Consider the following 57,671-nt stretch of genomic DNA (forward strand, 5'->3'; position numbering starts at 1 on the left):
GATCAAGGGCAATACCAAAAGTACTTAAAAATGAAACCAAATCTTTCATAATAACTCCTTCATAAACGACACATATAATGCGGGGTCATAAATTCATCTGCAACCATTATTGCAGTTTTAACTCACTGAATATTCTTTACAATATTTTCATTGCATTGATATGAAAGATAATTCTTAAGCTAAAATAATAGCGACATATACCCACATAAATTTAGAGGGTGAAGACCAAACGGCTGACTATACTAAACGCACGAATGCACTCAGTGCGGGTGCCAAAAACGAGATGACCGTATGCCGCTAAGTGATTTTGTCCATTCTGAGCCATACACCCTTGGTATTGAGCTGGAATTGCAAATAATCAATCCGCCAACCAACGACCTCAGCCAGGATTCTTCGCTGCTGATTGACTCGCTAAAAGGCGTGGTGACCGAAGGCGAAGTCAAACATGACATCACCGAAAGCATGCTGGAAATTGCCACCGGAGTCTGCGCTGATATCGGCGAGGCATTTTCCCAGTTATCTGGTTTGCGCCAACACGTCCTGCACTCTGCCAGCCAACATCATCTGACTATTTGCGGCGGCGGCACACATCCGTTTCAAAAATGGCAGCGCCAAGAAGTATGTCAAAGCGAACGCTATAACCAGACGCTGGAGCTATTCGGTTATTTAATGAAACAGGCCACAGTTTTTGGCCAACACGTGCATGTCGGCTGCGAAAATGAAGAAGACGCTATCTATTTATTGCATGGTTTATCGCGCTTTGTTCCTCATGTTATCGCCCTTTCCGCCTCGTCACCCTATATTCAGGGCGGGGATACGACTTATGCTTCATCACGGCTGAATATTTTCTCGGCGTTTCCGGACAACGGCCCGGCCCCGTTTGTTAGCGACTGGCAAGAGTTTAAATGGATGTACCAACGACTCGAGTCCAGCGGCATCGTTCAGTCGATGAAAGACCTGCACTGGGATATTCGCCCCAGCCCAAATTTTGGCACCATAGAAGTACGCGTGATGGATACACCTTTGACTATCACTCGTGCGGTCAACATTGCCGGTTTTATTCAGGCGCTGGCGCATTGGCTGCTGAGCGAACGTCCTTTCGTTCCGCGTTCCGAAGATTATCTGCTGTACCGCTTCAACCGTTTTCAGGCCAGCCGCTTTGGCTTTGAAGGGAAACTGACTGATGTACGCTGCGGTGAGCAACGCACGCTGGCAGAAGATATTTTACCCCTGCTTGATACTCTCGCCCCCTATGCAGCACAACTTCAGGCGACCTCTGCTTTAGAAGCGATAGAAGGTTATGTACGCATAAATGACAGTGACACCCGTCGTATCCGCCAATTTATTAGCGAAGGTGGACTGTTAACTGAGTTGATACGCAAGCATTGTGAAATTTGGGCAACTGATTAATTTTTTTCTGATTTAATACTTTGCAGCATTATTATTATGCGCAAAGTTATTGAGATATAAATAAATTCAGCGCCCATTAATTATTACTTAATTAATGCTTACTATTTCCGGCAATTTACTTCATGAATAGACATGCTAAAGTCGTTCTCAATAACGCCCCTACCATTTAGAACGGAAAGTAATAACTTACCGTGATAGTGCCAAGTATTTGTTAAAAGGATTTACAGCATGAACAACTCAGCAAATTGCGTAATGAAAAACATTTATATTCTGAGTGATAATTGTTTTTTACTACCTGGTGTGAAGCATCTATTGTCAACCCTTGACCAACAAGACGTTACGTTCAGCGTTAATCACATTGCGAACAATAATCTCCACTGCTTTTTTGAAGCGTTAAAAGAGCAGGAGGATGATGCTAATACGGTTAACTATTTTATCGCTGAAAAGCAGGTATTTTATATTTTGAAGTCTAATAATAAATCTCCGGCGGGCATCATCATCCCACCGACAGTTAATTTGGATGAACTGTGTAAGATCCTGCTGAAATGTAATGAAAAAGAGACACTCCTGAATTCTGATTTTTACTATCGCAATACGCATTCACACCGTGAAGTTGAAGTGGTATCGATGTTGCTGGAAGGTATTCAGCCTAAAAATATCGCAAACAAGTTAGGGATCTCGATTAAAACGGTGAGCCATCACAAGCAAATCGCGATTAAGAAAAGTGGTTTCTCAAACTTTAATGAGTACTACCTGCGTAATCTGACTATTAATCCTTTCATTCCGCATCACTGATCGTTTCCTCTTCCCAACCCTCCTCCACCTTTGGGGGAGGAACGGCCTCACTCTCCATTCATGAATCCAGCTCATAGTGCCATTCTTATTTAGCAGGCTAATCTACAAATTCCCGCAGTGTTAGAGTTTCATTTTCGGATAACACGGCAAGCCTGAACGAGTTTCCTATACTTCAGAGTCATGTTGTCCATTTAACCTCGGCAGCACATGCCGAAGTGGAGGAGAAAATGGAAGAAAAATTGAAAATCACCCCAGCGGGATCTCAGCCATCACAATCTGGTCCGGAAAGTTACTTCACAGGAAGAGTCCGTATTGATGCCCCTTTCCAGACCACACCGCCCGCGCGTACCGGCGGAGCAACCGTCACTTTTGAACCCGGCGCTCGTACTGCCTGGCACACCCATCCATTGGGCCAAACCCTGATCATCACGCACGGTCATGGCTGGCTACAGGAATGGGGTGCTGGAATTCGTGAAATAAACCAGGGTGATGTTGTCTGGATCCCGGAAGGCATCAAACACTGGCACGGCGCAACGCCTGATAACGCCATGACCCACATCGCGATTGCTGAGTCGCTCAATGGCAGCCCCGTTGAGTGGATGGAACACGTTAGCGACGATCAGTACAAAAAGTAAAACGGCGAATTTCGTCAACTCCCTCACCGCCCGCCGCATGGCGGGTCGCGACATTTCACCCGGAGAAATACCATGACGATGAAAGTGCTCGGTTATGCGGCGCAGTCCGCAGAGGTTCCCCTTGCTCCATTCGAATTTATCCGACGCTCACCGCGTCCTGATGATGTAGTCATTGAAGTGATGTATTGCGGCGTGTGCCACTCAGACCTCCACCAGGCGCGCAACGACTGGGGTTTCAGCCAGTATCCGTTAGTGCCAGGCCATGAAGTCGTCGGTCGCGTGGCTTCGGTGGGCAGCAACGTGACGAAATTCAAGCCGGGCGATTACGCCGGAATCGGCTGCATGGTGGATTCTTGTCGCACCTGCCATCCCTGTCAGGAAGGGCTGGAGCAGTATTGCGAAGAAGGTAACATACAGACTTACAATGGTGTAGACCGCCATGACCACCAGCCCACGTATGGCGGCTATTCACAAGCCATTGTCGCCTCTGAAGATTTTGTGCTGAAAATGCCGCAAGGGATGGACCTGAAAGGCGCGGCACCGTTGCTGTGTGCCGGTATCACTACCTGGTCGCCGCTGCGCCACTGGAATGTGGGTAAAGGGAGTAAGGTCGCGGTGGTTGGGCTGGGCGGCCTGGGTCACATGGCGTTGAAACTGGCTAACGCGATGGGTGCGGAAGTCACCCTGTTCACCCGTTCGGCCAGCAAAGAGGCGGATGCTCGCCGCTTAGGGGCGCACCACATTGTACTTTCTACCGATGACGCGCAGATGGCGTCAGTCCACAACCAGTTCGATTTGATTATCGACACGGTGCCTTACGCCCACGACATCAACCCCTATATGCCAACGCTGACGCTGGACGGAACCCTGGTGTATGTCGGGTTGTTGGGCAGTATTGAGCCACCCGTGAGCACCTTGCCGCTGATTCTGGGGCGTCGTTCCGTTGCCGGTTCCTGCATTGGCGGCATCAAAGAAACCCAGGAGATGCTGGATTTCTGCGGCGAACACGGAATCGTGTCGGATATCGAAATGGTCAACATTGCGGATATTAACGAAGCCTATGAGCGAATGCTGAAAAGCGATGTGAAGTACCGTTTTGTGATTGATATGGCGTCGCTGAAAGCCTGATATTCGCGCCCTCTCTGGCTACTGAGAGGGCGTCTTAATCTTTATTTTCCCCATCATCTATATTTTTAACAATTCATCCATTCCATGTACAATCGCGCAACAATAATCAGCTTTGGTAGATTGCCCGCTTGCCGTCACTTTTCACTCTTTCACGCCATAAATGGCTATCAGCGCTCGCATTACTGGCGATGCTGATGCTTTTTATCGCCCCGGTGATTTCAAAATCACTGGAGCAACAGCGTGCAGTGCAAGGCGGCGAGCATAAAATGATGAGTCACACGGCTGGCATGATGATGGACATGGGGGCGATGAAAATGCCCGCCTCATCACATCTGATGCCGGGTGCGGGCGCTTCATTGATGGACGATATTGCCTGTGGATACTGCCAGTTGCTGCTGCATATCCCGCTCATCGTCTGGCTGTTTATTCCTTTTATCTGGCTGGCATGGCGAATTTCGCGTACGCCTCCCTCGCCGGTTATCGCCCCGCTTCTGGCTCAGCATGACGATGCCGAAGCCCTGCCCCGCGCCCCTCCTGTCGCACTGTTTCGTTAATACAAACATCATTTAACGTCACAATTCGACAAAGGATTATCATGCCTGCAAATCAATCGCAGCTCGCCTGTCGTGGCGCGCTGCTGACGCTGTTGCGTCGCCTGCATTTCTATATTGGCCTGTTCGTCGGCCCGTTTATTTTCGTCGCAGCCCTGACGGGCACACTCTATGTGCTGACACCACAAATTGAGAACGCGCTTTATCACCAGGCATTGCGCACTCAAGACACAGGTGAAAACCAGCCGCTTTCGCAGCAAATTGCCGCAGCACGCAAGTTTATCGGCGAAGATGCCACGATTTACGCAGTGCGCCCGGCTCCTGAAACTGGCGATTCTACGCGCGTGCAGTTTGTTGATTCTGCATTAGGGGAATCGGAGTCGAGAGCGATTTTTGTCTCACCGGCAACCCTGGCCATTCAAGGGGATTTGACGGTGTATGGCACCAGCGGCGTGCTCCCGCTACGCACCTGGATTGACCAGCTTCATCGCAGTTTATTACTCGGGGATATAGGGCGAATTTACAGCGAGCTGGCGGCTTCGTGGCTGTGGATTGCGGCATTAGGTGGCGTTGTTTTGTGGCTGACTTCACGGCCAAAAAGAAAGCTGAAAGTGCGGAAAACCCCGCAAAGAAGCGCACGCCACTGGCATATTACGCTGGGTGCCACGTTACTGCTCGGGCTACTCTTTTTCTCTGCTACGGGGCTAACCTGGTCACAGTGGGCAGGCGGGAATATCGACAAAATGCGCAGTTCGCTGGGGTGGATGACACCGCAAGTGAATACCGCGCTGACCCCGCAAACGGGTCACCCGCACATCGATTCGCATGCAGAACATCACGCCATGATGAAAGGGATGGTGATGCCTGAAACCGATGATAGCAACTGGGACGAGGTGCTTCGTGCCGCACGTGCGGCGGGAATTGAATCCAACAAGGTCGAGATCCGCGCGCCGCGTTCGGCAGATAAAGCCTGGACGGTGACTGAAATTGACCGTGCATGGCCGACTCATGTCGATAGCGCGGCGATCGACCCAAATGGCTTCAAGGTCATCGACCGGACGTATTTCGCTGATTTCCCAATGGTCGCCAAACTCACGCGCTGGGGGATTGATGCTCATATGGGAGTGCTTTTCGGGTTGCCGAACCAACTCTTGCTGGCGGCGTTTGGTTTTGGCCTGTGCGGCATGATCGTTCTGGGTTACCGCATGTGGTGGCTCAGACGCCCGGTAATATCTGCAAGTAATCCCGCACAAACACTGAGCGAGTCATGGCTGGCTTTGCCAATCATCTGGCGTAGCGCCGTGTTGTTGATTGCCCTGCTATTCAGCTTTGCCTTGCCGGTTATGGGGGTGAGTTTGCTGCTGTTTGTCGCCACTGATATTGCCCGCTGGTGGAGGCATTCGTTGAAATTGCAGGTTTCGTAAACCACCCTCACCCTGATGGCCGTCTCTTAGTCACAGGGCGCTTCCTGCCAAGCCGGAGAAGGTTCCGTTCACCAGGCGACAGCGTGTTTATGTCGCCACGGAACCGGTGAACGTCTTAGGGTGGCCACCGTCGCCACCCTAAGAACCCGGACTCCCGGCAAATAAATCGCCGCAAGCGGTAAACCTCCATTTTGCCTCCGTGTCAGGGTCATGTGGTCGGGAGCCACGTGTGAGAGCGATAATCCGCTTTGCTCCCTCCCCTACCCCACAATATTGGTCCTACCAATCCTGCCAAAAACGTGACTGATTTACCCATAATGACAAAATCAGTTACACACTCATTGCCATTAGTTAACAAAAGATTAACCTTTATCCATAACGCGCCCTACATCGCCAAATTGGTCCTACCAATAACGCGAAAAATAATAAGCACATCACGTTCTGGAGAGTCCTGCATGCAAGCATGGCAACAAGTCTACGACCCGGCAGGGAACATATGGCTATCAAGCCTCATCGCCGCTATTCCGATTATTTTCTTCTTCTTCGCACTCATTAAATTGCGCATGAAAGGCTACACCGCCGCCACCATCACTGTGGGCCTGGCGTTGCTCGTTGCGCTATTTTTCTACCGCATGCCCGTTGACCGCGCATTATCGTCAGTGATCTACGGCTTCTTCTACGGATTGTGGCCGATTGCGTGGATTATTATCGCCGCAGTATTCGTCTATAAAATCTCGGTGAAAACCGGGCAGTTTGACATTATCCGCTCGTCGATACTTTCCATCACGCCTGACCAACGCCTGCAAATGCTGATCGTTGGTTTCTCCTTTGGCGCATTTCTTGAAGGGGCTGCCGGATTCGGTGCACCAGTGGCGATTACCGCAGCACTACTGGTTGGCCTCGGCTTTAACCCGCTGTACGCCGCCGGTCTGTGCCTGATTGTGAACACCGCGCCGGTCGCGTTCGGTGCGATGGGCATTCCCATTATCGTTGCGGGTCAGGTCACCGGCCTCGACAGCTTTGAAATCGGCCAAATGGTTGGCCGCCAGTTACCGTTCCTGACGATTATCGTGCTGTTCTGGATCATGGCGATTATGGACGGCTGGCGCGGTATTAAAGAAACATGGCCTGCGGTGATGGTGGCTGGTGGCTCGTTTGCTATCGCGCAATATCTCAGCTCGAACTTCCTCGGCCCGGAACTGCCTGACATTATTTCTTCCCTGGTTTCTCTGGTGTGTTTGACCGCGTTCTTGCGCGTCTGGAAGCCCGTTCGCATTTTCCGCTTTGGCGATATTGGTGCCTCCGTTACCGACCAGACACTGGCGCGCCAAAACTACACATTAGGCCAGGTGGTACGCGCCTGGATGCCATTTATCTTCCTGACGGCTACCGTGACGCTTTGGAGTATCCCGCCGTTTAAAGCGTTATTCGCACCTGGCGGTGCTATGGCTGACTGGGTATTTAACATCTCCGTACCGTTCCTCGACAAAATGGTTGAGAAGATGCCGCCTGTCGTAGCACAGAGCATGGCCTATGCCGCGGTCTATAAGTTTGACTGGTTCTCGGCAACCGGCACCGCGATTCTGGTCGCCGCGCTTATCTCGATTGTTTACCTGCGCATGAAGCCGAAAGCCGCTATCGAAACCTTTGGTGAAACTCTCAAAGAACTGGCTTTGCCGATTTACTCCATCGGCATGGTGTTGGCATTCGCGTTTATCTCAAACTATTCCGGCCTTTCGGCAACGCTTGCTCTGGCACTGGCTCATACCGGCCACGCATTTACTTTCTTCTCTCCGTTCCTTGGCTGGCTGGGAGTATTCCTGACCGGTTCTGATACCTCGTCCAACGCCCTGTTTGCGGCATTGCAGGCGACGACCGCACAACAAATTGGCGTGTCCGATCTGTTGCTGGTAGCGGCTAACACTACCGGTGGCGTCACTGGAAAGATGATTTCTCCACAGTCCATCGCCATCGCCTGTGCCGCTGTAGGGCTGGTGGGTCGGGAATCTGACCTGTTCCGCTTTACTGTTAAACACAGCCTGATATTTACCTGCATGGTCGGCGTTATCACCACGCTTCAGGCCTATGTTCTGACCTGGATGATCCCTTGATGAGCACACAACCGCGCCTGGCTGACCATCTGGTTGAGCGCGTAAAAGCATTAATTAGCGAACGTAAACTGGAGACGGGCATGCGGTTGCCCGCCGAACGCCAGTTAGCGGCAGAAATGGGCGTATCGCGCTCATCGATTCGTGAAGCTATTCAAAAACTGATTAGCGAGGGCGTATTAATTAGCCGCCGCGGTGGCGGCACGTTTGTTCGTTACGAAGTTCAGGCCTGGTCCGAGCAACGTATTGTACAGCCACTCAAAACGTTAGTTGAGAACGACCCAAACTATCGCTACGACATTCTGGAAGCACGGCATGCCATCGAAGCCAGCACCGCCTGGTACGCCGCGATGCGCGCCACTCCGGCCGACAAAGAGAAGTTAATTGCCTGTTTTGACGCCACGCTAAAATTCAAAGAGAGCGATGACCCGGACCTGGCGGCCCAGGCCGATGTGCGCTTTCATCTGGCAATTGCCGAAGCCTCGCACAACATTGTGTTACTTCAGACGATGCGCGGTTTTTTCGACCTGCTGCAATCCTCCGTAATGCATAGCCGCCAGCGCATGTACACCGTACCCGCTATTTTTGCGGGACTCACCGAACAACATAACGAACTGTTGCAGGCTATTTTGGCAGGCGACCCGGAACGCGCGCGTTTAGCGGCAAAAACTCACCTCGGGTTTGTCCATACCACCATCAAAACCCTGCATGAAGACGAAGCCCGGCAGGCGCGAATCAGCCGCCTGCCCGATGAAGATACCGACGTAATAAGGGACGAAAATCCATGATTATTTCTGCTGCTACCGACTATCGCGCCGCTGCGAAGCGCATCCTGCCGCCATTCCTGTTCCATTACATTGACGGTGGGGCGTATGCCGAACATACGCTGCGTCGTAATGTTGACGACCTGGCGCAAGTGGCGTTAAAGCAGCGCGTACTGAAAAATATGTCCGCTCTGAGCCTGGAAACCAAACTGTTTAATGAAACGCTGTCGATGCCCGTCGCGCTGGCTCCGGTGGGATTGTGCGGAATGTACGCACGCCGTGGCGAAGTTCAGGCAGCAAAAGCCGCCGCCGCCAAAGGTATTCCGTTTACGCTTTCCACAGTTTCCGTCTGCCCAATTGAAGAAGTCGCACCGGCGATTGACCGCCCAATGTGGTTCCAGCTTTATGTGCTCAAAGACCGTGGCTTTATGCGTAATGCTCTGGAACGTGCCAAAGCTGCGGGTTGTTCAACGCTGGTGTTTACCGTTGATATGCCGACACCTGGCGCGCGTTACCGCGATGCACACTCCGGCATGAGTGGGCAACACGCAGCACTTCGCCGCTACTGGCAAGCGGTGACGCATCCGCAATGGGCATGGGATGTGGGTCTGAAGGGTCGCCCGCACGATCTCGGTAATATCTCCACCTATCTTGGTAAACCAACAGGTCTTGAAGATTACATTGGCTGGCTGGCGAATAACTTCGATCCATCCATTTCGTGGAGCGATCTGGAGTGGATCCGCGAGTTCTGGGATGGCCCGATGATCATCAAAGGGATTCTCGACCCGCAAGATGCCAAAGATGCCGTGCGTTTCGGGGCTGACGGGATTGTGGTTTCCAACCACGGCGGCCGCCAACTCGACGGTGTGTTGTCGTCTTGCCGCGCCCTGCCAGCCATTGCCGATGCGGTAAAAGGCGATATCGCCATTCTTGCCGATAGCGGTATTCGCAGCGGCCTGGATGTGGTGAGAATGATTGCGCTCGGCGCTGACTCCGTATTGCTAGGCCGCGCTTATTTGTACGCGTTAGCCACCCACGGCCAGGCAGGCGTTGCCAATCTGCTCAACCTGATTGAAAAAGAGATGCGGGTTGCAATGACGCTGACCGGAGCAAAATCTATCGCCGAAATCAGCCCTGATTTGCTGGTGCGCGAAGGCGTGAAAGACATCCTGTCGCCACAAGATATGGCGGTGGGGTTTTAGGTAAACTGATGCTCGCCAGGTGATAAATGGCGAGCATTTTCACTCAACTCGTCAGCTCCGCAAAACTGATACCCGCCGCATTGATAATCTTTTTAGTTGTGCTGATGGTTGGGTTCCCACGTTCTGAAAGGGTTCTGTAGAGCGTTTCGCGATTCAGTTTTGCCTGTGCTGCTATTTTGCTAAACCCGCCTCGAGCTTCAACAAGGCGACGTAATGCCAGCAGAAACAGCACTTCTCCATTTTCTTCATCCAGACCCGCAAATGCCTCTTTCATATATTCCACGGCAAATGCGTGATCTTCCTGAAGCATTTCGATGACTGTTTGGTCGAACTCATTAAATTGCATTTTTTAACTCCTGATGTTCTTGCCACCATGTCACAGCCTGCTCGATATCCGCTTGTTGTTTGCGTTTATCGCCACCGAGCAAGAGCAAATAGGTATCCTTACCTTCATACGCATAATAAATCCTGTAACCAGGCCCTTCATCTATGCGCATTTCCCAAACGCCATGTCGGCATGGCTTATGGTCGCCAGGGTTGTTAAGCGCTAACTGGTCAATACGCCGAACAATTTTCGTTTTAGCCCGTGGATCCCGTAATACTTTTAACCACTCATTAAAAGGCACCCTGCCGTTTTGCAGTTTGAAGTACTTAATCATATTCATCCTTGAAACTCCTTAATTGTAGCTTTTAAACCACATCAGTCAATGTATTTATTTTGAGCACAATTATTTCGTGCCACAGCAGGCTAGCCCAGGGGAAAGGAAGAGAGCGAGAGGTATTCGGGGTGAAAGTTTAGCTTTGCGGCATGCCTTCCAGCATGAAGATAAAAGGCGCAGCGCTGCCGCCGGGCTTCACCGGAAGCAGCGCTTGCTGGGCATTAATTGAGTTTGTAGTCGAGGGTGATTTCAGCTTTCATCAGTTGCGATACCGGGCAACCGGCTTTGGCTTTCTGGATAATTTTATCGAACGCCGCGCTATCCGCATTCGGCACTTTGACGTTACTGGTTAGCGCAATTTTGGTAATGGCAAAGCCACCGTCGGTTTTATCCAGCGAGACATCCGCTGTGGTGTCGATGCTTTCTGCCGTGTAGCCCTCTTCGCCAAGCATTAGCGAAAGCGCCATCGAAAAACAGGCTGCGTGTGCCGCACCGATTAACTCTTCCGGATTGGTCCCGGCAACCCCTTCAAAACGTGTATTAAAACCATAGGGCTGTTCTTTTAACGCGCCGCTCTCGGTGGAAACAGTCCCTTTGCCGCGTTTAATGTCACCTTCCCAGTGAGCCTGCCCTTTCTTATGAATGGTCATGTAATCGCTCCTATTTTATTAACACGAACATCAAGTATAGAAGTTGAATACGGGCTTGCCCGGCATCTCAGAACAATCCTTGCGGCGCAGAAAGATAAAACGAATAAATTCGTGATCCCAGGTGTTTACTCCATACCGAACACCACGAGGCTATTATCATGAAGCGTTTTTACCGCCAGTTTGTTCCCGCAGTTGTCACCAGTTTGATGTTGTTTTCCGGCTACGTTCAGGCCATGGGCGGCAGCAACGACGAACCCGTTCCGCCAACCTGCCCTAAGGGGCAAATTTATGACTCAAAAACCAAAACTTGTATGGTCGATAAAGGGGGGATGATTGGCGACGAATCCCGCACCGACTACGCTTACGCGCTGGCAAAAGCGGGTCGCTACCAGGAAGCGCTGGATATGCTCAATACGTTGAAAGACCAAAACACCGCCGAAGCGCTCAATTATCGAGGTTATGCCACTCGCAAACTGGGCCGTACCGATGAAGGGATCGGCTATTATTTAAAATCTGTCGCCCTCGATCCGAAATATCCAAAAGTTCGCGAGTATCTCGGGGAAGCGTACATGATCAAAAACCGTCCGGATCTTGCTCGTGAACAGCTCGCTGCCATCAAAACTCTGTGCGGTACCAGCTGCGAGGAGTATCGCGATTTGTCCGCAGCCATCGACGGCCATCCCGAATCCTAATCGGAGGTGAAAATTAGTAGCGAAGCGATACGCCGCGATCTCGCGCAATATCTTTCACGTCTGTGGCGCTACGGGCTGGTGCTTTCTCATCAGCGGGATATTGCCGATGATTTGGTGCAGGCAACCTGTGTGCGCGCCATTGAACGCGCCGCACAATTTGAGGCGGGCAGCAGGATGGATAGCTGGCTCTTTTCCATCCTGCACTCCATTTGGCTCAATGAGGTTCGGGCGCAGCAAATTCGTCGCGGACAGGGATTTGTGGATATCGATATGCTCACGGAAAGCGGGAACTGCGATGATCCCATCTGGACAAACGATGTGATGAAACGCGTGGCTCGTTTACCCGAAGCCCAGCGGGACACCGTTTTTCTGGTTTATGTCGAAGAGTTGTCGTATCGCGAGGCGGCGAAAATTCTCAATGTCCCGGTGGGAACGGTGATGAGCAGGCTTGCCACCGCGCGGCTGACGCTGGCTCAGGACCGCGCGCTTCAGCCTGATTCGCCATCATTAAAAGGAGAAAGTTCATGACACTTACTGCCAATACGGATGAGCTGCTGGTGGCGTATCTGGACAATGAACTCAGCGCCACGCAGCGCCAGCAACTGGAAGAACGCCTCAGTCATGATGCGTATCTGGCTGAACGGCTGTTGCTGTTAGAGCGTAGCAGTTTACCTTTTAAGTCTGCTTTCGAACCTTTGCTGGAAGCGGCACCACAATCTCGCTTACAGGCTTATCTCACTCCCACAACAGCTGCCGTATCCCGACGTCATCTCATCGCCGCTGCGGTAAGTTTTCTGGCATTGGGTGTGATTGGCGACCGCGCTTTGTTACTTTTATCTCAACCTGAAGAAAACTGGCGTGAATTAGTGGCGCAATATATGGCGCTTTATACGCCACAGACGCTGGCTGAAACACCAACACGCCAGGCGCTGGAAGCGCAATTGAAAACCACGGGGACACAACTCGGTTTAGCGCTGAATCCAGAAAGCCTTGCCCTGCAAGATGCCACGCTGAAAAACGCACGCGTACTGTCTTACGATGAACAGTCCATCGCGCAAATTACCTGGCTTGATACCGTCCACGGCCCCTTGGCGTTGTGTATTACCGGCTATTCAGGGAAACCGATAACGGCGAAAAACGAGCAACGGCTGGGCATGAATATTGTTTATTGGGCGAGTACAAACCACCAGTTTATGGTGATTGGACACGGCCCAATGGCACAAATGAACCAGATTGCACAACAGTTGCAAAGCAGTTTTACTGGAGCGAGCTAGCGCGTCCAGTCCTCAACGCGTAAACGCCCGACCATGGTAAAAGCACGATCGCTGGTGACCACCGTCGCGTTTCGGCTCAGGGCGTGAGCGGCAATTAACTGGTCAAGATGACCCAATACTTTGCCTTTCTTTTCCATCGCCGCTCGTAACTGACCGTAGCTTTTCGCCGCTTCGCTGTCCCACGCGTAGACCGATACTGTTTCCAGAAAACCCTGCACCGCCGCAGCCAGATTTTTACTCTGGCGCTTAGCCACGCCATATAACAGCTCAGCTTCCGTTACACTAGAAATGCACACTTCTACAGGGCGCGTTTGAGCCAGCTTTTCTATCACTTTAGGATGCTGACGGAAAAGATAGCTCACCGTGTTGGTATCCAGCATGTACATGGTCAGTCCATCCCTGCAAAGGGATCTCTGTCGGCAATACTCTGGTTACGCTCCTGCTCATCAAGGAAGTTATCAGGCACTTTTGCTTTCTTCACTAAAGCAAAAACGTTACCCCATCCTTCTGGTTTGGCTGGATTTTTTGAAAGAATCACGTTTCCCTCCTTGTCTTTGCGGATATACACCCTGTCGGTATCAAACTCAAATTCCACCGGTAACCTCACCGCCTGGTTTCTGCCGTTTTTAAAAAGCTTCGCGACGCGTTCCATGGTAACTCCTGGCACTTAATGACCTATGCCATAGCATATGCCACAGAAACGCATTCGCCAAGCTCACTTTTTATACGATTAACGTTTACGTGGGCAATCTACCCTGGATTTATGCAATCAGGTTGGCTTTATTGCGACGGGATTATTGTTTTGCGAGAAGCTTCCAGAATGGTGAAAATAACGAAGCGAAGTTGCAGTGCAGAATGATGAATCGTGCAAAATTGGGTGGATAAACTTACCGTTTACCCACCCTGAAATGCTATTGAACCAGTGCGGTTAGCTTACCAAAAATGCCCGCACCGTCTGCATCGCGCCTGATTTGTACCACATCTTCAAGTTTATCGATTTGGCTAATCATCTGCTCAAGACGCTGGTCATCCGCCACTTGTAGCCAGATACGGCTCTGGTCGCCCCGTGGTAGCGGCAGACAGAGAATACCTTCGACGTTAAAGGCGCGGCGGGCGAACAGGCCGCAAATGTGAGACATCACACCCGGATGGTTGCTCACCGTAAGTTCCAGAATAACGGTTAGTTGTTGCATGGCTTACTCTCCAATCATCTCAATGTTGGCAGCGCCTGGCGGCACCATCGGGAATACTTTTTCACTGGCATCAATGCGCACGTGAATCAGGCAAGGGCCAGGGCGTGAAATCGCCTCCTGCAATGCCGCTTGCGGGTCTGCTGCTGCATTCAAATCACAGGTTGCCAGGCCAAAACCTTCGGCAATTTTCAGGAAGTTAGTTTGTCCGGAATAGGTCGCCGCAAAGACATTTTGTTGATAGAACAACGTTTGTTGTTGGTGTACCAGTCCCAGCGCCTGGTTGTTCAACAGGATGATCTTCACGTCCAGATTATGATCGGCAGCGGTCGCCATTTCCTGAATATTCATCATGATGCTGCCATCGCCGGTAAAGCACAGCACTTTGCGGTTTGGCTCAGCTAATGCCGCACCTACCGCAGCGGGCAGGCCAAATCCCATCGTTCCTAAACCACCGGAAGTCAGCCACTGGCGTGGACGGTTCAGCGGATACGCCTGCGCTACCCACATTTGGTGCTGGCCGACATCGGTGGTAATCACTGCGTTGTCATCCACGCAAGCCGCAGCGGCGTTAATCAGGCCGTATGGCGTCAACGGGTTATCAGCACCAGGCATATTGAACGGGAATTCTTGCTGCAAACCTGCGACTTGTTGCAGCCACTGCTGGCGCGGCTTGGCGTCAATTTTTGGCAGTAATTGTTCCAGCACTTCACCGACATCCGCGCGAATCGCCACGTGTGCCTGCTTAATTTTACCCAGCTCGGCGCGGTCGATATCAACATGAATGATTTTTGCGTTCGGGCAGAACTCTTCCGTTTTACCAATCGCGCGGTCATCAAAGCGTGCGCCTAAAACAATCAGCAAATCTGCTTCCTGCAAAATGTAGTTGGTGCTGCGAGCGCCGTGCATCCCCAGCATGCCAAGCCATAACGGATGCTTCGCCGGAATAGTACCGAGCGCCATCAGCGTCATGGTGGTTGGCAGGTTAGCTTTTTCAGCCAATGCGCGAGCGTTGGCATGCGCATTGATAACGCCACCGCCGAGATACAGAACCGGGCGCTGCGCCTGGTTAATCATTGCCGCGGCATCGGCGATTTGCTGTGCTTCAAATTGTGGTGCAGGAGTATGGGCAGAAACGGGCGGCAGTTCGCTGATGTCAATTTCTGCGGTTTGCACGTCTTTTGGAATATCAATCCAGACCGGGCCTGGGCGGCCAGATTCAGCAATGCGGAACGCGTCGCAAATCACCTGTGGCAGTTCGCTAATATCGCGAACCAGATAGTTGTGTTTGGTGATGGGAATGGAGATGCCGTAAGTGTCGACTTCCTGGAAGGCGTCGGTGCCAATCATTGATTTTGGCACCTGGCCGGTAATACAAACCAACGGGATGGAGTCGAGTCGCGCATCGGCAATCGCGGTGACCAGGTTTGTCGCACCAGGGCCGCTACAGGCGATACACACCGCAGCTTTGCCCTGTGTACGGGCCATGCCTTGCGCCATAAAGCCCGCACCCTGTTCGTGGCGTGCCAGAATGTGGCGAATTTTTTTGCTTTGGCTGAGCGCGTTATAGAGCGGCAGGACGGTGCCACCGGGAATACCGCTGATGGTGGTAATGCCATGGTGCTCAAGCATTTGCACAATTAATTGTGCGCCCGTAATACGGTGTGCTTGCGGTGGGTTTTCCGAAATTGCCATGCTCCAGTCCTTCTTCTCGTGCCGTTGCGCTTCTGGCCGGGGGACTAAAACAAGAAACCCCGCCCGGTTTGCGCCGGCGGGGTTTTGGAATCGATGCGTTGATTCAGACCCTACGGCGCATTGCCGACGACCACCACCACACGCACGACGACCACCGCGGCTGGTAGCGCGGTTAGTAGTAGGCCAGTGTTGCGAGTGAATGTAGTCATTTGGGTCCTGAATAGTGTTTACGCGATTTAACGTCGAAATTTATACAACCACACTGCTTCGTTTCACACAACAGCTTTATTCGGCAGAGCTGAAAATCGTGTTTGAGATCACATCTCTGGTTTCATACCTAAATCGAAGTTGCAGCAAATTCCCGACGCATCTCCTCAATCGGTAAATAACGCCCGATGATGACTAAGCGTGAGACGCGCGATTCGCTCGGGTGCCATGTTGAGCCGTAGTCAAAGCCCACCACTTTATGTACCCCTTGCACGATAAGGCGTTGCGGATGGCCATCAATCGCCAGTACGCCTTTGTAACGCAGCATGTCGTTACCAAAACGCGCAATGCAACTTTCCATAAACGCGCCAATTTTCTTCACATCCAACAACCCGGCATCAAAAACGTGAGCCTGAATGGCATCATCCCAGGACTTTTTTGCCGCCGTTTTACGAAACGGTTTGAAGCTCAAGGGGTGGTCATCGTCAGCGCGAATCACGCGAAATCCCGAGGCTAATTCAATGGTATCCGTGAGTTCGAACGCGTTGAGATCGAGCCACATTTCCGCCGGGCATTCGCCGTTTACGATCTCAAAAATATCAGCTTTATTGTTGATCCGATGGATCCGCTCCAGCGCCTGTTGTTTGGTTTCGTCATCAACACGATCGGCTTTAGTCAGCAAAATTCGGTCGGCAAAACCGAGCTGGGCGGCAGCAACCGCATGCTCATCCAACTGGCGTGAAATATGTTCTGCATCCGCCAGCGCAATGACCGCATCAAGACGCAATGCGTCACGCAGATATTCATCCACAAAGAAGGTTTGCACGATGGGAGCTGGGTCAGCAAGACCCGTTGTTTCAACAATCAACCGCTCAAATTTCAACTGACCCGACGCGCGTTTTGCCAGCATTTCTCTGAGTGCGGCGGTGAATTCTCCGCGCACGCTGCAACACACGCAACCGTTACTGAGCTCCACGACGTTGACGTTTTCACCGCCTCTGAGCAAAGCTCCATCGATATTTACCGCACCAAATTCGTTTTCCAGAATGGCGACGGGTTCGTTGCCGTTATGGGCGAGAAAATAGTTGAGAAGTGTGGTTTTCCCGGAACCAAGAAAGCCCGTTAACAGAGTGACAGATACCGCTTGATTCATGTCCAATTCCTTAGATTAACAGCAGCGAGCGCCGCCTTTGCCGCCGTATCGCGCATCCTGACGCTCGCGGAAAAACTCTTCGTAAGTCATCGGCGTCTGTTCCGGATGAGTCAGACGGATGTGTTGCACATAGTTGTCGTAATCAGGTACGCCAACCATCAGTTTAGCGGCCTGGCCGAGGTATTTTCCGGCTTTAGCGAGAGTGTCAAACATAGTGGCTCCCAGGAAATGGTGGATGACGCTAACGCTTATCCACCCTACAACGGCATTCGTAGGTCGGATAAGCGCAGCGTCATCCGGCAGATTTATTTAAACATTAATGCGCACTCTTCGCCTGAGCCACAATCTGCTCAGCATCTTCTGGCATCTTCTCGTAAGGCGTTTCCCTTGCGGTAGGAAGGTCAGATTTCAGCGCCTGGCGCGCAGTTTTAATCGCGAACAGACCAATCACCACCACAACCACCATAAAGAAGATAGTCAGCCCGGCATCCAGACGGTTGTTAAACACCAACTGGGAAAGCTGTGACTCGGTGTATTGCGCAGGGATTTTGCCGCTGTCGAGAGTTGCCTGGAACTTGTTAGCGATAGCCAGGAAGCCCACTTTCGGGTTGTCGCTGAAGGCTTTTTGCCAGCCTGCCGTCAACGTACAAATCAACAGCCATGCGGTTGGGACCAAAGCCACCCAGGCATATTTCTGCTTCTTCATCTTAAACAGTACGACTGCACACAGCATCAACGCCATACCTGCCAGCATCTGGTTGGCAATACCAAACAGCGGCCACAAGGTGTTGATACCGCCGAGTGGATCGACCACGCCCTGGTGCAGGAAGTAACCCCACGCCAGCACGCAAAGTGCCGTCGCCAGTAAGTTTGCTGGCAGCGAGTCGGTACGCTTAAGACCCGGAGAGATTACGCCCAGTAAATCTTGCAGCATAAAGCGCGCCGCACGGGTACCGGCATCTACCGCGGTCAGAATAAACAGAGCTTCAAACAGAATAGCGAAGTGATACCAGAACGAGACATCCATCAGGCCGCCCAGCGCGCCATGCAGAATGTACGCCATTCCCACCGCAAGCGTTGGTGCGCCACCCGCGCGGGAAATAATGCTCTGCTCGCCCACTTCATTAGCAATGTTGGTCAGGGTGTCCGGAGTGATATGGAAGCCCCAACTGCTCACCACGCTGGCAGCAGAAGCGACTACATCTACAGTTCCTGCCGGAGCCAGTACCGCCATCGGGCTGTTCATCGCGAAGTACACGCCCGGGTCGATAACACAGGCGGCAACCAGCGCCATGATTGCCACAAACGATTCCATCAACATGCCACCGTAACCGATGAAGCAAGCCTGGTTTTCGTTAGCCAGCATTTTCGGCGTGGTGCCAGAAGCGATCAGGGCGTGGAAGCCAGAAACTGCGCCACAAGCAATGGTGATGAACAAGAACGGGAACAGGTCACCTGTCCAAACCGGGCCGGTGCCATCAATAAACTTGGTCAAAGAAGGCATTTGCAGCGTTGGGCGCATAATCAAAATGCCAATTGCCAGGCCAATAATGGTGCCGATTTTCAGGAAGGTTGAGAGGTAATCACGCGGTGCCAGCAGCAGCCAAACCGGTAGTACCGCGGCGACAAAGCCATAACCCACCAGCATCCACGTCAACTGCACGCCGGTAAAGTCAAAGTATGGCGCCCATGTTGGGCTTTCAGCCACCCAACCGCCGGAAATAATAGCGAAAATCAGCATCACCAGGCCAATCACCGAGACTTCACCAATACGGCCTGGACGCAGATAGCGAATATAGACGCCCATAAACAATGCCAGTGGAATGGTGAACGCTACGGTGTAGGTTCCCCACGGGCTGTGAGTCAGCGCTTTCACCACGATCATCGCCAGCACCGCAAGGATGATGACCATAATCATGAAACAGGCGACCAAAGCAATGACGCCTGCGGTGTTGCCCATCTCTTCTTTCACCAGTTCACCCAGCGAACGCCCGTCACGACGGGTTGAGACAAACAGCACCATAAAATCTTGTACCGCACCAGCCAACACCACACCGGCCAGCAGCCAGAGCATGCCCGGCAAGTAGCCCATTTGCGCGGCAAGCACCGGCCCGACAAGCGGCCCCGCACCGGCAATCGCGGCAAAATGGTGACCGAACAGGACTTTTTTGTCCGTCGGGACATAGTCCAGCCCATCGTTATGGCGCACGGCTGGCGTCATACGAGTGGCATCAACGGTTAAGACGCGTTTAGCGATAAACAGGCCGTAATAACGATAAGCGATGAGGTAAACGCAGATTGCAGCAACCACAATCCACAATGCGTTTATCTGTTCGCCGCGATTGAGTGCGATATAGCCGAGCGCGAAGGCACCGATTAGTGCAAGCACGCCCCAGATAAGGTGTTTCCCTGGATTATTCATCTTTGTTTTCCATGTGTAGGGCCAGAGGCGAAGGTATTACCGTTTTGTTCTAGATTAAGCACATGAATTTAACAATATGAAAACAACAGAATACAGATGTTTGACCAGGTCTTTACATCAGCTTGTTAAGGAGATCACTTTGCGGGGAATTTGTTGGAGCGCCCTCACCCCGGCCCTCTCCCCGAGGAGAGGGCGAAAACAGAGCTGTCTCCTCTCCATCAGGGTTAGGTTTGTGTTAACCCAGCGTCGCCGTCGTCAAACGGCTAGTACAACAACGCTTGCCGCGCCCATCAAAAATGGCAATTTCCCACACCTGAGAAGTCTTCCCTAAATGCAGCGGTTTGCACACGCCGCGCACCGTACCTGATGCCACCGCGCGATGATGGCTGGCGTTGATTTCCGTTCCCACCACGCACTGCCCTTCACTCGTTGTCAGAAATCCGGCCATTGAACCCAGGGTTTCTGCCAGCACTACAGACGCGCCGCCATGCAGCAAACCAAACGGCTGCTGGGTGCGGTTATCGACCGGCATTTGCGCTTCCAGGCTTTCCTCGTCCATGTACGTATAAACGATACCGAGATGCTCAACCATTGTGCCGACGCTGGTTTTGTTTAACGCCTCAAGAGTGAGCTCTCGTTTCCAGATACTCATTCAGGCTCCAAGCGTTGCGCCGCCATCAATCACAATATCCTGCAAAGTGATGTGGCTTGCGTGAGTGGAAGCGAGGAACAAAATCGTGCTGGCGATCTCCTGCGGGCGGGCGATTTTGCCCAGCGGAATGCCCAGTTTGAACTGTTCCGGGAAGCCCTGAATACGCTGCTGTTCGGCGTCTGGCGTTTTCCACAACGTGCGTTGCATATCGGTGTCCGTCGACCCCGGCGACACCACATTGCAGCGCACGCCAAACGGTGCCAGTTCCAGGCCAACGGTTAACGCCAGGCTTTTGAGCGCCGCTTTCGACGCGCCATAGGCCGACATTCCGGTGCGCGGCGTGTGCGCGGCATCGGATGCAACGGTGACAATCGCCCCGCTACGCTGCTCACGCATACGTGGCATCACGGCGCGGAACATATTGAACGCGCCGCCGACGTTGACCGCAAACGTGTCCTGCCAATCTTGCAACGCTAACGCATCCGTAGCACCCATGCGCAAAATTCCCGCCGCATTCACCAGCACATCCAGTTGCTGCTCGTCGCTCAATAAACGCTGCGTAACGGCACCGACCTGCTCGGCATCCGCCACGTTTAACACTTGGGTGGCAAACGGATAAATCTCCAATGGGAACGCCAGATCAAAGCCGATAACCGTCGCACCAGCTTCGCTAAACGCCCGCGCGGTGTGGTCACCGATACCCTTGCCTGCACCCGTTACCCAGACGGTTTTGCCGCTAAAATCGATGTTCATGCCGCCACTTCCCGAGACAGTAGTACCCACCAGGCGTCGATGCTCGGGTTTTTCGCCAGCATCACGAAATCGATGTCAGCGTGAATTTTGCGCCAGCGTGCCGCCAGCGCCATCATGCGCACCGAATCGAGGCCGTAATCAATCAGGTTTTCGTCATCTTCCGGGATGTCGGATTCATCCAGCAACGGCAGGACGATTTCACGTAGTTGCTGTTTGTTTTGCGGCGCACATTCGGGCAGCAAATCGCGGGTCATCACCACGCGCCCGGAACGGCCTGCGGTGTATTTCAGCGCCATGATGTGTTCTTCGCGGCTGAAATCAGCCAGCGCATCAGCGACCATAAACGGTTTGATGTCACGCATAAACGCATCAGTTGCCGTGGTCATGCAGCCAATGTGCGCGTAAACACCGCAAATAATCAGCTGGTTACGGCCGGTTTCTTTTAACGCCTGTTCCAGCGGCGAGCGGATAAACGCGCTGTAACGCCATTTGGTCAGCACAGTGTCGTGTTCGTCTGGCGCAAGTTCTGCCACCACTTTCTGGCGCTCAGGGTGTTTATTTAAGCCCGGCCCCCACATGTCGTTAAGCAGTGCACGGTCTTCATCACTTTGCGCATTCGGCTGCGCGGTGTAATAGACCGGAATATTGTGGCGTTTGCAGTAAGCGCGCAGCGCGGCAATATTGGCAATAACCTGCTGGATCATTGGGCAATCATCGCCCCAGAAATCGATGAAATATTCCTGCATATCGTGAATCAGCAGTGCCGCACGCTCGGGTTCAAACGCCCAGTTCACTTTGTTTTCCGGGATGTCGGCAGCCGTCGGTAAGCTGTACGCGTTCAATTTTGGAATAGCCATAAATTCTCCGTCAGTCAGGAAACCAGTTGCCTGTCAGCAATCAACTGGCGCAAACGTTTTTTGTCCACTTTACCCACCGCGGTCAGCGGCAGGTTTTCAACAATTTCAATGCGATCCGGCAGCTTGAAGTCGGCAATGCCCAACTCACGCAAATAACGGCGAATTTCTACCGCTCGGAACAGGCGACTGCCGACGATAAACGCGCAGCTTTTCTCGCCCAATAAACTGTCTTCCATCGAAACCAGTGCGGCATGGACGATCTCTTCATGGCGCAGCAGCAGGTTTTCGATCTCCTCGGCGGCGATCTTCTCGCCACCGCGATTGATCTGATCTTTCTCGCGCCCCTGCACGGTGATGTAGCCATCTTCAGCAATCGAAATCAGGTCGCCGGAGCAGTAAAAACCGTTGGCATCAAAGGCGCTGGCGTTGTGTTCCGGGCTGCGGTAATAGCCCCGGAAGGTGTACGGCCCGCGCGTCATCAGGCGACCCACTTCGCCATGCGGTAATGGGTTGCCATTTTCATCGGCCACCCACACTTCGTCGTCCGGGCACATCGGCTTACCCTGGGTTTTGAAGATATGTTCATCTGAATCATCAAGGCGCGTGTAGTTCACCAGCCCTTCGGCCATGCCGAAAACCTGCTGTAACTGGCAGCCAATTTCAGCGGGAATGCGGGCGGCAAGCGCTTCGCTTAAACGCGCACCGCCGACCTGCAACAGCTTTAGCGACTCAAGCGATTTATTGCTGCCCCATTCGCCAATGGCTTGTAACCACAGACTGACCGCAGGCGGCACCAGTGCGGTGACGTTGATTTGATGGCGTTCAATCAGCGGGAAACAGAGCGTGGCGCTCGGGTCGTTTGCCAGCACCACACGCCCGCCGCCGTAAAACACGCCCAGCGAACCTGGTGAACTCAGCGCGTAGTTATGCGCCGCCGGAATGGCGCACAGGAAGCGCGTACGGGTATCAAAACGGCAGATTTCGACGCTGCGGCGAATGCTGTAGTAGTAATCGTTATGGGTGCGCGGGATCAGTTTCGGCGTGCCGGTGCTGCCGCCGGAAAGCTGGAAAAATGCCACTTCGTCCGCCGCCGATGGCGAAGCGACAAAGTTGTCTTCCGCTTCGTTGATGAAGGCACTTAGCGAACGTTCGCGGTCGCTTTCATTGAGCAAAACGGCCATGCGTAGCGACGGGTTTTGCTGGCACAGCGCATCAAGGAAATCATCATGAGCGAACAAATTGTGTTTGCGGTCGGCAATCAGCACCACCGGCTCAATTTGCTGCGCGTAGGCTTCCATTTCAGTGCGTTGGTGGCTAAACAGCGCGTTAACCGGTGCTACACCAATTTTCAGCAGCGCGAATAGCGTGATGTACAGTTCCGACACATTACCGAGCTGCACCAGCGCAGTTTCGCCGTTGTTCAGGCCACGGCGTTTAAGGGCTGAAGCCAGGCGCGTCGCCGCTTGTTCTAATTCGCGATAGCTGAAATGGCGTTCGCCATCAACCAGCGCAATTGCGTCATTGTGCGCGTGGCGGTTGAGAATGTCGGTCAGCGGCAAATCCGCCCAGTAACCTTTTTCGCGGTAGCGGGCCGCCAAATCGTCCGGCCAGCGCGTGAATTGAATCGCCATTTAGTTGAGTCCAAATACGTGGAGCATGGTGGAAAGTTTGACGCCAGTTTCGCGCCACTCCGATTCCGGCGACGAAGCAGGCACGATGCCCGCCCCGGCGAACAGGCGCACCTGGTTTGCAGCGACACGGGCGCAGCGGATTGTCACCACCCATTCACCGTTGCCTTCGGCGTCACACCAGCCGACGATGCCGCCGAACAGTTCGCGGTCAAATGGCTCAAGTTCTGCAATCAATTTGCGCGCCACATCGTGTGGGAAGCCACTCAACGCAGGCGTCGGGTGCAGCAGGCAGGCGAGGGATAACGCATTGTCCTGCGGGTCTTTTACCTGGCCGTAAATCGGCGTGGCGAGGTGCCATAAGGTCGGCGTGGTAATCAGTTCTGGCGTGTCAGAGAGCGTCAAAGTCTGGCTGTGCGGCTGCAAAACATCGCGCATCGCTTGCGTCACCAGACCGTGTTCGTGGCGGTCTTTCTTCGAGTGCAGTAACTGCGTGCCAATTTCGCTATCACGCGGGATATTTTCCCGGTCGCGCCGTGCCGATCCCGCCAGCGGCAGCGAGCTGAAATTCTTGCCGGATTTACGTAACAGCAATTCCGGGCTGGCACCCACTAGCGAGCTGCCATCCGGCAACGGGACGTGGAAGTTGTAGCTGGTGGGGTTTTGGCTAATCAGGCGATTGAGCAGCCCATCGAGATCAATTGGCATTTGGGTTTCGATATCAATCAGGCGCGAGAGCACCACTTTGTCGATATCCGGCTGCGCCGTTGCGGCGGCGGCATGAGCCACCATTTCCATAAATTTGTCTTGTTCCGGAATCGCTTTACGCGCGGCAATGTTGAGCGGTTTCGCCACAGCCGTTTGGCGGGAGTCATCCTGGCGTTGGGCGCGTGAAAACGGCTGCCAGCTTTCAGGGATAAACAGCGCTGAAGGTTGCCGGGGATCAAACGGAATGGCACCGACGACAACCGGCTTCTCGATACCATGTTTTTTGGCATTTTCGAACGCTTCACGCAACGAAGTTTGCAGGTGACCATGGGAATTTGCGCCATCAATCGCCGGGCAATCCAGGCGAGCAAAGCAGCCGCTTGTTGAAAAACTGCGATATGGCGACATAAAGAAAAAACTATCTGCACAAGGTGTTAGCCGTTTTTCTTGTCGTTCCTCAGCCAGTAACGTTTCCATGAACTCTCCGTAAAAACATGACAAAAGATAGTAATAATGATTATCATTTGCTTTTCTGGGTCGTAACCTAAAGAGAAAAGACAGCACTGTCAATAGTTGCTCAGTCTTGTCGGATGGCGCTAATGCTTATCCGATCTACGCGAAACGGTTTTGTAGGGTGGATAAGCGCCAGCGCCATCCACCGCCATCAGGCAAATTTCAACAGGATGTCATTGAGTGAAAATCAGATTCTCCGCATTCATCTTTCTATGCTTAAGCAGCCTCGCCCACGCCGCCGACTGGCCGCGAACGATCACCGACAGCCATGGCACACATACGCTGACACAAGCACCGCTGCGCATTGTTTCCACCAGCGTCACGCTAACCGGCTCGCTGCTGGCAATTGATGCCCCCGTGGTGGCAAGCGGTGCCACCACACCTGGCAATCGAATGGGAGATGCGCAAGGTTTCCTGCGCCAGTGGGGTGATATCGCAAAAGCGCGCAACGTGCAGCGTTTATATATCGGTGAGGCCAGCGCCGAAGCCGTGGCTGCGCAAATGCCAGATTTGATTTTGATTAGTGCCACCGGAGGCGATTCCGCCCTCGCCCTTTATGACCAGCTTTCCACTATCGCCCCGACGTTAGTTATCAATTACGACGACAAAAGCTGGCAGCAATTGCTGACGCAACTCGGCGAGATTACCGGGCATGAAACCCAGGCGGCGGCACGCATTGCCAGTTTTGATAAGCAGCTCAACGAGGCAAAACAGCGTATGACGCTGCCGCCACAGCCGGTCACCGCGCTGGTTTACACCCCTGCATCACGTTCGGCAAACCTGTGGACGGCAGAATCCGCGCAGGGGAAATTGTTCCAGCAGTTAGGTTTTACTTTGTCGTCTTTGCCTGCGGCGGTGAATGCCAGCAAGAGCATGGGAAAACGTCACGACATCGTGCAATTGGGTGGCGAGAATCTTGCTGCGGGTTTGAATGGTGAGAGTTTGTTCCTGTTCGCCAGCGATGAGAAAGATGCCACGGCGCTGGAAACCAACCCGTTGCTTTCGCACCTGAGCGCCGTGCAGAAAAAACAGGTTTATGCGCTGGGCACCGAAACATTCCGTCTGGATTATTACAGTGCCACGCAGGTTCTGGAGCGGATGAGTCAGTTGTTTGGTAGCAAGTGATTTTTTGTAATGTGGTGGATGACGCTTGCGCTTATCCACCCTACGAAAACCTACGCCGGAACGCTCTGCTGATAACCACGCAGCTGCACCAACACCATCGCCAATACTATGCCGCACAGTGTTAATGCCAGGCCGCTCGCACTCGCCGCAGCGACCGGCGTCATCGCTACCGTCAGGCCGCCTAAAATGGCGGCACCAATCGCATCGCCAGTGACGTTTTGCGCCGTCCACAAACCGTTAATACGGCCTAGCATACCGTCCGGTGTTAGCGTCTGAATTAAGGTGTATTGCAGCAAAGAGCTGATCGCACTGAGATAACCAAATAGCGCCAGACACGCCAGCCCAAGCCCCCAAACCGGCATCAGGCTGAAAACGCCAATTGAGATAAACGAAACAATTCCCGTCGCCAGCATAATACGGCCTGGGCGTGCGTGATGAGCAATATGCCCGCTGGTCAACGCGCCAATGGCAGCACCCAACGGAACGGCAGCGTACATCAGGCCGATTTGCGCCGCGCTCATTTGCCAGTGTCCGGCGAGTGCGGGATAAAGAACGCGCACCGCGCTCGCCATCGTCAGCAACGCGCCAACTAACGCAATGCCGCCAATAATCGGGTTACCGACCAAAAAACGGAACCCATTGAGCAGCGAAAGCAGCGGGTTTTCACGCACCTGCGGCGGTGGCGGCAGCTTCGGTAAACTCAACAGCGGCAGTAAAGTGACGAAAGTGCCGACAGACGCCAGCGCGTAGTTCCACACCACGCCGCCGGAGGCCAACAACAGCCCGCCGAGCATCGGTGAAATCACTGAGCCGAGGCGCACCGTCAGCATGGTAATCGCACTCGCCTGCATTAAGTTTTCACGCCCGACTAACGCGGGTGTGGCGGCTAACAACGCGGTCACGCCAAGTGCGCCAAAGAAACCATCCCATACGCCAAGCAGATAAATCGCCGCCAGCGACGGTTCCGGCAAGGCGGCGTTAATCGTCAGGCCAATAAAGCCAACGCCACAGGTAGATCGCGCCAGCAAAATCAAACGGCGGCGTTCGTGCCGGTCGGCCAGCACACCGCCCATCATCAGGCCGATAAACATCGCGCTGCCGGTTAACGTCACTGCCAGCCCAACTTGCAAGGAAGAACCGGTCAGCGTCTGGATTTGTACCGGCACGGCAACGCCCAGTAACCCAAGCGAGACAATCGAGATAAAACGGGCAAGGAAGACGGCGCGAAAAGCAGGATGAGTTTTGAGCAAACTGAGGTTGAGCAACAAAGAATTGCGGTTCATTACATGGCCTTAAAACGAATTTTTCTTTCCAGATGCGAGGCGGCTCATGCTAGCATAAACAAATAAGAGTGATAATGATAATAACTATCATTTAATTTTACATTGTTTTTGTAAGGCTACGAAGTGAAGGATATACAACGTATGTCACGCTGGTTCATCCTGCTGAGTTTGTTGTTTTTACTGCTTTTAATGGCAGCGCTCAGTCTGCTGTTAGGTGCCAAATCACTCCCCGCAGAAGTTGTTATGGATGCGCTCAGCGGCCAGTGCCAAAGTGCGGATTGCACCATCGTGCTTGATGCACGCCTCCCGCGCACGCTAGCGGGTATTCTTGCCGGAGGCGCACTTGGCCTTGCCGGTGCGTTGATGCAAACCCTGACACGCAATCCGCTTGCTGACCCCGGACTGCTTGGTGTTAATGCCGGAGCGAGTTTTGCCATTGTGCTGGGTGCCGCCGTGTGGAGCCTTTCGTCGCCGATAGCGCTGCTCGGGCTGGCGTTTGCTGGTGCATTATCTGCCGCTTTAGTGGTGGCGTTTACCGGAAGCCAGGGCGGTGGGCAGCTCAGCCCGGTGCGTTTGACGCTGGCAGGCGTGGCGCTCGGCGCGGTGCTTGAAGGCTTGAGCAACGGTATCGCGCTGTTAAATCCAGTGGTCTATGACCAGTTACGTTTCTGGCAGGCCGGAACGCTGGATATTCGCACCCTCACCACTTTGAAAATTATCGTGCTGCCGGTACTGACGGGCTGTGCGATTGCGCTGCTGATCAGCCGTTCGCTTAACAGCCTGAGCATGGGCACCGACACCGCAACCGCACTCGGCAGTAAAGTGGCGCGCACCCAATTGCTGGGTTTAGTGGCAATAACGTTATTGTGTGGCAGCGCCACCGCCGCCGTGGGGCCGATTGCCTTTATCGGCCTGATGATGCCGCATCTGGCGCGTTGGCTGGTGGGGGCCGACCACCGCTGGTCGCTTCCCGTCACCTTGATTGCCACCCCTGCCCTGTTGCTGTTCGCCGATATTATTGGCCGCATGCTGGTGCCTGGCGAGCTGCGCGTTTCAGTGGTGAGCGCGTTTATTGGCGCGCCGATGCTCATTTACCTGGTGCGCCGTAGCCGCAAAGGAGCCAGGCAATGAACCGCGCCTCCCCACGCCTGTTTATCAGTTGCTGGTGCTTGCTGTTGCTCGGTATCTCGCTCGGATTATGGAGCCTGGGCAGCGGCGTGTTGCCGCTCTCGGTCAGCCAGGTGATTGACGCTCTGCTTGGTACCGCACCACGAAATATCTCACTGGTGGTCGTCGAATGGCGTTTGCCACGCGTTGTCATGGCGCTGCTGATTGGCGCGGCGCTGGGCGTGAGCGGGGCCATTTTCCAGTCGCTAATGCGCAACCCGCTCGGCAGCCCGGATGTGATGGGTTTTAACACCGGAGCCTGGAGCGGAGTATTAGTGGCGATGGTGCTGTTTGGTCAACATCAAACGGCGATTGCCGGTGCAGCCATGGCAGGCGGCATCATCACCACGCTGGTGGTGTGGTTGCTGGCCTGGCGTAACGGTATCGAAACTTTCCGCTTAATCATTATTGGAATCGGCGTGCGCGCCATGCTGGTGGCGTTTAACACCTGGCTGTTACTGCACGCCTCGCTGGAAACCGCTCTCTCCGCCGGGTTGTGGAATGCAGGCTCGCTCAACGGTTTGACGTGGGCGAAAATTTCCCCTGCCGCCCCGTTGATGTTGCTAGCGCTAATTGCGGGCGCATTACTGGTTCGCCGTATGCGGCTGCTGGAAATGGGCGATGACAGCGCCTGCGCATTGGGTGTTTCCGTTGAGCGCTCGCGCCTGATGTTGATGTTAACCGGCGTGATTCTGACTGCCGCCGCAACCGCACTTGCCGGGCCGATTTCGTTTATCGCCCTCGTCGCCCCGCACATTGCCCACCGCCTGAGCGGCAGCTCGCGCTGGGGTTTGCTGCAATCCGCCTTATGCGGTGCAACGTTGCTGCTGGCCGCCGACCTTTGCGCCCAGCAACTGTTCATGCCGTATCAGTTACCGGTCGGCGTGGTGACGGTCAGCCTTGGCGGTATCTATTTAATTGCGTTGTTGATTCAGGAGTCCCGTAAGAAATGAGTCAGATTTCCTCCCCCTCACGCCTGCATGGCGAAAAACTGACGCTGGGATATGGCAATCATGTGGTGGCAGATGGCCTGACCGTCGCCATTCCTGACGGGAAATTTACCGCGATTATCGGCCCCAACGGCTGCGGGAAATCCACGCTGCTGCGCACGCTAAGCCGCCTGATGAAACCGATGCACGGCGAGGTGTGGTTAGACGGTAATGAAATCCATCGCTTCGCCACTAAAGAAGTGGCGCGGCGCATCGGGTTGCTGGCGCAAAACTCCAGCGCACCAGGCGATATTAGCGTGGCTGAACTGGTAGCGCGTGGGCGTTATCCGCATCAGCCGATGTTTACCCGCTGGCGCGAAGAAGACCGCCAGGCGGTGGCGCGGGCAATGCAGGCGACCAACATTGAAGATTTAGCCGAGCAGCCAGTGGATACGCTATCGGGCGGCCAGCGCCAGCGCGCATGGATTGCGATGGTTCTGGCGCAGGAAACCTCCATTCTGCTGCTGGATGAACCGACCACCTGGCTGGATATCAGCCATCAAATTGATTTACTGGAACTGCTGCGCGATCTGAACCAAAAGCAGGGCTACACGCTGGCTGCCGTGCTGCACGATTTGAACCAGGCTTGCCGTTATGCAACTCATTTAATTGCACTGCGAGACGGGAAAATTGTTGCCGAAGGCGCACCGGCAGACATTGTCACACCGGAGCTTATCGAGGCCATTTATGGTCTACGCTGCATGATTATTGAAGATCCGGTGGCGCATACGCCGCTGGTGGTGCCGCTCGGACGTGGCTAAAAACTCGCTGATTAAAAAGTTTGCGTAACGTCTCGCAAAGATGCACACTCACACAGTGCAAGGATGCAAGGTGTGCTCTACTGCCCATCCGGTCACTCAGATGGAACCAGCATCATGGAGAAGATGCGCACGATAAACAGTTTTAGAGATCCATGGCTCGAAGATTTCTTTTTGTTCACTCTATACCATCAAAAAATTCCGCCAGGTATCGTGAACGTGCTGGCTAGAAAACTAGATATCATCAACGCTGCCGTAACTTATCAGGATTTGCGATCTCCTCCGGGAAATCGCTACGAAGAACTTAAACCACCACTGGAGAAGTACTCCTCTATAAGAGTGAACAACCAGTTCCGGCTAATCTTCATCTGGCGTAACGGCAAAGCGCACAATATTTACCTTGATGATCATGGCTATCGAAAACATAACTGATTCGCCCAGTAACCACGCAATGAGGATGAATTATGGTCCAGGCACAGCGTAAACCGACCACCGTTGGTGACGTGCTGCTTTATGAATACCTCGAACCGACTGGCTTGCGTATTAACGATCTGGCCGAAATGCTTCAGGTACATCGAAATACGGTGAGCAAATTGCTCAATAACAACAGTAAACTCACCACTGATATGGCCTTCAGACTGGCAAAAGCATTTGATACTTCTGTAGATTTTTGGCTGAATCTACAAACCAATCTCGATGTCTGGGAAATCCAAAACGACCCACGTACCCAGGTAGAAATTAGCCGTATCATCACGCTCAAAGAGATGCTTGAGCGTAAAACTCGGGCGGCATAAGCGACACGGCGGATAGCACAAACCATCCGCCGCTTTTATTTAGCTCTGCGCTAACACCCGCTGCAACAGCGGCCCTATTTCCTCAAAGGCTTTTGGCGAAATAATATCGACGTGCGCGCAGTCCAGGCGGAAGACTTCAAGCTCGCTAATCCACGGTGCCCAGGCTTTTTGCGGCTCCATTCCTTCGGGCAGCGTTCGCTCGGCCACAAACAACGTGGCTTTCCCACCAAACGGCACGCTTTGCGCGCTGGTTAACAACCGTACCGCATCACCATAGTTACCTTCTATGGCCTGGAACAACGCGTCGGAAGCTTGACCGGCTTGTGCGGCAACAAAGGCTTCGCGTTCACGGTTAATCTCTTCAAGTACCAGAGGATCGAGTTCGTTTGCCCCCTTCTCCGCCCAGTTTTGTGTTTCTGGCGGCCAGGTATCCAGCAGGCCTAAAAACGCCACTTCCTCGCCTGCCGCTTCAAGCCGTGCAGCAATACCTTGCGCGAGTGTGCCACCCAACGAATATCCCATCAGGTAATACGGGCCATGCGGCTGGAGTTCGCGCAGGGTTTGCAGATGCGATTCGCAAACCTGTGCCAGATTTTCCGCTTGCTGCATCGGGCCATCCGGGCGCGGCGACTGAATACCGGTAATCGACCAGCGCGGGTCGAGATAACGCTGCAACACACTAAATTGCCAGGCAAAACCCGACGCCGGATGGAAGCAGTACAGCGTCGGCCCGTGGCTTTTACGCAACGGCAGAACCGCAGAAAAACCTGCACGGCTGGCCTCTTCTTCGCCCTGCTCTTGCGCCAGAGTTTCCGCAAGTTGGCCGACGGTGGACGCCACCATCACCTGGCCGACGGTCACCGGCCTTGCGAGGGTTCGGCGTAATTCAGCCGCGAGGCGCATCGCCAGTAATGAATGGCCGCCGAGGGCAAAGAAGTCGTCATCCACGGACTGAATTTCACAACCCAGCAGGCTGGCAAAAGATCCAGCGATGGTGATTTCCAGAGCCGATTCGGGCGCACGACCGCTGCTGCGTAACGCCAGTTCAGGCAACGGCAGGGCTTTTCTGTCCAGTTTGCCGTTGGCACTCAGCGGGAATTCATCCAGCTGGATCAGTGCCACCGGCACCATATGCGCAGGCAGGACCGCGCTAAGCTGTTCACGCATTGGCTCAAGGGGCAAAGCCTGACCAGAAGCCGAAACCAGATAACCGACTAACTGGCGAGCATCACCGCCGCCAACGGCTTCTTTATTGAGCACGCAAGCGAGTGTCACGGCCTGTGCCACATCGGGCAAAGCCTGCAACGCACGGTCAATATCCCCTAGCTCAATGCGCTGGCCGCGGATTTTTAGCTGATCGTCGCTGCGCCCGAGATATTCCACCGCACCGTCATCCAGCCAGCGTGCGACGTCACCGGTGCGGTACATCCGCTCACCTGCGGCAAAAGGGTCGGCAACAAAACGGCTGGCGGTGAGATCCGGGCGGGATAAGTAACCTTGCGCAAGTTGAATGCCGGTGAGGTAAAGATCGCCTGCAATACCCGGCGGAACCGGGCGCATTGCCGAGTCCAGAATGCGCAAGCCCGTGTTCCAAACCGGCCAGCCAATCGGCACGCTGCTACCCGACACCTGCGCCAGTTCGTCACCAAATGCCGGATACCAGCTCACGTCCACAGCGGCTTCCGTTGGCCCATAAAGGTTATGTAGCGGCGCGTGAGTTAGCTGTTCCCACTGGCGGCACAGTTCGGTTGGCAGCGCTTCACCACTACAGAACACGCGGCGTAATGTGGTGCAGCTGGCAATCGCGGCTTCATCGCCAAGAGCTGCAACAAACGCACTCAACATAGAGGGAACAAAGTGCGTGGTAGTAACGCGATAACGGGCAAAGAGCTGCTGTAGCGCTTGTGGATCGCGGTGCGCCTCCGGCGGTGCCATCACCAGTTGTGCGCCAACCAGATACGGCCAGAAAAACTCCCAAACCGAAACATCAAAACTGCATGGGGTTTTCTGCAAAACCACATCTTCAGCGTTTAATGGATAGTGATTTTGCATCCATAACAGGCGGTTAACGATGGCCTGTTGCCCGACCATCACCCCTTTCGGGCGGCCTGTTGAACCAGAGGTGAAAATCACATACGCGGTGTGTTCGGGGCGCGAAAGTGCTTGCCGCTCCGGTAAGTTATCGGTTTCCAGCAGCGCCTGATAACTAAAGGTTTGCAAACCATTGATGACGCTAAATCGCGGGAGCTGCTCTTGCGCGGTCAGCAGCAAACGCGGCGCCGCATCTTCCAGCATCATATGCAGGCGTTCGTCGGGATAACCAGTATCCAGCGGCAACCACGCTGCGCCCACTTCAACAATCGCCTGCAACGCCAGTGCTAAAAAGACCGAACGCGGTAGCGCCACCGCCACCACATCGCCAGGTTTCACGCCACGGGCAATCAGTTCACTGGCCAAAGCACGCACCTGTTGGTGCATTTCACGATAAGTAAACTGATGGTTTTCATCAGCCAGCGCCGGAGCATTTGGCGTGCGCAGAACCTGTTCGCCAATCAACTGGCTTAAGGTTGTCGCGGGAACTACCGTTTGCGTGGCGTTGACACCATCCAACAGTTCTATTTCGGATTCATGTAGCAGTTGGGCATCCACACAGCGTAAGTCGGGATTAGCCGCAAACTGGCGCAAAAGTCGCGGTAAACGAGCGAGATGTTGCTGCAATGTGCCGGCATCATAACGCTCGGCGTTCGCCAGAATTTCCAGCGAGAAGTCGCCCTGTTCGCTGATATACAGCGCAATTTCCAGATCTCGCACTGGCCCTGATGCCAGTTGATGCGTAACCCCTTCAATGCCGTTGAAATCCAGGCGGTAATCAAACATTTTCAGGTTCAATACCGGGCCATATAACGGCTCACCGCTGGAAACCTGCCCTAAATCACGCTGGATTTGCTCGGCATCATAGCGCTGGTAACGACGCAGGCCTTTTAACTCTTTCGCCAGATTTGCGGCGAGTGCCGCAAGGGTAAAGTCCGGCTCGATACGCACACCAAACGGCAGCACGTTTAACACCGGGCCGGTTGCGCAAAGCGCTGCGGAACCCATGCGGCGCATGAAGATAAAGCCTGCCGAATAATCAGCGCGCCCGCTTAAGCGCCCGAGCCACAAGGCCACCAGCCCTAATGCCATATCGGCGGCGGTCAGGTTATGGGAGCGAGCGCAGTTCACCAGCTCCATGAATTCAGTGCTGTCAAAATGCAGCGACTGGCGAATCAATTGCGTAGTGGACCCCTGGCCTGTCAGCGGTTTAGCCGAAAGCGTGGCGGGAGGCGGCAGCTGTTTGGTTTTACTTGCCCAAAATGCCGCATCGCGTTGCCAGGCGTCGCTTTCTCGGTAATGTTCGTATTCAGCCACCACTTCGCTAAACGGGGTAAAGGGGCTGGGTTCAGGTTGCACATTCTGACAGTAGGCACTGTAAATATTGGCAATACGGCGGGTAATGGCGGTGAAGCTGAAGCCATCTACCACTAAATGATGGAAACGTTGATACCAGAACCAGCGCGTTTCGCTGACTCGTAAAATCTGATGATGGTAAAGCGGTTTGCCGCTACTGATGCGTAAATCCTGTTCGAGATCGTCACGCATCATGGTCAACGCCGCCGCTTCTGGGTCGGCGCTTTTACGGAGATCGCGGCACAGCGGCAGAGTGAACGACGCGTCAGGATCAACCCACTGGCGCGCTTCGCCATCCACTTCGCTAAAGCGCATGCCAAGGGTATCGGCCTCTTTCATTCCGGCGACGATAGCCTTGCACAGCAGCGCTTCATTGAGTTCGCCTTTTAATTCAACGTAATGGGCCACGCTCCACGCATTGGCCTGCGGCGAAAGCTGATCCGCCATCCAGATGCCGGGCTGCGCCGCCACTAACGGCAAGGTCATTATATTTTTACTCACCGATCACCCCAGTTTTTGCAAAAGATGAAGGTTGCAGTTGCGTCCAGTTGGCAAGCAGCCAACGGTTGCACTCATCGTTTGATGCCGGTTCACAAACCACCTGCCAGCCACCGGGCAATGCACAGTGTTCAGGCCATAAACTGAACTGTTGCTGGCGGTTTTCAAGGATGAAAAAACGGCTCTGCACTGAGTCGAAGGGATTACTAAATTCCATGCCTTACTCCTGTTTAAAAGACGCTTTCCACAGCCAGGTCAGACCGTCGAGCAACCCGCCTCGCCAGCAAAGCGCATCATGCCCACCGTCAACCTGACGGTAGAAAATCGGCTGCTGTGTCTGTTGTAGTAAGGGATAAATTCGTTGATTAACTTGATGAATGAGCGGTTCTCTGACCCCTGCTTCAAGATAGATGCGTAACGGTTTTGCGCAGCGCAAGCCGCTTTCCAGTTGCTGGATTAACTGCCCGCCGTGCGCCGCGGTTTCGCGCTTTGGCCACCAGTACGAACCGGACTGGCTAAGCACGCAGCCAAATTGTTCCGGCCAGTGGAGTGCGGCATAAAGCGATGAAAGCCCACCATAGCTTTGCCCCGCCACCACGGTGGTTTCAGGGTTTTCATTCCAGCGGATTTGCGCGCGAAGCTGCGGCAAAAGTTCTTCTTGTACCGCACACCAGAACTGCGCATTACACGGCAGCTCATCGCTACGCGTCGCATCGTCGATGACATCAATCAGCAGGTAAACGGCGGGCGGCAGCTCACCGCTGTCCGTTTGTGCCTGCAACGCGGACCATACCGGCATCCCTTCCGCCCAGAATTGCCCGTCGAGCAAAATCGCCAACGGGCGCTGCTCCGGTGATTCATCGCCGGTGGTGAATATCCACACCCTGCGCTGGTTGTGCAGACGCGGGCTATTCCAGGTGATGCACTGCGGCTCGCGGTAGGGTATTTCCAGTGCTTGCCAACCGGGCTGCGGTGGCGCATCAGGCAGATGAAGTGCTGACATGGGATGCCCGCGTCCGCCGTGCCAGCTTTCAGGATTCATAGGGTCGGCAATCGCACATGGCAATAATTTTCGCCACCCTTCGCGCAGCGCCATAGGTTCCGGCACGATGCCTTCGAAGGCTGCCGCCGGGAAATCCTCTTCGCAAGATGACGGAATAAAACAGTAACTGCCACGCCAGGTGCTGCTGAGCTGCGTTTCCCACAGCCAGACATCCGTCCCCGCCACGCGTTCAAGGGTTTGTGGACGAGCGCGTTGGTGATGGTCAGTAACGCCAGTGATGTAAATCCAGACTCGTTTGATCGCTGAGGTTTGCTCACTGCCTTGTGGGTCACGCCACAGGAATGTCACCGTACATTGGCCATCTTTCTCACCGCTAACGGTAGGTATCCCATGCGCCAGCCTTTGCTGCCACCAGCCTTCACTTCCTGTCAGAATATTTCTCACTAGAACATAACCATTTGAAATTATTGATAACGATCAATAATGCTGAAATATATTGATAATACTATTGATAATTATTTGCATTTGCAATAGCGTATTTCCGCGCTTTGAGCTACCAGCTTCCTGGTGCAAAAACAATAAATTGCCGGACTTGACCGCACAATTTCCTCATTTCATGGGGGTTGGCGGGGAGATCTTGGTATCACTATGTGAAATCCATGCTGCACCCGATCCCTCTGGGAATGGAATGACAACGGGTTCAGCGGAAAAGCAGGCCGCCATAATGACTATAAAAATTAACTATTCCCTCGCGATGCTGATTAATCTGGGAATCTACGGTGCCACACTCCCCGCTTACGCGGCAGAGCAAGCGGCATCAGCAACGGCTCAAACCGCTGCGACAAGCAACGACAACACGCCGATCCCCGCCGACGAAGACACCATGGTGGTTACCGCTGCCGAGCAGAACTTGCAGGCTCCAGGGGTTTCGACCATCACCGCTGAAGAACTCAAGAAGCGCCCACCCGCGCGTGATATCTCCGAGATCGTCCGTACCATGCCTGGCGTGAACCTCACCGGTAACTCCACCAGCGGCCAGCGCGGTAACGGCCGCCAGATTGATATTCGCGGTATGGGCCCGGAAAACACCCTGATTCTGATCGACGGCAAACCTGTCACCAGCCGTAACTCTGTTCGTTTGGGCTGGCGTGGCGAGCGTGATACCCGCGGTGATGCAAGCTGGGTGCCACCAGAAATGGTTGAACGCATTGAAGTGATTCGTGGCCCTGCGGCCGCGCGTTACGGTAACGGTGCAGCAGGCGGCGTGGTGAATATCATCACCAAAAAAGGCAGCGGCGAGTGGCACGGTTCGTGGAACACTTATCTCAATGCGCCTGAGCACAATGATGAAGGCTCAACCAAACGTACTAACTTCAGTCTGAACGGCCCGCTGGGCGGGGATTTCAGCTTCCGTCTGTACGGTAATCTGGATAAAACTCAGGCCGATGCCTGGGACATTAACCAGGGCCACCAGTCTGAACGTACCGGGATTTACGCGGATACGCTGCCCGCAGGCCGCGAAGGTGTCACCAACAAAGACGTCAACGGTGTAGTGCGTTGGGACTTTGCGCCCATGCAATCACTGGAACTGGAAGCGGGCTACAGCCGCCAGGGCAACCTGTATTCCGGCGATACGCAGAACACCAATACCAACCAAATCGTTAAAGATAACTATGGTAACGAGACTAACCGTCTGTATCGCCAGAGTTACTCACTGACCTGGAACGGCGGCTGGGATAGCGGCCTGACCACAAGTAACTGGGTGCAGTATGAGCACACGCGCAACTCGCGTATGCAGGAAGGCCTGGCCGGTGGTACCGAAGGGATTTTCTCCAGCGATAAATTCAGTGATATCGACCTGAGCGACGTGCTGTTGCACAGCGAAGTGAATATCCCGATTGATTTCGTGGTGAATCAGAACCTGACGTTGGGTACCGAATGGAACCAACAGAAGATGAAAGATTTATCGTCAAACAGCCAGACGTTTATGGGCGGGCCGATCCCTGGCTCAAGCAGCACCGACCGTAGCCCGTACTCGGAGGCAAAGATCTTCTCGTTGTTTGCTGAAGACAACATGGAAGTGACCGACAGCACCATGCTGACGCCAGGTCTGCGTTTTGATCACCACAGTATTGTGGGCAACAACTGGAGTCCGTCACTGAATCTGTCTCAAGGTTTAGGTGATGACTTCACGTTGAAAATGGGCATCGCCCGCGCCTATAAAGCGCCAAGCCTGTATCAAACCAACCCGAACTACATTCTGTACAGCAAAGGCCAGGGTTGCTACGCCAGCGGCACCGGCGTGGGTTGCTACATGATGGGCAATGACGATCTCAAAGCGGAAACCAGCATTAACAAAGAGATCGGTCTTGAGTTCAAACGTGATGGCTGGCTTGCCGGTGTGACCTGGTTCCGCAACGACTACCGCAACAAAATTGAAGCGGGTTATGCCCCTATCGGCCAGACGGCATCAGGCAAAACCAAAACAGATATTTACCAGTGGGATAATATTGCTGAGGCACTGGTAGAAGGCCTGGAAGGTGCATTAAACGTGCCGGTCTCCAATTCTGTGAACTGGACGAATAACATCACTTATATGCTGGAAAGCAAGAATAAAGAGACTGGCGAGCGCCTGTCTGTTATTCCGGAATATACCTTGAATTCCACGCTAAGCTGGCAGGTTCGCCAGGACATTTCACTGCAATCGACCTTTACCTGGTACGGCAAGCAACAGCCGAAGAAGTACAACTATAAAGGTCAGCCAGCAACAGGAACGGAAACCAACGAAGTGAGCCCTTATAGCATTTTGGGCCTGAGCGGAACCTGGGATGCGACGAAAAACGTTAGTCTGACGGCGGGCATCGATAACCTGTTTGACGAACGTCACTGGCGTGCGGGTAATGCCCAGACGACAGGCGGTACGACCGGTTATATGTATGGTGCGGGTGCCGCAACGTATAACGAATCCGGTCGTACTTATTATGTGAGTCTGAATACGCACTTCTAAGTTTTTGGCTATTCGGCGGATGACGCCTGCGCTTATCCGCCCTACGAGAAACCCGTTGTAAGGTGGATTAGCGTGAGCGACATCCACCGTTTTTAAGCGATCGCGATGCAATATCAACTATCCCATTTCGACTTCTTCCCTGGTCAGCGGGTTTTCCGCGTCGATTTTGACGCCACAACCTTTCAGCCCGACGATCTGTTATGGCTGCCGCATCATCAACGTTTATCCAGTGCGGTAAAAAAACGCCAGGCCGAACATCTCGCGGGAAGAATTGCCGCCGCTGAAGCGCTGCGTTTTCATGGCGTAGCCGATTATGTTCCCGGAATCGGTTTGCATCGCGAACCTTGCTGGCCACCAGGGTTTAGCGGCAGCATTTCGCACAGCGGTAATATCGCGCTGGCAACAGTCATGGCTGACGACCCACTTTTACGAGTGGGAGTAGGCATCGACTATGAAGAAATTATTGCGCCAAATGTCGCGCTGGATATATACAACGGCATTATTGAAAACGCAGAGAAAGAACCGATCGCTGCATCGCCATTTCCCTTTAATTACGCTTTAACTTTGGTGTTTTCAGCGAAAGAAAGTTTATTTAAAGCCTTGTTTCGTCACGTCGGGCGCTACTTTGATTTTTCGGCTGCATCCATAAGTAAAATTGATGATCAACAGCTAATTCTGGTTTTGAATCATTCACTTGGCCCATACAAAAAAGGTTGTGAATTCAAAGCAATATGGAAAGGTAACGCAACGCAATTAATAACGCTAATACGGCTTGGCTGAGAATAAAGAGAAATCGCTTGCGGTTCGGTAATAAGTGAATGTTATATTCGAAAGACACAACACAAATACAACATGACTTATAAAAAGGACTTCCAGAACTATGGAAAACACGCTTTCTCTCGAATCATTCCTCACCTCTGTTCAACAACGTGATCCGCACCAGCCTGAATTTGCGCAGGCAGTACGTGAAGTGATGACCACCCTGTGGCCATTCCTCGAACAAAACCCGCAATATCGCCGTTCCGCGTTACTGGAGCGTTTAGTCGAGCCTGAGCGCGTCATTCAATTCCGCGTGACCTGGGTGGATGACAAAAATCAGGTGCAGGTTAACCGCGCCTGGCGCGTGCAATTTAGCTCCGCAATCGGGCCATTCAAAGGCGGGATGCGTTTCCACCCCTCTGTGAATTTGTCGATTCTGAAATTCTTAGGTTTTGAGCAGACCTTCAAAAACGCGCTGACGACATTGCCAATGGGCGGGGGTAAAGGCGGCAGCGACTTTAACCCAAAAGGCAAAAGTGAAGGCGAGATTATGCGTTTTTGCCAGGCACTGATGATGGAGTTGTATCGCCATTTAGGGCCAGACACTGACGTTCCGGCAGGCGATATTGGCGTGGGTGGCCGTGAAGTGGGCTTTATGGCCGGGATGATGAAAAAGCTCTCCAACAATACGTCTTGCGTATTCACCGGCAAGGGTTTGTCGTTTGGCGGTAGTCTGATTCGCCCGGAAGCTACCGGTTACGGCCTGATTTACTTCACCGATGCCATGCTACAACGCCACGGCCAGGGTTTTGAAGGCAAGCGCGTCGCCGTTTCGGGTTCCGGTAACGTGGCGCAATACGCTATCGAAAAAGCGTTATCGCTGGGGGCTCGCGTGGTGACGGCTTCCGATTCCAACGGCACCGTGGTGGATGAAGCGGGCTTCACAACCGAGAAGCTGGCGCGTTTAACTGAGATCAAATCCAGCCGCGACGGGCGCGTAGCTGATTACGCGAAAGAGTTTGGTCTGGTTTATCTTGAAGGCCAGCAACCGTGGAGCGTACCAGTCGACATCGCGCTGCCTTGCGCTACGCAGAACGAACTGGATACCGAAGCGGCACGCACGCTGATCGCCAATGGTGTAATAGCCGTCGCCGAAGGCGCGAACATGCCGACCACCATTGAAGCCACCAATCTGTTCCTGGAAGCTGGAGTGTTGTTCGCACCGGGCAAAGCGGCAAACGCGGGCGGCGTGGCCACTTCAGGCCTGGAGATGGCGCAGAATGCGGCGCGTTTGAGCTGGAAGTCTGAAAAAGTGGATATTCGTTTGCATCACATCATGCTGGATATTCACGAAGCCTGCGTCAATTACGGCGGCGAAGATAAGCAAACGCATTATGTGCGCGGTGCCAATATTGCAGGTTTCGTCAAAGTGGCCGATGCAATGTTGGGCCAGGGAATTCTGTAAATATTTGATGTAAACGGTGGATGGCGCTAAGCGCTTATCCACCCTACAAAACCGTACGTCGGATTAGCGCTAGCGACATCCGACAACTTCATTCGCCAACTAAATCGCCGGAACCACCTTAATATCCCCCATCCCAATCCCCAGCTTGCGCGGTTCATGGCCAAGAATATTCCCTTCATTAGATAACTGCGGCTGTGGCGGAATAATTTCCAGCAAGTTACTGCGCTCAGGGTTATCAAAATGCATCGTAGTGGTAGTCAATTCTTCACCGAGCGTTAATGTCTGCTGCTGGCTACCGATTTTTACCGGCATCGGCTGACCAACATTTGGACCAAACGCTTTAGCGGTGATCACCAGATCAAATTTCTCCGGTAACGGTTCGGCATATTCAATTTTCACTTCTGGAGCCAGATTGGCATTTGACCAGCGCCCCCACTCTTCCGGACGTGAAATTCCGGAATACGCTTTCACCTCAAGCGGAGCACCTGGCACGTTGAAAATAAAACTATCGGCCGGGTAACGAATGGCATTTTCATCCAGTTTTAATAGCGCAACAGTGTTTTTATAACGCGCCTTGTCGATCTCTTGTTTTGCGAACTCCACCGCATGCTGTTCCTGCGGCTGTTCAATTAAACGCACCGACGGTTGTCCGCCCATTTGCCCCTGAGCAACACACAGGCCGGTGGAAAGTGCCAGTTTCGGCTCCCACAAACGCGCCATTTTGAAACAGCGATCGGCCCAAATGAACTTATCTTTTTCACTGAAATCAGCCAGTTGATAGCGCAACGGGGCAGAATATTCGCTTTCCGGTAATGGCTCGATTTTCTTATCCAGAATACGCAGCAGCAGTGGCATTTTGAAATGCGCCCCAGAATAACTAAAAGTATTTTTCTGCTGGTCTATCTCATATTGAGTAATAGTTTTCGGGAAATTCCACAGTTCGATGACGTCCGGTTTCCACTCCATCACCTTTTCTTTCACGTTAAGAAACACCGCGGCAATTGACTGCCCCGACAAACTACTGCGCCCCAGGCCAAGGTAATTATCGCCACCCAGAACATCCAGCACCGTCGCCCCGTTATCCAGAGTGCTGCGTTTTACCGGTACCACATCTGCCTGTGGTTGATCACCACGAATAATAAAGAACAGGTTATTTCTATCGTGCTGATTGAGATATTTGTAGGCGGTATTATTCATCGCCAGATGGTCAGAGGAAACGACGATCACGGTATTTTTAAAATACGGTGAGGCTTTTATTTTCTCTATAAGCGCAGCAATATGTTCCTGGCTACAAGCCACGGCACTGAAAGACTGGTTTTCTTTGCCTTCAAAGCTGTAGCTGCGGCGTTTGCAGGTTTTCGAAATAAAGCCGTCCGGGTGATGCGTATCGACCGTTAAAGTGAACAGTGAAAAACGTTTGTTCGCTTTCGAAAGCTCGAGATATTTTTCGAACACTTCGTCCAGCACGGTATCGTCGTAGAAGCCCCAGTTATTGCGGTAAGCCGGATCAGCAACCATCGACTTCAGTTCTTGCGCCCCGTACATATGGTCGAAGCCATGGGATTGTAAAAAAATATCTTTCCCTGCAAAACGTAAGTCTGCGCCCTGCATAAAGTAGTTTTCGTAACCCGATGCTTTCAGGATATCGCCCAAACAGATATTTTTCGGGAAGAAACTCGACATCGAGGCTGATGAATTCCCCTCAAATGGGGCGAATAACGGTATACCACATTGTGAAGCAACCATTCCGGCGATGGTATAATCGGTGCCAGGTAATTGAACGGTATGACTAAAATCCATTCCTCCATTCTTCAGCCCGGTTAATTCCGGTGCTAACTCAGGGAAATACTCTGGTTCTAAATAAGTGCGTTCCAGACTTTCGCCATAAATATAAACGAGATTAAGCTTTGGGTTATTAATTGTGCCTTGCGGGACTTTGTAATAAACATCGAAATCAGAATCACCTGAGCGGGTTTGTGATTTAACCAGTTCTGTCACCTGGCGAAACGCGGGTGATGCATCGACCGAGGCCATCGCCAAAACGATTGCTAACAGGCTATAACCCAAATGATGGGGATACCCTTTGCGGCGACGCAGAATCCAGGTCAAACCACCGAACACCGCGACCAGTGCAACAAATACCCCAACACCGGGAAGAATATATTTGCCAATCCCGGCTCCCGTCATGCTGCTCGTCAGGGTATACAGCACAGCATCATTAATACCTTCGCCGGTGAAGTAGTTACTGGCGACAAACGTCACGTTCAGGACAATATACAAACCCAAAATAAGCAGGATGACGCTAAACCACCAGAGATTACGTCCGGCTTTAAAGGCGTACACGGCAATGGCTGTGACAAACAATACAAGTGAAAGCAATTCCGACAACGCCTAACCCTCGAGATGAATGTGCGCACTGGCGCAAAAGGTACTCATAGCTGGTGCTGGCTAAATCTAGCCGTGTTATCACACTCCTGCAATTTCTCTGACATGAAAGTGTGCTGCTTTCGGAATTGTACGCATTATGGACAACCATGATGGGCATGATTCATAGATGGTGGCTATCAGAACCATCGTTAATATAACGATTGAGTGGATTGACCCATCTGGCGCAACAGTGATTTAATCCCGCCGCTGTTATGATTTTTTAAAGTGGAATTGTAACGCGCAACAAGCAACAAACTGAGACCACCCGGCAACGGGTGGTTTTTTTTGCCTGTGACTTAAGTTGTTAGGTAAAACTTATCAATTCGATACAGCCTACCCATTAGAGCCTGGCACGAATATTCGGTACCTTTCTCCCATCGCAAAACGGAGAAAATACAGATGTCTTTAATTAATACAAAAATCAAACCATTCAAAAACAGCGCTTTTAAAAACGGTGAATTTATTGAAGTTACCGAGCAAGACGTAGAAGGCCGCTGGAGCGTTTTCTTCTTCTATCCTGCTGACTTCACTTTTGTATGCCCAACTGAACTGGGCGATGTGGCTGACCATTACGACGAGTTCCAGAAACTGGGCGTAGATATTTATTCTGTTTCTACCGATACCCATTTCACCCACAAAGCGTGGCACAGCAGTTCTGAAACCATCGCAAAAATCAAATACGCGATGATTGGTGACCCAACTGGTGCACTGACCCGTAACTTCGAAAACATGCGCGAAGATCAGGGCCTTGCTGACCGCGGTACCTTTATTGTTGACCCACAGGGCATCATTCAGGCTATCGAAGTAACTGCTGAAGGCATTGGCCGTGACGCGTCTGACCTGCTGCGTAAAGTGAAAGCTGCTCAATATGTCGCTTCTCACCCAGGTGAAGTTTGCCCGGCTAAATGGAGAGAAGGCGAAGCTACGCTGGCTCCATCATTAGACCTGGTCGGCAAAATCTAATCACTTTTCTTTTCGCAGGGCGGGTGAGCCGTAGCGCGACACCCGCCACTTTGCCACTTTAGGCTTTGCCACCAGGGAGATTTACCCATGCTCGACAACAACATGAAAACCCAACTCAAAGCTTACCTTGAGAGATTAACCAAACCTGTTGAGTTGATTGCCACGCTGGACGACGGCGCAAAATCAACCGAGATAAAGGAACTGCTGGCAGAGATTGCTGAGTTATCTGACAAAGTTACTTTCACGATTAATAACGATTTACCGGTACGCAAACCGTCGTTTCTGATTACCAATCCAGGTTCCGATAAAGGCCCGCGCTTTGCAGGTTCTCCACTCGGCCACGAATTTACTTCTCTGGTTTTAGCTTTGCTACAAACCGGGGGACATCCGTCGAAAGAGTCACAAGATTTGCTTGAGCAAATCCGCGAAATTGACGGCGATTTCCATTTTGAAACTTTTTATTCGCTCTCCTGCCACAACTGCCCGGACGTGGTGCAGGCGCTGAACCTGATGAGCGTGTTAAACCCGCGCATCAGCCATATCGCCATTGACGGCGGCGTATTCCAGAATGAAATTCAGGAGCGCAACGTGATGGGTGTGCCTGCGGTGTTCCTGAACGGCAAAGAGTTCGGTCAAGGCCGGATGACGCTCGCGGAAATTGTCAGCAAAATTGATACTGGTGCCGAAAAGCGCGCAGCCGAAGCCCTGAACAAACGGGAAGCTTACGATGTATTAATTGTCGGCAGCGGCCCAGCAGGTGCTGCTGCTGCAGTTTACTCGGCACGTAAAGGCATTCGTACTGGCCTGATGGGCGAACGTTTTGGCGGCCAGGTATTAGATACCGTTGATATCGAAAACTACATTTCGGTACCGAAAACTGAAGGGCAGAAACTGGCTGGCGCACTGAAAGCCCACGTTGATGATTACGATGTGGATGTTATCGACACGCAAAGTGCCAGCAAATTAATACCGGCTAAAACCGCAGGCGGTTTGCACCAGATTCAAACGGCTTCCGGCGCAACACTTAGCGCTCGCAGCATTATCATTGCGACGGGAGCGAAGTGGCGCAATATGAACGTGCCAGGCGAAGAACAGTATCGCACCAAAGGCGTGACTTACTGCCCACACTGCGACGGCCCACTGTTTAAAGGCAAACGCGTGGCGGTGATCGGCGGTGGTAACTCTGGTGTTGAAGCAGCAATTGATCTGGCGGGTATCGTCGAACACGTTACGCTGCTTGAGTTCGCCCCAGAAATGAAAGCCGACCAAGTGTTGCAGAATAAAGTCCGCAGCCTGAAAAACGTCGACATTATTTTGAATGCGCAAACGCTGGAAGTGAAAGGCGATGGCAGCAAAGTCACTGGTTTACAGTACAAAGATCGCCTGACCGAAAATGTACATGAGATTGAACTGGCGGGGATTTTCGTGCAAATCGGTCTGTTGCCAAACACCAACTGGCTGGAAGGCAGCGTAGAGCGCAACCGCATGGGTGAAATCATCATTGATGCGAAATGTGAAACCACTGTGAAGGGTGTTTTTGCTGCTGGCGACTGCACTACCGTGCCCTATAAACAAATTATTATCGCCACTGGCGAAGGTGCGAAAGCTTCACTGAGCGCATTTGATTACCTGATTCGTACCCCAAATAACTCATAAGACAATAAGTCACCTGCAAAAACCAAAAAGCTCTGGCCTTACAGCCAGAGCTTTTTTTAATATTCTTTCGGCAAATGGTTCACTGCCACCAGCCTGCCGCGTTTAATCTCAATGTAATCTCCGCGCCGTAGCTCTCCGAGTATTGCCATAATCGTGCTGCGCGCGAGCTGCGTACGCTGCTGAATATAATCCGCTACATTCATATCACGGCGAAAGTCTTCGGGTTGTGCCTGTAATTCAAGCAATTTAGTGCGGATCATCACGTAAGCCGGGACGCCAACCAGGTGCTCTTCACGTGAGGTAAATATCTGCAAATACCACGCAAAAATATTAGCGACAGATTCCCAAAGTTGCTTTTGGGTAATTATTTCAAAGGCTTTTTCCGCTGGAACAACCCAACAGTCGCAGGGTTCTTCTATTCTTAAAGACCAGCCACCGCGAGGACGAATACACTCGGCGATACCGTAGATTAATTCGCCTCTTGCCGACCAAATCACTAAACCATCACTGGAACGCAAAAACGTATATTCCCCTCCCTCGAAGAGATAAAGATGTTTTCCTTCTTCCCCAATGGCATTAATGATGTCCTCAGCAAGGAAAGACTGCTTTATCCCAGAGCCAGAAAGCGCTTTTCTCAAAGCAACGATATCAGTGACCGGTCTGATCAAGTAAAGAGGTGGATTCAGTGATTCACCGTCTTTTTTATTTGTGTTACCCATGAATTGGCCTATTTTCATTCTTGTCACCAATATCATAGCTGATAAAAAAGCGGCCTAAGCCGCTTTATGTTTTATCTAACTGAATAAATGTTACTTTCGGCGCCAGGTCGTCCCTTGCGGGCCATCTTCCAGCACGATCCCCATCTCATTAAGACGGTCACGAGCCTGATCCGCCAGCGCCCAGTCTTTCGATTGACGGGCATCGTTACGTTGTTTGATCAACGCTTCGATTTCAGCCACTTCACCATCGTCAGCCTGCACACTGCTTTGCAGGAAAGCTTCAGGTTCTTGCTCAAGCAAACCCAGCACACCAGAAAGCTTGCGTAACGCCGCAGCCAGGCCATTTGCTGCCGCCAAATCTTCGGTTTTCAGGCGGTTCACTTCACGAGCCATATCAAACAGTACAGAGTACGCTTCCGGGGTATTGAAATCGTCATCCATCGCTTCACGGAAGCGCGCTTCAAATGCTTCGCCACCCGCAGGTTGAACGCTCGAATCCGTGCCACGCAGAGCGGTATATAAACGCTCAAGCGAAGTACGTGCCTGTTTCAGGTTTTCTTCGCTGTAGTTCAACTGGCTACGATAGTGGCCGGACATCAGGAAGTAACGAATGGTTTCGGCATCGTAATATTTCAGCACGTCACGCACAGTGAAGAAGTTACCCAGCGATTTGGACATTTTTTCACGGTCAACCATCACCATCCCGGAGTGCATCCAGGTGTTAACGTACTCGCCGCCGTGTGCACAAGTTGACTGCGCGATTTCGTTTTCGTGGTGCGGGAACATTAAGTCTGAACCGCCGCCATGAATATCAAAATGGTTGCCGAGCTGTTTGCAGTTCATCGCCGAACATTCGATGTGCCAGCCAGGACGGCCTTCGCCCCACGGAGATGACCAGCTCGGCTCGCCCGGCTTGGACATTTTCCACAGCACGAAATCCATCGGATTACGTTTAACGTTCGCTTCTACTTCAACACGAGCGCCAGCTTGCAGTTGATCCAGATCCTGACGCGAAAGCTTGCCGTAATCCGCGTCGGTTTCCACGGAGAACATCACATCGCCATTGCTGGCAACATAGGCGTGATTACGCGCAATAAGCTGTTCAACAATTTCGATGATATCTGGGATGTGTTTGGTGGCGCGCGGCTCGCTGTCCGGGCGCAAAATATTCAGCGCGTCGAAATCGGTGTGCATTTCAGCCACCATACGGTCAACCAGCGCGACAAAATCTTCGCCATTTTCATTGGCGCGTTTAATAATTTTATCGTCGATATCGGTAATGTTGCGCACATACTTAAGCTTATAGCCGAGAAAACGCAGGTAACGTGCAACCACGTCGAAAGCGACAAAAGTGCGGCCATGTCCGATATGACACAAATCGTAAACGGTGATACCACACACGTACATGCCAACTTCTGGGGCATGAATAGGTTTGAATTCCTCTTTTTGGCGACTCATTGTATTAAAGATTTTTAACATCAGGGGATTCCATATCAGCGTGTGTAATCGAAATTAGGTTATATGTTACCTCAAAATTCCACACGGAAGCAGCACGCTTTGCAAGGTGATGATCATCAGCAGTTATGCTATAACAACCACCTTGTGTCGCGGCACCGTCTGCCCGAACACTGTCTGACTAATATAGGATACACAGCATGGTTACTTTTCAAACTAATCACGGCGATATCGTCATCAAAACTTTTGATGATAAAGCGCCGGAAACTGTTAAAAACTTCCTCGATTACTGCCGCGAAGGTTTCTACAACAACACCATTTTCCACCGTGTGATCAATGGCTTTATGATCCAGGGCGGCGGTTTTGAACCGGGTATGAAGCAGAAAGAAACCAAAGACACCATCCAGAACGAAGCGAATAACGGCCTGAAAAACACCAAAGGTACGCTGGCAATGGCGCGTACTCAGGCACCACATTCTGCAAGCTCTCAGTTCTTCATTAACGTGGCTGACAACGATTTCCTGAACTTCAGCAGCGAAAGCATGCAAGGTTGGGGATACTGCGTATTTGCCGAAGTTGTAGAAGGCATGGACGTTGTTGAAAAAATCAAAGGCGTGTCCACTGGCCGCAGCGGTATGCACCAGGACGTTCCTAAAGAAGACGTGGTTATCACTAGCGTAACCGTAAGCGAATAACTCGCCCGATGGCGATGACGCTTTTTATCGCAGATTTACATCTGTGTTCAGAAGAACCGGCGATCACCGCCGGTTTTCTGCGTTTTCTGGCGGGTCAAGCACGGGAAGCAGACGCGCTTTATATCCTTGGCGATCTGTTTGAAGCCTGGATTGGTGACGACGACCCCGAACCGCTGCACCGCCAAATTGCAGTAGCGATCAAAGAGCTGGTTGATTCCGGCGTACCCTGCTTCTTTATTCATGGCAACCGCGATTTCTTAGTCGGTAAACGTTTTGCCCGTTTGAGCGGCATGACATTACTGCCAGAAGAACAAGTCCTCAACTTATACGACCGCAAAATGCTGGCGCTGCACGGCGACACGTTATGCACTGACGACCACGGTTATCAGGCGTTTCGCAAAAAAGTCCACCAGCCGTGGCTGCAATGGTTATTCCTCGCCCTACCGCTGTTTATTCGCAAGCGCGTCGCCGCCAAAATGCGTGCCGGCAGCAAAGCCTCAAATAGCAGCAAATCCATGGCGATTATGGATGTGAATCCACACGCGGTGATCGACGCCCTCAGCCGCCATCAGGTGCAGTGGATGATTCATGGTCATACCCATCGCCCGGAAATTCACGCTCTTTCTGCAAACGGAAAACCCGCGTTTCGCTGCGTGCTTGGCGCATGGCATACGCAAGGGTCAATGATTAAAGTGACCGCCCAGGACGTCGAGTTAATTCCCTTCGAGTTTTAATTCATAACCCAGAAAAATATAAACTGCGAATATATAGGCAGCATAATTAACATTGCATTTATATATCAGGGGTAGACAATCTTTTTTTCATCTAAAAGGATTACCCGTGAAAAACTTAGCGCGATGCTTCTGGATTGGATTTGTTATCAACTTATTCGCCGTAATGATATTTAGCGCCATTTTTAATTACCTGGCATATGAAATGTTGATGGTAATGACCGATCGCGACCTGATGATTATTTTATATCTCATGCAAAACCTATTTTGGGGTGCGCTGGCCGTTGTATTCATCTCTGCCTTTCTTTTCTCACGTTGGCGGCTGCTATCTGTATGGCTGATATCCATAGCCACCCTTGCTCTTCTGCCTATCGGGGCTTTTCTGCTCCACGGTATTTTACGCAGTAACAGCCTGGCTACTTTTAGTAAACTCGCTTCTTTATCGAAAAAAGAAAATATGGAATGGGAACAGGTTTATTTATTCAATTCCGATAAGGTTTTGATCACCGGTGCCATTCTTATGGGGCCGGGTTTAGGGCTAGTCTTTAGCTCTGGCTCACTACTCGGCATCATGCTTGCATCAATAGCAGCAGTCTTCCTGTATAACGGGTTCCGTTTGCATAAGCGCCCGGCAATAGCCTGGACGACAGAAACGGTAGTCATTACCCCTGGTTTATTTTCCGATCCCTTACTTATTCCACCGGCCCTCATCAAAGAAATAGGCATTAATGAAGTCGAAATCGTGATTGATATAGAATATGGCAATCGCACAGAGGAAATTCGCCTGAAAAAATCAAATATAAAAAATGTAGACCTCAACGTGCTGGAACAGCAATTTTCACAGTACTTACAAAGGGTCAATCAGGTCGAAAATGAATTTGCTCGAAGCGAATAATTTTCATTAATGACCTGGTATACAAAGCGATAACCGGATGACCTGAGCTTTATTTTGTGGCAGTCAGGCATCCCCCGTCATACTTCAATTCGCAGGTATAAAAAGTTGTCTCATCTGGCCTGCCGTGATTATGTGATAAAAAACAGGGAAAATACGTCAGACCGCGTCACCTCCTTTGAATACACTGTAGCAGAACCATAGTGATATGGTCAGACAGGCGCTATCAGTGAGTATCCCGTGGTTCACATTTGTGAATGTCAGTTTTGCGCTGATCATTTTGTTCCGCAATGTTCTCATCAGTAACTTTGACCGCTCGATCGGCGCACACATGGAAATATTGCCGTTTATAGACGAAATTACGGGCGGTATTATTGCTTTGTCGCTTCTGTTGGTACTTTTCATCTATCGTCTCCCTGCCAGCTTCACACCTCTTTGTATGGCAATGCTGATGACTATCAGCTTGATGTGGAAACACGGCTGATCGGCATCTTATTTTTCTTTTTCTCCTGCTGGAGGGGCAAACCAGTTCGACTTGGTCACGAGTACCGGCTGATCGGGCTGGCTGATGAAATTAGGTGACATGATCTGCACGCCGAATTCATTAAACACATCCTGTATATGGCCATGTAGAGTACTTCTGACACCAGCCAGTGACTCACCCGCCTTAAGCCGAACCTGAAGCTCATACGCCACATACCAGTCCTGCAGCGCCAACTGCCGCACCAACGGAGGAATGTCGCGGTTAATTCCAGGTGTACGGCTTGCGGCAAGTTCCAGCATAGCTTCAACCTGCCGCCACGGCGTGTCATAACCAATGGTGACACTGGTCGTCATGTTGACACCTTCGCCTTTGAGCGTTGCACTTAAGTTAACTATTCTGCCGCTAACGACCACTGCGTTGGGAACCGTCACCTCGTAGTTCTCTCGTGTCAGAATTTTAGTTGCCAGCATGCCCACCTCACTGACAACCCCCTCATGATCTGCAATTCTGATGACTTCACCTTTACGCAGTGCACGGGAATAGGTCAGAACCAGCCCGCTCATGGCATGGTTCATCAATCCGGCAGATCCCAGCGTCAGCATCAGGCCGAAGAAAACGCTTATCCCTTTGAAGGCGAGTGAATTAGCGCCCGGCAGAAATGGATATGCCGCTGACAAAGCGAATAACCAGATGACTACGCTGATAAGCTTGCGGGTCACGCCAACCGTATCCGGATGTAACCCCGGCAGATGTAATTGTCCGGTTTCGACTCGCCTTAACACCAGTCTCAACAAACGCGTTACCAGCGCTGTGATGATAAAAATTACGACAACAATGACCAGACCCGGTAGAGCGGAAAGTGCCGCCAGCCCCATCAGTTGCAATAGCCCTATCGCATAACTTCCCAGCTCCATGCCCCAAATCCGCGTCCAGGGAAACAGCCGCAATACCCAACTTACCCAGATGTAAAATGCTACGAGGATGGTGGTGGTAAGAAAAACAGCATACAGCCGCACCTCAATCGGACCGAGAAACGCGCGAAGCTCGCCAGGAATGATACTTTTCCGCTGAGCGCGCCGCACGGTATATACCCGTTTCAGCCAGGCATAGGATCGCAGGGAAAACCAAATCAATGCGACTATCACCAGTGCCCCAGCCAGACTTTTTACCGAGGAGGATAAGAGGTAACGCGAAGAGTACTGTTCAGACAATGAGAGACGAAGCGTATCGAGACGCAACCTGACGCGTTCCGCCGACTCCGCAAGCGTCAGGTCATCCCCTTCATCAAGGTCTCCCTGAGCCAGTAACATAAAGGGTTTGCCGTTGACAGAAAAAAGCACGGCAGGCTGTCGGTATCGCGTTACATTATGAGTTTCAACCGGTTGGGCCAGATCCTTATCATCGAGTAAGCGCAAGATCGTAACGATACGCTTAACCCGTCTCTTTAACCGCATCGTAAACCGGTAGAAACAGGTAGTTTGGATAAGCCGCGCTCCACGTCACATCTACAGCGCTGGCTGTCGGGCCATAAACACCGGCAACAATCAGCGCAGTAGTTAATAATTTTCGGCCTCCACGCCCGGTCTTCGATCCTTTTTTCCCTGTTCGGGATGTTTCTGCAACGGCAATAAAACTGTTCGCCACATGGCTCCATACCAAACGATAAATATTATTCATAAGTCATCTCTGCAAGGCCGCATAATGAAATAGCGCGTTGACACAAATAAACAACAAGAAACACTTGTCGAAACACTTTGAGTAACATTAGTACAAGGTTGAGTTTTGAGATGGCGAAAGAGTAAATAAGTCTTATTTAACGGATGCTTTTATATAATGTGCAGGTTCAGTGAAGAAACTCATGATGAGCTCTGTTTATTATTGCAACGGTATGATGGTTACGTCTGCTCATCGCTCACAGCGGACCTGACAGGCAGCTGGCTGGTCCGCTGCGTGCCAAAAACAGGCATTGCCAGCTCTAGCATTTTTAGGTTTGTATAGTCGGGCTAACGACCCTACGTGCTGGGGGCAGGTCACATACGCTATGCAGCAGCTCAGCAAAGAGAAGAGCGAACTTGGTTACGGGAAACCGTTATGATGAATAAGGCTCCCATTGAAGGAGCCTTACTTTTTGATAGGGATGATGAATATTATCCGAGGCTTACTGGCTTTACACCTTTCTTCGGCCCGACCATATCCATGTCTTTTTCCTTCTGACCAACTTTGGCAAGTTTGTTGCCGTCGATGGAAGCCCAGAAGTCGAGAGAGCGTCTTGCACCAGCCATAGCTTTATCAGAAGTGATTTTTCTATGTTGTTTGATCATGTTTAACCTCTTTGGCTATAGATCTTATGGATAATTTTATAACAAATGCGTTCATTAAACAAACAGCCCATCGACTGCTGATTGAGATTGTCATTCTTCATCTGGGTCAATGCCATTCACTTTCAATCGTATGGTATTGAGGATGTCGCGCACATCTGCAGACATCTTACTGTGGTCATCCCATACCTGGGCAAATCCGTAGCTCCTATAACGCGGTTGTGCATCTTCAGTAGGATCTTGAATATAGACGTCGTCAAGCTCCGCGATCTGGCAGAAGGTAGTCGCGTAAATAAGTGCGATGATCAATACGTTGCCTGTTAGGTCGGTATCTTCATCTGAAATGAAGTTTTCTAACATGCAAATTGAGAATTGCTCACGGCGCCAGTCGTATTTACAAATGATAACCGCATGAAGCTGTTCCGGCTCATCACGGTCGATCAGCTTTAAAGTTATATCCAGTATTCCGTCTTCAGTGTTACCGCTATAGGTCTGCATCGCCCATCGCCAGTCCAAGGGGCTTTGTAAATTTGCGTCTTCAAGCTGGCGTCTCTCTTCGTCGCTCAAAACGCCTACTGAGATATTAGTCCATCCAAGTATTTCAATAGCTTCTTGTGTTGTTGCCAGGCAATGATCATGTATTTGCTGAGTAGATAGGAAGCTCACTTCATGTCGTCCTTTTCTTCTATCCCATGGCTAATATATCGTTCAGGTGTGAAAGTAGGCGAGTTATTCTGACCTGCCCCCCCGCTATACGTGGTTTTAGAGGGCTGACGTGACCTGTTCCCAGTTGATTGACACACGGCATGTTAGCAAGATTCATGGTGACTCAATTACGAACGTCTGCTGATCGCTAAAAGCAGCCCGAACACCTGGTTTAATATCCCCTGCAATTCCAAAACTCAATTTTCACTATATAGTGATTTGCGCCGAAGACTTTCAGTTTCCAATAATTAAGCAAGGTTTTACTGTTGACTTATCCAGTACTTTTAGCAGAAGGTGGAGGGGTAAAAAGATTCGCCCCCGAATGGTGCGACAACACCAAAAGAGGGCTAACCACAAACGTTAACTAATTAGGAGTAACGCTATGGCTGTTGCCAATAGTAACACATTCGCTCGCCCTGAAATCACTGCTGCTCAATCCGTTATTGCGGGGAACATCGCAGCTTTATTAAAAATACCGTTGAGTGCCACGCATGATTTATTCCAGGTTGTGGATATTTGCCAACGTTATGCTGATGAATTAATCGAAGTTAATAATCACGCTGAATATATGGCGTTATGCGGGCGTTTACTGGCGGGGTTGAATGTACTGAAAGTGGTTTTAAAATCGCCGTTGCCAAAACATCTTATTGAGCAATTAACGGTGAATGACAATAATTACGATGACTATCGCAGTCCACTTTCAACAGATTCAGAGACAACCTGTGAATATTGTTGCGCATTAACCATGGTGTTACTGAACCAACAGATCACGCTGGATCAGCAGGAACACATCAGCGAATTATTATTTGAATTACTGAGCATGCTGGCAGAGGATTTGAAAGCGCCGCGTTTTATCCGCACCACGACAGGGCTGGCAATGATAGAGGGTGACGCCGTGCCGGGCATTCATTAAACAACGCTAAGGGGCGGTACCTGGTGACAGGTATCGCTGGTGTATCTGCCTTATTCCCCCCTGAAATAACTGACCAAAACAGCGGAATATATTACCGATCAGCATCGTCAATATTAGTTCAAAAAAAAACCATGGTGCACCTGGCTTCCTGGCAGTTATGTGATATTGAGCTCGTCGATATTTTATATTTCGCCACATTTCTCCCTATTTGGTTAATGATGGCACTCAACAGAAGGACTGTTCTTTAATTTAACGTTATAAACAGGATGGTTATATTCATGCATTACCAACCAATAATCAACAACCAGAAACCATAACTAAGGAGGCATTAATTGAACCATAAATTAGGATCTTTATAAAACAATCTATTACATGGAGTAATAATTTATGTCCATCATTAAACAGACTAATCCCTGGTATATTGGCACTGTATCAGGGATGGCATCCTATATCGACTCGGCCGCGATTGTATCAAGCGGAACCGCTCTGGTTATCTATTCAAAAACGATTGGCGTCACAGCAGGGCAAATCGGTATTTTCTCCGGTGTATTAACACTCTGTATTGCCCTGGGGGCTTTTTTCGGCGGCCGTTTAGGCGACATGTTCGGCAGAAAAAAAATATTCATCACCACAATGGCAATGATTGTCGTTGGCGCATTGCTAATGGCATTCGGTCGAACATTTCCCCTCTTACTTCTCGGCACTCTTTTATTGGGTCTGGCGACAGGTGCAGATTTACCGGTTTCTCTGGCGACCATCTCGGAGGCGGCAACGGATAAAAATCGCGGGAAAATTATTGGACTGTCTAATCTTTTGTGGGCTGGCGGCGTAAGCGTATCAATGGCCATCGCTTCAGTAGTCGGCAGTTGGGGCATTTTAGGCGCGCAAATTCTTTACTTCCATATTGGAATTACTGGTATCGCATTATTAATCCTGCGCTCGCTTATCCCTGAATCTCCCCTGTGGTTGGCCGCACACCATGAACGCCTCTGTGGAGTAAAAACGATTCGCGCCCAAACAGCCTCATTCAAAGATTTATTTAACAGAAAATATCTCACTCCGTTTATCGCACTTTGTCTTTTCTATATGTTGACTAATCTGGCGGCTAACACCAGTGGGCAATTTGGTGCATATATTGCCGTTAATATCGTCGGTATACCGATTGAAACCCACTCATTTTGGAGCTTATTAATGCTTCCGGTATGTATTGTCTCCGGGGTTGCCTTTATGAAACTGGTTGATACTCCCAAAAGAATGACCGGATTTATTGTTGGCGCATTTTTCTATACCGCAGGGTTTGTTATGCCGGTTTTATTTAACTTTGCACCCTTCTCCTGGTTCTGCGCCATGTTATTTACCAGCACAGGGGCCGGGCTGGCACTTGAAGGCATTATGAAAGTATGGTCGCAGGAATCATTTCCCACGATGTTACGCTCAACGGCGCAGGGCATCATCGTTGCGGTATCCAGGCTGACCTGCGGGCTACTGGCATTTGTGACCCCCTTATTACTCGAAATGGGAACAACTTTTTTATATACCGTCCTCTCATGTATGGCTGGCGTCGGTATGGTTATCGGTTGGCTCTGCTTTCATGGCAACCAGCGCAATGAGTTTAATTCCGAGGCAGATATTATTCAAAACAATCATTAATACGTAAAAGGACTGACGATAATGCAAAGAAAATATGAAGTGGCTGCATATTATTTCCCCAATTTCCACTGTGATCCTAAAGTAGAGCAATGGCACGGCAAAGGTTGGACTGAATGGGAGTTGGTGAAAAATGCTACCCCCCGGTTTGTCGGCCATATGCAACCTAAAGTGCCGCTATGGGGTTATGAAGATGAGGCTGACCCTGTGGTTATGGAAAAGAAAATTAGCGCAGCCGCCGGGCACGGGATCTCTGCCTTTATCTTTGACTGGTACTGGCACCAGGAGGGGCCATTTCTTGAACGCTGTCTTGACGAAGGCTATTTAAACGCCGCCAACAATAGTGATGTTAAATTTGCCATTATGTGGGCCAACCATGACTGGCTGGAAATTCATCCGGCTACCCGTTATCAGCCTTACCCTACCCGCCTCACGGGGGCTGTCTCCGAGCAGATATTTATAGATGCAACCGAGCATATTATTGAACGCTATTTCACTCATCCTTCTTACTGGAAGATAGACGGGAAATTTTATTTTTCGATTTACGAGATGATGAGCCTGGTTAAAGGCCTGGGTGGGCTGAGCAATACCAAAAGAGTGCTGGAAGATTTTCGAGCAAAAATTCGCGCGCGCGGGCTGGGCGAATTGCATCTCAATGCCGTGGTATGGGGTATAGAAACCTTACCAACCGAAAATACGCT

At 51.8% G+C, this 57,671-nt stretch carries 56 protein-coding genes and 2 pseudogenes (1 of these 58 running past the window's edge); 30 read left to right on the plus strand and 28 right to left on the minus strand.

Annotation, left to right across the window (positions count from 1 at the left end):
* The first annotated feature begins 291 nt into the window (after positions 1–291).
* The 9 genes from MES37_RS06290 (at position 292) to lldD (ending at position 10,017) form a co-directional block, all read left to right on the plus strand.
* Positions 292–1,410: a YbdK family carboxylate-amine ligase gene (locus tag MES37_RS06290; RefSeq protein WP_237930632.1), complete on the plus strand. Its 1,119-nt coding sequence runs from the start codon at positions 292–294 to the stop codon at positions 1,408–1,410.
* A 228-nt stretch (positions 1,411–1,638) separates the two neighbouring features.
* Entirely contained in the window at positions 1,639–2,205 is a 567-nt protein-coding gene (locus tag MES37_RS06295) for a response regulator transcription factor (RefSeq protein WP_064548870.1), read from the plus strand.
* A gap of 227 nt (positions 2,206–2,432) precedes the next feature.
* Positions 2,433–2,840, plus strand: coding sequence for a (R)-mandelonitrile lyase (locus MES37_RS06300; protein ID WP_064548872.1), 408 nt, complete (start codon positions 2,433–2,435; stop codon positions 2,838–2,840).
* A 72-nt stretch (positions 2,841–2,912) separates the two neighbouring features.
* The gene (locus tag MES37_RS06305) at positions 2,913–3,968 is read left to right on the plus strand and encodes an NAD(P)-dependent alcohol dehydrogenase (RefSeq protein WP_064548874.1); all 1,056 of its coding nucleotides are present in this window, start codon (positions 2,913–2,915) and stop codon (positions 3,966–3,968) included.
* Between the two features lie 128 nt (positions 3,969–4,096).
* A complete protein-coding gene (locus MES37_RS06310) occupies positions 4,097–4,522 on the plus strand; it encodes a DUF2946 domain-containing protein (protein ID WP_237930633.1) in 426 nt (141 codons plus the stop codon).
* A gap of 41 nt (positions 4,523–4,563) precedes the next feature.
* Entirely contained in the window at positions 4,564–5,943 is a 1,380-nt protein-coding gene (locus MES37_RS06315; RefSeq protein ID WP_208111321.1) for a PepSY-associated TM helix domain-containing protein, read from the plus strand.
* Positions 5,944–6,398: 455 nt separating this feature from the next.
* Positions 6,399–8,054: an L-lactate permease gene (lldP, locus tag MES37_RS06320; protein ID WP_064548880.1), complete on the plus strand. Its 1,656-nt coding sequence runs from the start codon at positions 6,399–6,401 to the stop codon at positions 8,052–8,054.
* A complete protein-coding gene (lldR, locus tag MES37_RS06325) occupies positions 8,054–8,839 on the plus strand; it encodes a transcriptional regulator LldR (protein ID WP_237930634.1) in 786 nt (261 codons plus the stop codon). The genes lldP and lldR overlap by 1 nt, the downstream gene beginning before the upstream one ends.
* The gene (lldD, locus tag MES37_RS06330; protein ID WP_237930636.1) at positions 8,836–10,017 is read left to right on the plus strand and encodes an FMN-dependent L-lactate dehydrogenase LldD; all 1,182 of its coding nucleotides are present in this window, start codon (positions 8,836–8,838) and stop codon (positions 10,015–10,017) included. The genes lldR and lldD overlap by 4 nt, the downstream gene beginning before the upstream one ends.
* Positions 10,018–10,060: 43 nt before the next feature.
* Here the strand turns inward: lldD and MES37_RS06335 are convergent, their stop codons facing one another.
* The 3 genes from MES37_RS06335 to MES37_RS06345 all read right to left on the minus strand — a co-directional run bounded on the left by MES37_RS06335 (position 10,061) and on the right by MES37_RS06345 (position 11,326).
* Positions 10,061–10,363, minus strand: coding sequence for a helix-turn-helix domain-containing transcriptional regulator (locus tag MES37_RS06335; RefSeq protein WP_064548886.1), 303 nt, complete (start codon positions 10,361–10,363; stop codon positions 10,061–10,063).
* Positions 10,353–10,682, minus strand: a complete 330-nt coding sequence (locus tag MES37_RS06340) for a type II toxin-antitoxin system RelE/ParE family toxin (RefSeq protein ID WP_064548888.1) — start codon at positions 10,680–10,682, stop codon at positions 10,353–10,355. The genes MES37_RS06335 and MES37_RS06340 overlap by 11 nt, the downstream gene beginning before the upstream one ends.
* A 215-nt stretch (positions 10,683–10,897) precedes the next feature.
* On the minus strand, positions 10,898–11,326 hold the full coding sequence (locus tag MES37_RS06345) for an OsmC family protein (protein ID WP_064548890.1): 429 nt from the start codon (positions 11,324–11,326) through the stop codon (positions 10,898–10,900).
* A gap of 158 nt (positions 11,327–11,484) precedes the next feature.
* Between MES37_RS06345 and MES37_RS06350 the strand changes: the two genes are divergently transcribed.
* The 3 genes from MES37_RS06350 (at position 11,485) to MES37_RS06360 (ending at position 13,292) form a co-directional block, all read left to right on the plus strand.
* On the plus strand, positions 11,485–12,018 hold the full coding sequence (locus MES37_RS06350) for a tetratricopeptide repeat protein (protein WP_064548891.1): 534 nt from the start codon (positions 11,485–11,487) through the stop codon (positions 12,016–12,018).
* 78 nt (positions 12,019–12,096) lie between these two features.
* Positions 12,097–12,546, plus strand: a complete 450-nt coding sequence (locus MES37_RS06355; protein WP_064549026.1) for an RNA polymerase sigma factor — start codon at positions 12,097–12,099, stop codon at positions 12,544–12,546.
* A complete protein-coding gene (locus tag MES37_RS06360) occupies positions 12,543–13,292 on the plus strand; it encodes an anti-sigma factor family protein (protein WP_237930638.1) in 750 nt (249 codons plus the stop codon). The genes MES37_RS06355 and MES37_RS06360 overlap by 4 nt, the downstream gene beginning before the upstream one ends.
* On the opposite strand, the gene MES37_RS06365 is transcribed toward MES37_RS06360, so the two are convergent.
* The 13 genes from MES37_RS06365 to entC form a co-directional block, all read right to left on the minus strand.
* On the minus strand, positions 13,289–13,678 hold the full coding sequence (locus MES37_RS06365; protein ID WP_064548895.1) for a type II toxin-antitoxin system VapC family toxin: 390 nt from the start codon (positions 13,676–13,678) through the stop codon (positions 13,289–13,291). The two genes, MES37_RS06360 and MES37_RS06365, sit on opposite strands and share 4 nt — an antisense overlap.
* Before the next feature lie 2 nt (positions 13,679–13,680).
* Entirely contained in the window at positions 13,681–13,944 is a 264-nt protein-coding gene (locus tag MES37_RS06370; protein WP_064548897.1) for an antitoxin, read from the minus strand.
* 259 nt (positions 13,945–14,203) lie between these two features.
* A complete protein-coding gene (gene ilvN, locus MES37_RS06375; protein ID WP_121814155.1) occupies positions 14,204–14,485 on the minus strand; it encodes an acetolactate synthase small subunit in 282 nt (93 codons plus the stop codon).
* Positions 14,486–14,488: 3 nt separating this feature from the next.
* Entirely contained in the window at positions 14,489–16,177 is a 1,689-nt protein-coding gene (ilvB, locus tag MES37_RS06380) for an acetolactate synthase large subunit (RefSeq protein ID WP_237930640.1), read from the minus strand.
* A gap of 110 nt (positions 16,178–16,287) precedes the next feature.
* On the minus strand, positions 16,288–16,386 hold the full coding sequence (gene ivbL, locus MES37_RS06385) for an ilvB operon leader peptide IvbL (RefSeq protein ID WP_074388597.1): 99 nt from the start codon (positions 16,384–16,386) through the stop codon (positions 16,288–16,290).
* A gap of 128 nt (positions 16,387–16,514) precedes the next feature.
* Positions 16,515–17,537 carry a CobW family GTP-binding protein gene (locus tag MES37_RS06390; protein WP_237930642.1) on the minus strand — a complete coding sequence of 341 codons (1,023 nt, stop codon included), beginning with the start codon at positions 17,535–17,537 and terminating at the stop codon, positions 16,515–16,517.
* A 15-nt stretch (positions 17,538–17,552) separates the two neighbouring features.
* Complete coding sequence (locus MES37_RS06395) at positions 17,553–17,750, minus strand: YbdD/YjiX family protein (RefSeq protein WP_034456870.1); 198 nt, start codon at positions 17,748–17,750, stop codon at positions 17,553–17,555.
* A gap of 103 nt (positions 17,751–17,853) precedes the next feature.
* The gene (cstA, locus tag MES37_RS06400) at positions 17,854–19,959 is read right to left on the minus strand and encodes a pyruvate/proton symporter CstA (protein WP_064548905.1); all 2,106 of its coding nucleotides are present in this window, start codon (positions 19,957–19,959) and stop codon (positions 17,854–17,856) included.
* Positions 19,960–20,194: 235 nt separating this feature from the next.
* Entirely contained in the window at positions 20,195–20,611 is a 417-nt protein-coding gene (entH, locus tag MES37_RS06405; RefSeq protein ID WP_237930644.1) for a proofreading thioesterase EntH, read from the minus strand.
* Positions 20,612–21,364: a 2,3-dihydro-2,3-dihydroxybenzoate dehydrogenase gene (gene dhbA / locus MES37_RS06410; protein WP_237930646.1), complete on the minus strand. Its 753-nt coding sequence runs from the start codon at positions 21,362–21,364 to the stop codon at positions 20,612–20,614.
* Positions 21,361–22,221, minus strand: a complete 861-nt coding sequence (locus MES37_RS06415) for an isochorismatase (protein WP_121814159.1) — start codon at positions 22,219–22,221, stop codon at positions 21,361–21,363. The genes dhbA and MES37_RS06415 overlap by 4 nt, the downstream gene beginning before the upstream one ends.
* Before the next feature lie 14 nt (positions 22,222–22,235).
* Positions 22,236–23,852 carry a (2,3-dihydroxybenzoyl)adenylate synthase gene (locus MES37_RS06420; protein ID WP_237930648.1) on the minus strand — a complete coding sequence of 539 codons (1,617 nt, stop codon included), beginning with the start codon at positions 23,850–23,852 and terminating at the stop codon, positions 22,236–22,238.
* Positions 23,853–25,034: an isochorismate synthase EntC gene (entC, locus tag MES37_RS06425; RefSeq protein ID WP_237930652.1), complete on the minus strand. Its 1,182-nt coding sequence runs from the start codon at positions 25,032–25,034 to the stop codon at positions 23,853–23,855.
* Between the two features lie 216 nt (positions 25,035–25,250).
* On the opposite strand from entC, the gene fepB reads away from it, so the two are divergent.
* A complete protein-coding gene (gene fepB, locus MES37_RS06430; protein ID WP_237930654.1) occupies positions 25,251–26,195 on the plus strand; it encodes a Fe2+-enterobactin ABC transporter substrate-binding protein in 945 nt (314 codons plus the stop codon).
* A 50-nt stretch (positions 26,196–26,245) separates the two neighbouring features.
* On the opposite strand, the gene entS is transcribed toward fepB, so the two are convergent.
* Positions 26,246–27,478 (minus strand): enterobactin transporter EntS, encoded by a 1,233-nt coding sequence (gene entS, locus MES37_RS06435; RefSeq protein WP_237930655.1) that lies wholly within the window; start codon positions 27,476–27,478, stop codon positions 26,246–26,248.
* A 141-nt stretch (positions 27,479–27,619) separates the two neighbouring features.
* On the opposite strand from entS, the gene fepD reads away from it, so the two are divergent.
* The 5 genes from fepD to MES37_RS06460 all read left to right on the plus strand — a co-directional run bounded on the left by fepD (position 27,620) and on the right by MES37_RS06460 (position 31,186).
* On the plus strand, positions 27,620–28,609 hold the full coding sequence (fepD, locus tag MES37_RS06440; RefSeq protein WP_121814164.1) for a Fe(3+)-siderophore ABC transporter permease: 990 nt from the start codon (positions 27,620–27,622) through the stop codon (positions 28,607–28,609).
* Positions 28,606–29,598 carry an iron-enterobactin ABC transporter permease gene (fepG, locus tag MES37_RS06445; RefSeq protein WP_237930656.1) on the plus strand — a complete coding sequence of 331 codons (993 nt, stop codon included), beginning with the start codon at positions 28,606–28,608 and terminating at the stop codon, positions 29,596–29,598. Before fepD ends, fepG begins: the two co-directional genes overlap by 4 nt.
* Entirely contained in the window at positions 29,595–30,395 is an 801-nt protein-coding gene (gene fepC / locus MES37_RS06450; RefSeq protein ID WP_121814165.1) for an iron-enterobactin ABC transporter ATP-binding protein, read from the plus strand. The genes fepG and fepC overlap by 4 nt, the downstream gene beginning before the upstream one ends.
* A 114-nt stretch (positions 30,396–30,509) precedes the next feature.
* Positions 30,510–30,824 carry a type II toxin-antitoxin system RelE/ParE family toxin gene (locus MES37_RS06455; protein WP_232886127.1) on the plus strand — a complete coding sequence of 105 codons (315 nt, stop codon included), beginning with the start codon at positions 30,510–30,512 and terminating at the stop codon, positions 30,822–30,824.
* 32 nt (positions 30,825–30,856) lie between these two features.
* Entirely contained in the window at positions 30,857–31,186 is a 330-nt protein-coding gene (locus tag MES37_RS06460) for a HigA family addiction module antitoxin (RefSeq protein WP_064548926.1), read from the plus strand.
* Between the two features lie 39 nt (positions 31,187–31,225).
* On the opposite strand, the gene MES37_RS06465 is transcribed toward MES37_RS06460, so the two are convergent.
* From MES37_RS06465 to fes, 3 genes are read right to left on the minus strand one after another with little or no spacing between them, the layout of a single operon-like run.
* A complete protein-coding gene (locus MES37_RS06465) occupies positions 31,226–35,119 on the minus strand; it encodes an enterobactin synthase subunit F (RefSeq protein WP_237930672.1) in 3,894 nt (1,297 codons plus the stop codon).
* 7 nt (positions 35,120–35,126) lie between these two features.
* Entirely contained in the window at positions 35,127–35,348 is a 222-nt protein-coding gene (locus MES37_RS06470; RefSeq protein WP_121814167.1) for an MbtH family protein, read from the minus strand.
* Between the two features lie 3 nt (positions 35,349–35,351).
* Entirely contained in the window at positions 35,352–36,578 is a 1,227-nt protein-coding gene (gene fes / locus MES37_RS06475) for an enterochelin esterase (protein WP_237930659.1), read from the minus strand.
* Positions 36,579–36,858: 280 nt separating this feature from the next.
* On the opposite strand from fes, the gene MES37_RS06480 reads away from it, so the two are divergent.
* The 3 genes from MES37_RS06480 (at position 36,859) to gdhA (ending at position 41,365) form a co-directional block, all read left to right on the plus strand.
* Entirely contained in the window at positions 36,859–39,141 is a 2,283-nt protein-coding gene (locus tag MES37_RS06480) for a TonB-dependent siderophore receptor (protein ID WP_064549030.1), read from the plus strand.
* 105 nt (positions 39,142–39,246) lie between these two features.
* Positions 39,247–39,921, plus strand: coding sequence for an enterobactin synthase subunit EntD (gene entD / locus MES37_RS06485; protein ID WP_121814169.1), 675 nt, complete (start codon positions 39,247–39,249; stop codon positions 39,919–39,921).
* A 100-nt stretch (positions 39,922–40,021) separates the two neighbouring features.
* Positions 40,022–41,365: an NADP-specific glutamate dehydrogenase gene (gene gdhA, locus MES37_RS06490; protein ID WP_064548934.1), complete on the plus strand. Its 1,344-nt coding sequence runs from the start codon at positions 40,022–40,024 to the stop codon at positions 41,363–41,365.
* A gap of 99 nt (positions 41,366–41,464) precedes the next feature.
* On the opposite strand, the gene opgB is transcribed toward gdhA, so the two are convergent.
* Positions 41,465–43,753, minus strand: coding sequence for a phosphatidylglycerol--membrane-oligosaccharide glycerophosphotransferase (gene opgB, locus MES37_RS06495; protein WP_237930660.1), 2,289 nt, complete (start codon positions 43,751–43,753; stop codon positions 41,465–41,467).
* Between the two features lie 438 nt (positions 43,754–44,191).
* Between opgB and ahpC the strand changes: the two genes are divergently transcribed.
* Positions 44,192–44,755, plus strand: a complete 564-nt coding sequence (ahpC, locus tag MES37_RS06500; RefSeq protein ID WP_064548938.1) for an alkyl hydroperoxide reductase subunit C — start codon at positions 44,192–44,194, stop codon at positions 44,753–44,755.
* Positions 44,756–44,842: 87 nt separating this feature from the next.
* Positions 44,843–46,411, plus strand: coding sequence for an alkyl hydroperoxide reductase subunit F (gene ahpF / locus MES37_RS06505; RefSeq protein ID WP_064548940.1), 1,569 nt, complete (start codon positions 44,843–44,845; stop codon positions 46,409–46,411).
* Between the two features lie 56 nt (positions 46,412–46,467).
* Here ahpF and MES37_RS06510 read toward each other — a convergent pair whose 3' ends face one another.
* Complete coding sequence (locus tag MES37_RS06510; RefSeq protein WP_237930661.1) at positions 46,468–47,148, minus strand: helix-turn-helix domain-containing protein; 681 nt, start codon at positions 47,146–47,148, stop codon at positions 46,468–46,470.
* 72 nt (positions 47,149–47,220) lie between these two features.
* Positions 47,221–48,609: a cysteine--tRNA ligase gene (gene cysS, locus MES37_RS06515; RefSeq protein ID WP_121814172.1), complete on the minus strand. Its 1,389-nt coding sequence runs from the start codon at positions 48,607–48,609 to the stop codon at positions 47,221–47,223.
* Positions 48,610–48,785: 176 nt separating this feature from the next.
* Here cysS and ppiB point away from each other — a divergent pair, with 176 nt between their 5' ends.
* From ppiB to MES37_RS06530, 3 genes are all read left to right on the plus strand, one after another.
* Entirely contained in the window at positions 48,786–49,280 is a 495-nt protein-coding gene (ppiB, locus tag MES37_RS06520) for a peptidylprolyl isomerase B (protein WP_064548946.1), read from the plus strand.
* 14 nt (positions 49,281–49,294) lie between these two features.
* The gene (gene lpxH / locus MES37_RS06525) at positions 49,295–50,014 is read left to right on the plus strand and encodes a UDP-2,3-diacylglucosamine diphosphatase (protein ID WP_202914399.1); all 720 of its coding nucleotides are present in this window, start codon (positions 49,295–49,297) and stop codon (positions 50,012–50,014) included.
* Between the two features lie 106 nt (positions 50,015–50,120).
* Complete coding sequence (locus MES37_RS06530) at positions 50,121–50,906, plus strand: hypothetical protein (protein ID WP_237930662.1); 786 nt, start codon at positions 50,121–50,123, stop codon at positions 50,904–50,906.
* Between the two features lie 2 nt (positions 50,907–50,908).
* Here MES37_RS06530 and MES37_RS06535 read toward each other — a convergent pair.
* Positions 50,909–50,983, minus strand: a pseudogene (locus MES37_RS06535) (type II toxin-antitoxin system mRNA interferase toxin, RelE/StbE family); the annotation flags it as partial.
* A gap of 149 nt (positions 50,984–51,132) precedes the next feature.
* Here MES37_RS06535 and MES37_RS06540 point away from each other — a divergent pair.
* Positions 51,133–51,387, plus strand: a complete 255-nt coding sequence (locus tag MES37_RS06540) for a membrane-associated sensor domain-containing protein (protein ID WP_064548953.1) — start codon at positions 51,133–51,135, stop codon at positions 51,385–51,387.
* Between the two features lie 8 nt (positions 51,388–51,395).
* Here the strand turns inward: MES37_RS06540 and MES37_RS06545 are convergent.
* The 4 genes and pseudogenes from MES37_RS06545 to MES37_RS06560 all read right to left on the minus strand — a co-directional run.
* Positions 51,396–52,832, minus strand: a pseudogene (locus MES37_RS06545) (mechanosensitive ion channel family protein); the annotation flags it as partial.
* Positions 52,819–53,064 (minus strand): ESPR domain-containing protein, encoded by a 246-nt coding sequence (locus tag MES37_RS06550; protein ID WP_237930664.1) that lies wholly within the window; start codon positions 53,062–53,064, stop codon positions 52,819–52,821. The pseudogene MES37_RS06545 and the gene MES37_RS06550, both read right to left, overlap by 14 nt.
* Before the next feature lie 470 nt (positions 53,065–53,534).
* Positions 53,535–53,708: a hypothetical protein gene (locus MES37_RS06555; protein WP_166642060.1), complete on the minus strand. Its 174-nt coding sequence runs from the start codon at positions 53,706–53,708 to the stop codon at positions 53,535–53,537.
* A 90-nt stretch (positions 53,709–53,798) separates the two neighbouring features.
* Positions 53,799–54,371, minus strand: coding sequence for a hypothetical protein (locus MES37_RS06560; protein ID WP_162303010.1), 573 nt, complete (start codon positions 54,369–54,371; stop codon positions 53,799–53,801).
* Positions 54,372–54,792: 421 nt separating this feature from the next.
* Here MES37_RS06560 and MES37_RS06565 point away from each other — a divergent pair, with 421 nt between their 5' ends.
* The 3 genes from MES37_RS06565 to MES37_RS06575 all read left to right on the plus strand — a co-directional run.
* Positions 54,793–55,323 carry a hypothetical protein gene (locus tag MES37_RS06565; protein ID WP_237930665.1) on the plus strand — a complete coding sequence of 177 codons (531 nt, stop codon included), beginning with the start codon at positions 54,793–54,795 and terminating at the stop codon, positions 55,321–55,323.
* A gap of 387 nt (positions 55,324–55,710) precedes the next feature.
* Complete coding sequence (locus MES37_RS06570; RefSeq protein WP_237930666.1) at positions 55,711–56,973, plus strand: MFS transporter; 1,263 nt, start codon at positions 55,711–55,713, stop codon at positions 56,971–56,973.
* A 21-nt stretch (positions 56,974–56,994) separates the two neighbouring features.
* A protein-coding gene (locus MES37_RS06575) for a glycosyltransferase WbsX family protein (protein WP_237930667.1) crosses the window boundary here: on the plus strand, positions 56,995–57,671 show its 5' portion. 451 nt of this gene lie beyond the right edge of the window; the window shows 677 of its 1,128 coding nt (coding positions 1–677); it begins with the start codon at positions 56,995–56,997; its stop codon lies beyond the right edge, outside the window.

Source organism: Buttiauxella sp. S19-1 (assembly GCF_022134725.1).
GTDB lineage: Bacteria > Pseudomonadota > Gammaproteobacteria > Enterobacterales > Enterobacteriaceae > Buttiauxella > Buttiauxella ferragutiae.

Coding starts and splice junctions, on each gene's coding strand:
- dhbA (WP_237930646.1), bottom strand. CDS start 21,364: ATGAACATCGATTTTAGCGGCAAAACCGTCTGGGTAACGGGTGCAGGC.
- MES37_RS06390 (WP_237930642.1), bottom strand. CDS start 17,537: ATGAATCAAGCGGTATCTGTCACTCTGTTAACGGGCTTTCTTGGTTCC.
- MES37_RS06365 (WP_064548895.1), bottom strand. CDS start 13,678: ATGTACATGCTGGATACCAACACGGTGAGCTATCTTTTCCGTCAGCAT.
- lldR (WP_237930634.1), top strand. CDS start 8,054: ATGAGCACACAACCGCGCCTGGCTGACCATCTGGTTGAGCGCGTAAAA.
- MES37_RS06570 (WP_237930666.1), top strand. CDS start 55,711: ATGTCCATCATTAAACAGACTAATCCCTGGTATATTGGCACTGTATCA.
- MES37_RS06555 (WP_166642060.1), bottom strand. CDS start 53,708: ATGATCAAACAACATAGAAAAATCACTTCTGATAAAGCTATGGCTGGT.
- MES37_RS06300 (WP_064548872.1), top strand. CDS start 2,433: ATGGAAGAAAAATTGAAAATCACCCCAGCGGGATCTCAGCCATCACAA.
- ilvB (WP_237930640.1), bottom strand. CDS start 16,177: ATGGCAATTTCGGAAAACCCACCGCAAGCACACCGTATTACGGGCGCA.
- lldD (WP_237930636.1), top strand. CDS start 8,836: ATGATTATTTCTGCTGCTACCGACTATCGCGCCGCTGCGAAGCGCATC.
- fepG (WP_237930656.1), top strand. CDS start 28,606: ATGAACCGCGCCTCCCCACGCCTGTTTATCAGTTGCTGGTGCTTGCTG.
- MES37_RS06395 (WP_034456870.1), bottom strand. CDS start 17,750: ATGTTTGACACTCTCGCTAAAGCCGGAAAATACCTCGGCCAGGCCGCT.
- ilvN (WP_121814155.1), bottom strand. CDS start 14,485: ATGCAACAACTAACCGTTATTCTGGAACTTACGGTGAGCAACCATCCG.
- MES37_RS06470 (WP_121814167.1), bottom strand. CDS start 35,348: ATGGAATTTAGTAATCCCTTCGACTCAGTGCAGAGCCGTTTTTTCATC.
- MES37_RS06360 (WP_237930638.1), top strand. CDS start 12,543: ATGACACTTACTGCCAATACGGATGAGCTGCTGGTGGCGTATCTGGAC.
- MES37_RS06455 (WP_232886127.1), top strand. CDS start 30,510: ATGGAGAAGATGCGCACGATAAACAGTTTTAGAGATCCATGGCTCGAA.
- MES37_RS06305 (WP_064548874.1), top strand. CDS start 2,913: ATGACGATGAAAGTGCTCGGTTATGCGGCGCAGTCCGCAGAGGTTCCC.
- MES37_RS06415 (WP_121814159.1), bottom strand. CDS start 22,221: ATGGCTATTCCAAAATTGAACGCGTACAGCTTACCGACGGCTGCCGAC.
- lldP (WP_064548880.1), top strand. CDS start 6,399: ATGCAAGCATGGCAACAAGTCTACGACCCGGCAGGGAACATATGGCTA.
- MES37_RS06315 (WP_208111321.1), top strand. CDS start 4,564: ATGCCTGCAAATCAATCGCAGCTCGCCTGTCGTGGCGCGCTGCTGACG.
- entD (WP_121814169.1), top strand. CDS start 39,247: ATGCAATATCAACTATCCCATTTCGACTTCTTCCCTGGTCAGCGGGTT.
- MES37_RS06550 (WP_237930664.1), bottom strand. CDS start 53,064: ATGAATAATATTTATCGTTTGGTATGGAGCCATGTGGCGAACAGTTTT.
- MES37_RS06345 (WP_064548890.1), bottom strand. CDS start 11,326: ATGACCATTCATAAGAAAGGGCAGGCTCACTGGGAAGGTGACATTAAA.
- MES37_RS06295 (WP_064548870.1), top strand. CDS start 1,639: ATGAACAACTCAGCAAATTGCGTAATGAAAAACATTTATATTCTGAGT.
- MES37_RS06340 (WP_064548888.1), bottom strand. CDS start 10,682: ATGAATATGATTAAGTACTTCAAACTGCAAAACGGCAGGGTGCCTTTT.
- cysS (WP_121814172.1), bottom strand. CDS start 48,609: ATGTTAAAAATCTTTAATACAATGAGTCGCCAAAAAGAGGAATTCAAA.
- fepD (WP_121814164.1), top strand. CDS start 27,620: ATGTCACGCTGGTTCATCCTGCTGAGTTTGTTGTTTTTACTGCTTTTA.
- MES37_RS06335 (WP_064548886.1), bottom strand. CDS start 10,363: ATGCAATTTAATGAGTTCGACCAAACAGTCATCGAAATGCTTCAGGAA.
- MES37_RS06370 (WP_064548897.1), bottom strand. CDS start 13,944: ATGGAACGCGTCGCGAAGCTTTTTAAAAACGGCAGAAACCAGGCGGTG.
- cstA (WP_064548905.1), bottom strand. CDS start 19,959: ATGAATAATCCAGGGAAACACCTTATCTGGGGCGTGCTTGCACTAATC.
- MES37_RS06420 (WP_237930648.1), bottom strand. CDS start 23,852: ATGGCGATTCAATTCACGCGCTGGCCGGACGATTTGGCGGCCCGCTAC.
- ivbL (WP_074388597.1), bottom strand. CDS start 16,386: ATGACTACATTCACTCGCAACACTGGCCTACTACTAACCGCGCTACCA.
- fepC (WP_121814165.1), top strand. CDS start 29,595: ATGAGTCAGATTTCCTCCCCCTCACGCCTGCATGGCGAAAAACTGACG.
- ahpF (WP_064548940.1), top strand. CDS start 44,843: ATGCTCGACAACAACATGAAAACCCAACTCAAAGCTTACCTTGAGAGA.
- MES37_RS06460 (WP_064548926.1), top strand. CDS start 30,857: ATGGTCCAGGCACAGCGTAAACCGACCACCGTTGGTGACGTGCTGCTT.
- entH (WP_237930644.1), bottom strand. CDS start 20,611: ATGAGTATCTGGAAACGAGAGCTCACTCTTGAGGCGTTAAACAAAACC.
- MES37_RS06480 (WP_064549030.1), top strand. CDS start 36,859: ATGACTATAAAAATTAACTATTCCCTCGCGATGCTGATTAATCTGGGA.
- MES37_RS06350 (WP_064548891.1), top strand. CDS start 11,485: ATGAAGCGTTTTTACCGCCAGTTTGTTCCCGCAGTTGTCACCAGTTTG.
- gdhA (WP_064548934.1), top strand. CDS start 40,022: ATGGAAAACACGCTTTCTCTCGAATCATTCCTCACCTCTGTTCAACAA.
- lpxH (WP_202914399.1), top strand. CDS start 49,295: ATGACGCTTTTTATCGCAGATTTACATCTGTGTTCAGAAGAACCGGCG.
- entC (WP_237930652.1), bottom strand. CDS start 25,034: ATGGAAACGTTACTGGCTGAGGAACGACAAGAAAAACGGCTAACACCT.
- ppiB (WP_064548946.1), top strand. CDS start 48,786: ATGGTTACTTTTCAAACTAATCACGGCGATATCGTCATCAAAACTTTT.
- entS (WP_237930655.1), bottom strand. CDS start 27,478: ATGAACCGCAATTCTTTGTTGCTCAACCTCAGTTTGCTCAAAACTCAT.
- MES37_RS06510 (WP_237930661.1), bottom strand. CDS start 47,148: ATGAAAATAGGCCAATTCATGGGTAACACAAATAAAAAAGACGGTGAA.
- MES37_RS06565 (WP_237930665.1), top strand. CDS start 54,793: ATGGCTGTTGCCAATAGTAACACATTCGCTCGCCCTGAAATCACTGCT.
- MES37_RS06465 (WP_237930672.1), bottom strand. CDS start 35,119: ATGACCTTGCCGTTAGTGGCGGCGCAGCCCGGCATCTGGATGGCGGAT.
- MES37_RS06290 (WP_237930632.1), top strand. CDS start 292: ATGCCGCTAAGTGATTTTGTCCATTCTGAGCCATACACCCTTGGTATT.
- ahpC (WP_064548938.1), top strand. CDS start 44,192: ATGTCTTTAATTAATACAAAAATCAAACCATTCAAAAACAGCGCTTTT.